The sequence below is a fragment of the Nocardia gamkensis NBRC 108242 genome, assembly GCF_001612985.1.
GTDB classification, from domain to species: domain Bacteria; phylum Actinomycetota; class Actinomycetes; order Mycobacteriales; family Mycobacteriaceae; genus Nocardia; species Nocardia gamkensis.
In genome coordinates, this window is sequence record NZ_BDBM01000002.1 from 57,672 (window position 1) to 115,342 (window position 57,671).

The following is a 57,671-nucleotide window of genomic DNA, read 5'->3' on the forward strand; positions in this document are numbered from 1 at the left end:
TACGGCGCGGGTTCCATCACGCGGCGCTTTTTCGATTCACCGTCCCCCGTTCGCGGTGGTTGTTCCGGTAAGTTGACCTGTCAGCGGCCGACCGACAGGAGTCGATACGACATGGGTTTTCCGGTGCACACCTCCGATGCGGTACGAGAACTGCTGGGCGCGTGGGAAACTCGGTCCGTCAACGGGCGCCCGATCGCGTGATGACCGCGGCCGGGCCGACCTGATGCGCACCTGCGGAATCAAAACCCCCTGTGCACCGGTCTTGTTCGGCGCACTGCTGGTCGGCGTCCTCATCGTGCCGCCGCCCACCGCGCGGAGCGCACCGTTCCCGTGGGCGCCGCCGCCGGTGAACAGCTGCGGTGAGGTGGGGTTCGACCCGCTCGCTCGCGAGCCCGATCCCGCGCAACCCCCTCCGCCGCCGCTGCCGCCGCAGATCGACATCCCGGTGCCGATCCCGGAACTCACGCCGGTTCCGGTGCCTGATCCGCCGCAGGACAACACGCGGATCGTCCCCGACCCGCTGCCGGAGAACCCGTGCGACAACCCGTGCCCGGACATCAGGGACTATCCCGAGCAACCCGAACCCGACCCCGATCCGAGCCCGACGCCCGAGACCGGCACCGACGAGGGAACCGGTTCCTCCGGTTCCGCCTCGGGGCCCGATTCGGGCAGTGATTCCGGCTCCGCCTCTGGATCCGGTTCGGGCAGCGGCTCCGGCTCGGGTTCCGGTGCGCCGGTGAAACTCCCGCGCATCGAGTTCAAACCGGAGGTCGAGCCGATTCCGGTCCCGGTGCCCGGTGGTCCCGGCGAGGAGCCGCAACCGGCGCCACCCGAAGTGGTTCATCCGGCCGAACCGGGTCCGCTCACGGCGCCGGTGCCCGCGCCTGCGGTCGAGTCGGTCGAGCTGGTCGAGCAGGTGACCGGGCACGGTTCGCCGAACCGCACCGACATGCGCTGGCAGGTCGACGGCACGGATCTCGGCCTGATGTGGGAGACCGCGCCCGGTGAGGTCGCCGTTGTCTTCGGCGACACCTTCGGCGCAGGCTGGGGCGTCGGCGGCGCGGGCAACGACGACCAGGACTGGCGCAGCAACGTCATCGGTTTCAGCACCGATCGCGATCTGTCCGACGGCCTGACCTTGGATACCTTCGCGCAGGACAGCCGCTGCCACGCCGCGGAGATCCTGGGCAGCCGCAAGATCAAGAACTGGGAGACGACCACCATCCCGACCTCCGGGTTCGCCGTCGGGAACCGGCAGTACCTCAGCTATATGTCGGTGAACAGGTGGAGCCGCATCCCGGGCCTGTGGTGGACCAACTACGGCGGCATCGCCTACTCCGACGACCGCGGGCGCACCTGGAAGAAAGATCAGCATGCCAAATGGGAGAACCTGTTCGGTCTCGGTAAGTTCCAGGTCGCGGCGATGGTGCCGCACGGTGACTACGTCTACATGTTCGGCACACCCAACGGACGCATCGGCACGATCGCACTGGCGCGGGTCCCGAAGCGCCAGATCCTGAACAAATCCGCCTATCAGTACTGGGTGGACGGTAGCTGGGCGCCCGCGGCCGAGAATCGGGCCACCCCGCTGATCCTCGGTATGGCCAGTGAGCTCTCGGTGCGCTACGACCGAGAGACCGAGCAGTGGCAGATGGTCTACCTGGATTCCGCCCGGGGCGCGATCGTGCTGCGTACCGCGGCGAGCCCGCAGGGGGCGTGGACGGACGCGGTCCCGCTGGTGTCCACCGCCGACTATCCGAAGTCCTACGGCGGGTTCATCCATCCGTGGTCGACCGGCGAGGACCTGTACTTCACGCTCTCGGCGTGGGACAGCTACAACGTGTATCTCATGCACGCCCGGCTGCGGCCGGGCGCGAACCGCGGTCAGCCCACCCGCACGAACCGGACGGGCTGACCGGGGCGGGTCTGCGCGATGGCGTCGACGTCGGCGTCGAGGACCACCGCGATCACCGGATAGCCGCCCGTGACCGGGTGATCGGCGAGGAAGGCGACCGGCTCTCCGCTCGGCGGCACCTGGATCGAGCCGAGTGCCATGCCCTCGGTCGGCAGTTCGCGGGTGACCTTGCGGGTCAGCGGTGGGCCGCGCCGGCGTGCCAATCGGGCGCCGATCCGGTCGGTGTCGGTGGAGACCTCCCACTCGCCTTCGAACAAGGCCGTGGCGTCGGTGAACCAATCGTCACGCGGACCGAGCACGGCCCGTACGGTGACGACGTCCGCGGGCAATTCGGCGACCGGGGCGACGTCCACGACCGGAATCGTGTGCGGAGACGGCCCGATCGGAAGGCGATCGCCCTTCTCCAACGGCTCCGGACCCAAGCCCGACATGGTGTCGCGGCTGCGGGAACCGAGTGTCGCCGGTACGTCGATGCCGCCGCGCACCGCGACATAGCTGCGCAGGCCGACGGACGCGTAGGCCAGCCGGAGGGTTTGTCCCGGTTCGAGTTCCAGCACACTCGCGTGACCCACCGGCCTGCCGTCGACGGTGGTGGGCGCGGGAGCGCCCGTGACCGCCAGCATGACGTGCTCTTCCGCGTGCAGCGCGAGGCCCCCGAGCAGCACTTCGACGGCCGCGTGCCCCTCCGGGTTGCCCACCAGCCGATTGGCCAGCCGCAGGGACGCGCGATCCGCCGCCCCCGCGGGACCGACGCCGGAGTCGAACCAGCCCGGCCGTCCGAGATCCTGGATGGTCGCCAGGGGACCGACCTGCTCGACGACGATCATCGGCCGTCCCTCGCGTCGACGAAGCGCACCGTGGCGCCCGCTCGGATCAGCGCAGGCGGGTCGCGCTCGGCATCCCACATCCTGAGGTCGGTGGTGCCGATCAGCTGCCAGCCACCGGGTGTGCTGCGCGGGTACACGGCGCTGTATCCACCGGCGAGTGCGACCGCGCCCGCCGGAATCGACGTACGCGCCTGCGCTCTGCGCGGAACGGACAACCGGCCGTCGGGCGATTCCAGGTAGCCGAAGCCCGGCGCGAATCCGACGAAGGCACAGCGCCACTCCGTGCCGGTATGCGCGGCGATCACCTCCGCGGTCGTGACTTCCAGCATCCGCGCCACCTCGTCGAGGTCGGCGCCGTCGTAGCGCACCGGGATCGACACCGGCTCCGCGCGCGAAGCGTGCGATGTTCCACGGGAAACAGCGGTCGGCCCCTCGGCGTGCAATGCGATCAGGAGCGTCGTCAGCGCCCGGCGGACCGAGTCCGCGGCGCGTGGTGAATCGAGTGTCAGCAATACGGTTTCCGCGGCCGGAAGCAGATCCTGCACACCCGGTACCGGACGCTCCCGCAGCGCCGTCACGAGTTCCGCGACCACCGCACGACGCTGGGGGGTGATCAACAGCGCCCGATCACCCGCCGCGCGGATCGCCTCCTCGGCCGCCTGCCGCTGCGCGTGCGTCACCGTGCCCTTCGTCTTCATCTCCCGGCCTCAGTCGAACGGCTCCACCGGCACGCCGACTTCGTCCAGCGCGGCTCGGATGCGCCGGGCCATCTCCACCGCCGCGGGCGAATCACCGTGCACACAGATGCTGGCGGCACGCACCGCGACCTCACCGGAGCCGTCGGCCGTCCGCGCGGCTCCCGACTCGGCGATCGAAATCGCTTGGGCGACCGCGTCCCGCGGCTCCAGCACCGCGCCGGGCGTACCGCGCGGCGCCAGCGAGCCCTCGGCCGTATAGGCGCGGTCGGCGAAACCTTCGCCGACGAAGCGCACTCCGGCGGCCTCCGCTGCCGTCTCCAAATGGGTGCCCGCCGGGCCGAGTAGGGCCAGCCGCGGGTCGTACTCCGTGATCGCGGCCAGGACGGCGTCGGCCAGTTCCCGATCGCGCGCTGCCGAGTGATAGAGCGCGCCATGCGGTTTCACGTAGCGCACCCGATCCCCGGCGGCTTTCGCGAAAGCATCGAGGCCGCCTATCTGATACAGCACCTCGTCGCGCAGCTCTCCGGGCGCGACGGCGATCTCTCGCCTACCGAAACCGGCCAGGTCGCGATAGCCGACGTGGGCGCCGATCCGCACGCCCTTCCGCACCGCGAGCGCGCAGGTCCTGCGCATGATCGCGGGATCACCGGCGTGGAATCCGCAGGCGATGTTCGCGCTTGTGACGATGTCGAGCATGGCGGCGTCGTCGCCCATCGTCCACGGTCCGAAGCCCTCGCCGAGATCACTGTTCAGATCCAGCGCCATGTGCGTCCTCCCAGCAGTGCGTGACAGACGGCCCTTCGATTCTCGTGCTCGAGCCTCGCCCCGGGCAAGGACACTCGTTCCGCGCGACCTGGGTCACAGCGCGCCGGTTCGAGCCCCCGCGCCAAGTACGCTCGTTCCAATCATGGCCACGTATTTCGATCCGAAGTCCTGGTCGCCGCTGCGGGCCGTCGATCTCGGAAAGCGCCTGTTCGATCAATCCTGGCTGGAGCAGTGGGTCGCGCTCAGCACGGCCTGGATGGATCCGGTCGCCGACCTCGGCGCGGGCACCGTCACGGCGCTGCTGCCCGACGTGCTGATGACCATGCTCAGCGAGGGCATCCTGAGCCGGTTCGGCGGCCAGGAGGTCAGCGCGACACTGCTCGGCCACGACCTGCACGCCACCTTGCAGGTGCTGAAGGTGCGCCGCCGCGGCGCGCATTTCCAGACCAAGACGGTGCTGTCGCGGCTGAGCTGGGACGATCATCCGATCGAGTCCGTCACGGTGATCGCCCACGGCGTCCGCCTGATTCCGGGCGTGCCGACCAAGGTGCGCACCGCCCGGCTCGATCTCGTGGGCACCGTCACCACGGCGGCGCTGGTCGGGTGGCTCAACACCCAGCCGCTGGACTGGGACCTCGACGTGCACCGCAGCGGGCTGATCCGAGCCAGGCACCGCCGACGGCTGGTCACCGCCCTGGTGGACGCGTCGGTCGCGGACAACCGACTGCGCATCGAGATACGCCGGGTCACCTGGTTCGGCGTGCCCATTCCGCGCCGCATGATCGACGTTCCCGTCCTACCGCTCGAACACCTGCCCAAGGACGCGCGGATCGCGCGTGCCGAGCGCGAGGACGACCTGATCCGATTCCGCGTCGAACTGCCGGAGATCTCCGGGTCGTTCGATCTCGCCCAGATGCGCTCCGCGATCCTGGCAGGCACCACCCTGATCGTCTTCTGACCTGTTCAGCTCTGCGTCTTCCACCACTCGAGCAGCGCCGCCTCGGCTTCGTCCCGATCGAGCGGGCCACGGTCGAGCCGCAGTTCCTTCAGATGGCGCCAGGCCCGGCCCACCTCGGGCCCCGGGGGCAGGCCGAGCAGTTCCATGATCGCGTTGCCGTCCAGATCCGGACGAACCTTCGCCAGATCCTCCTGCTCTCGCAACCGCTCGATCCGCACCTCGAGTTCGTCGTAGGTGGCGCGCAGCGCGGCGGCCCTGCGCTTGTTGCGGGTGGTGCAGTCGGCGCGGACGAGTTTGTGCAGGCGGGGGAGTAGCTCCGCGGCGTCGGTGACGTAGCGGCGGACGGCGGAGTCGGTCCACTGCCCCTTGCCGTAACCGTGGAAGCGCAGATGCAGGAACACCAGCCGGGCGACGTCCTCGGTGAACTGCTTCGGGTACTTCAGCGCCCGCATCCGTTTGCGCACCATCTTCGCGCCGACCACCTCGTGGTGGTGGAAGCTGACACCGCCGCCCGGCTCGTTGCGCTTGGTGTCGGGCTTGCCGATGTCGTGCAGCAGCGCGGCCCAGCGCAGCACCAGGTCGGGGTCGCCCTCCTCTTGGTCGATCGCCTGCTCCAGCACGGTGAGCGAATGCCAGTAGACGTCCTTGTGCTGGTGATGTTCATCGATCTCCAGCTTCATCGCGGGCACCTCGGGCAGCACCCGCTGCGCCAGCCCGGTCTCGCACATCACGTTGATGCCGTCGATCGGGTGCGCGCCCCCGATCAGCTTGTCCAGTTCGACCCGGACCCGCTCGGCGGTGATGCGGTCGATCTGGTCGGCCATCGCGGTGATGGCGGCCCGCACCCGGGGATGCGGCTCGAAGCCGAGCTGGGAGACGAATCGCGCGGCGCGCAACATGCGCAACGGATCGTCGTTGAACGAATCCTCCGGCGCGGCAGGCGTATCCAGCACGCCTTCGAGCAGGGCGGTCATGCCGTCGAGCGGATCGACGAACTCCAGCGCGCCGTCCGCTCCGATCTTCACCGCCATCGCGTTCACCGTGAAGTCCCGACGCACCAGGTCTTCGGCGAGCGAGTCGCCGAAGGTCACCTGCGGGTTGCGCGACACCCGGTCGTAGTTGTCGGCGCGGAAGGTGGTGATCTCCAGCTGCTGCCCGGCCTTCGACGCGCTGACCGTGCCGAATGCCAGGCCGCCGGTGTCCCACAGATGGTCGGCCCAGCCGCGCAAGATGTCCTGCACGACCTCCGGCCGCGCGTCGGTGGTGAAGTCCAGATCGGTCCCCAACCGGCCGAGCACCGCGTCCCGCACGCTCCCGCCGACCAGGTACAGCTCGTGCCCCCGCGCCGCGAACATCTCACCCAGCGGCGTCAGCACATCCGCCAGCCCCCCGAGTGTCACCGCCGCGGCGGCCAGCAATCGGGTACGTCTATCCAGCGCAGCGTCCTGCGACTTCGGCGAAACCACGAAGCAGCAGCTTACCGAGCCACGACAACGGTTATCGCGCCGCAGGCCCACGCAGCAGCCCAGATATATAAGGACACCGACATCAACCCAGCCAGCGGCATCCGAAGACCGCGCAACCACCCTCGCGATCCACCTCCACGCGCCGCGCAGAGCCGAAGAACAACGCTCGCCGCCAACCCGCCAAAGAGCGCGCAGTGGCCACCGCCCAGAGGCGAACCACGACTCGCGGATCGACTCATGGTCAGCCGCCGTGAGCGCCGCGCACCCCCGGCCTGCCGATCCTCCGCACCACCCCGCCGATCTCGAACAAGGCGAAGACCCACTGCGCCCGGCCGCGAGCCATCCAGTGGCCGTGCACACCACCGAGCATCCAGCGTGTCCGCGCTCTGATCCAGGTCGTCCGCCTCACGAACAGCCAGCTGTAAGCGGGGCCACCGCTACCCCCACAAACCACCAGTACCGATCAACCTCGACGATCCGCTCCCAAGCCACGCGCCCCGAACGCGGATACCGACGCCCCGAACGCGCCCCCCAACCACGTCTTTCGAGCGAGGCAAGACCTCACCCGCTGACGCCGACCGAAAGCAACACAATCCCCCATCCGAGCGGCCACCGCTACCCCCACGAACCACCAGTACCGGTCGCCCTCGACGATCCGCGCCGAGCGGGCGCGCCCCACGTCCCGAACGCGGATACCGACGCACCCAGCGCACCTCGACTCCCGGTTTCGAGCGAAGCGAGACCGAGCATGCGCCGTTCGCGGCCCGGCTCGCGTTTGCGCGGCCGCCGCGTACGCGACGAAGGAGCAAGCGGCGGTCGCGCAAACGCGAGCCAAGAAGGGGGCCGCGAACACGCCGCGACGCAGTCGCGGCAAATCCAACACAGTAGGATTGCCAGGTGTCTCCGGCCGATCGTGCGAACAGTCGACGCCGCCAGCCTCGGCGCCGCGGTTCGGCCACCAATGCCGCCAATGCCGCCAAGCCGCGGATGCGTACGGTGCGGGAGACCTCGGCGGGTGGACTCGTCGTCGACGGCTTGGACGGTCCTCGGGAGTCGCGCAGTGCGGCACTCATCGGGCGCACCGATCGCCGCGGGCGGTTACTGTGGTCGCTGCCGAAGGGACATATCGAAGAAGGTGAGACCGCCGAGCAGACCGCGATCCGCGAGGTCGCCGAGGAGACCGGCATCAACGGTGTCGTGGTCGCCGAACTCGGCAGCATCGATTACTGGTTCGTGACCGATGGTCGGCGGGTACACAAAACGGTGCATCATTATCTGCTGCGTTCGGTCGGTGGTGAACTGTCCGACGCCGACGTGGAAGTGACCCAGGTCGCCTGGGTCCCGTTGAGTGAATTGGATTCTCGGCTGGCCTATGCCGACGAGCGGCGGCTGGCGGAGATGGCGAACAAGCTGATCGACCGGATGGAGACCGGCAAGCGATGACGCGTGGACTGTTCCGGATCTTCGTGGCGGTCCTGACCATCATCGGCCCGGTGACGACGCTGCCACTGCTCGATTCCGCCTCGGCCGCAGCGCAACCTACCGGGTCCGGCACCTCGACGAATCCCAAATTCCTGAAGCTGTCTCTCGACTCGGTGACGCCGACCACGGTGACCACCGGCAGCGATTCGGTGCTGACGGTCTCGGGCACGGTCACGAATATCGGCGACCGTGTGGTGGACGACGTCAGCATCCGCGTCCAGCGGGCGGCGGCGATCACCGCGCCTGCCGGGTTGCGTGCCACGCTGCGCCTCGACGAGGTCAACTACGACGTGAACGGCGACTTCGAGGATGTCGCGCAGCGGTTGAATCCGGGGCAGCGCAAGCAGTTCACGCTGAGCATCCCGTTGCGCTCCGAGAGCGGCGCCACGTCGCTGGGCATCACGGAACCGGGTGTCTACCCGCTGTTGTTGAACGTGAACGGCGAACCCGCTTACGGCACGCAGGCCAGGCTCGACGACGCCAGGTTCCTGCTGCCGGTGCTCGGCGTGCCACCCGTCGCGGGTGAAGAGGCCCCGTCGGTGACCGCGCCTACCCACGCCCCGGTGGCGACGACGCTGCTGTGGCCGCTGGCCGACCGGCCCAGGCAGGTCGGGGGCCATCCGGGCAGCGTGGACGGCAAGGTGGAGCTGACCGACGACGAATTGGCCGCTTCGCTCGGCAAGGGCGGGCGTCTCGATCAACTGCTGGCCGCGCTGGAGGGGACGTTGAGCCCGGGCGCGGGCCGCAACGCCGATCTGGCTTCGGCCGTGTGCCTTGCCGTCGACCCCGACCTGCTGCTCACGGTGCGCGCGATGACCAGGGGTTACCGCGTGCTGGCCAGCCCGTCCGATCCGGACGGCGCGACCAGGGCGGGCGCGGGCGCCGAACAGGCCCAGACCTGGCTGGACCGGCTGCGCGCGCTGGCCGGGTCGATGTGCACCGTGGCGCTGCCGTTCGCGCAGGTCGATCTCACCGCGCTGGCCGCGGTCAACGATCCGGCGCTGTCCGCGCGCGCGATCAGCGAACCGGCCGAGATCATCGACTCGATCCTTTCCACCCGGTCGGTGCGCGGGGTCGGCCTGCCGGATTCCGGCAGCATCGATGAAGGCGCGGGCCGGCTGTTGCGCAGCCACGGTTTCAGCACCGCAGTGCTCGCCTCGACGGCGGCGGTTCCCCAGGACAGCGTGGACTGGGCGCAGTCGAGCAGTGAGAGCCACCAGACCACGGCCGGTGCGAGCGAGGCAGGAGCCACCGCGGACCCGGTCACTCCCGAAGTGGTGCGGCTGCCCGAGATCACCGCGATCCAGCCAACCGCACCGGTAGCACCGCAGGTCACGGGCAGTCCGGCGCCGCAGGCCGCGGGTTCACCCGCTCCCGCCGCCGACCAGGCACTGCACGCGGTGACTTTCGACATCTGGTCCGCGACGGCGCTCGCCGCGGTGGGCTCCAATCCGCCCACCCCGCCGTTCACTCCGTCCCGGGTCCGCTACGACGTCACCAACGACTCGCGTGCGGCCCGCCTGCAGGACGCTCTCGGGGCGATCTCGTGGAGCGCGCTGCACCCGGAGGCGAGCCGTTCGCTGTTGCTGGTCCCGCCACAACAGTGGGGGGCGAACCGGGACGAGGCGACCGCGCTGCTGCGTCAGGTCGACCAGTTGCTGCGCGGCAATCTCGCCACCGCGCGTCCGTTCCACGATCTGGTGGCGTTGCCGCCGGACCCGCAGGCCTACGCGCTGGACTATCTGTCGCAGGCCGCGCAGGACGCGGTGCCGGACCGGTTCCTGCCGCCGGCGCGCGAGCAGAGCCGTCGAATCACCGAGATGATGCGCGCGCTGGTGGACGTGCCGGAGGCCGAACCGACGCCGCACGACTTCCTGACGCCGCTGCGCGACGATCTGCTGCGGGTGCTCAGCCTCTCCGATCGGCGTGCCGGAGATGCCGCGCCGGCGGATACTTTCGCTCAGCGGCGGCTGGACCAGAACACACGGACGATGGACAAGCTCTATCGCTCGGTCACCGTGCTGCCGCCGGGCGGGGTGTACACGCTCGCGTCCGAGCAGAGCCCACTGCTGCTGGTCGCGCGCAACGACCTGCCGGTGGCCATCCGGGTGAGATTCCGGATCGAGGCGCCGGCCGAGACGAAGATCACCGATCCCGGCGAGCAGCAACTCCCGGCGAACGGGTCGCGCTCCTTCCAGGTCCCGACCGAGGTGAGCGACAGCCGCAACCTGGTGATTCCGATCTCGCTCACCACGCCGGAGGGCGTCGCGCTCGGCAATCCCACCCAGGTCTCGGTGCGTTCGAATGCCTACGGCAAGGCGTTGGCGATAATTACCGGATGCGCCGCACTCCTGCTGCTCCTGCTGGCCGGTCGCCGCTTGTGGCGCCGGTTCCGCGGACAGCCGGATCCGGCCGACGAGGGTTTCGATCCGGGCACCAGGCGCCGGGTCAACCGCTATCGGCGTGCGCGCCTGCGCGTGCTGCGGGCGCAGGAACAAGAGCAGGAGCAGTTGCAGGAGACGCGGTGAGCGATCCCGCTTCGATCCGGTCACGAAAATCGCTGCTACCTGCATTGATGTGGTGCAGTGCGGTGTCGTGTGGCACGGTGGAGGACAATCACGGTGTTCCCGAGCCGGTCCGGTCCGGACGGGGGCCACTGACAGAATGTTCGCCGACCACGGCGAAACTTTGCGGCGAGCCGCGGCTCACCGCACCGATGGGGGTGCGGATATCCCGGCTGGTACAGGAGGCATGATGAGCGACGATGACATATCGGCTCATCGCCCTCGACCAAGCGACCGGTTCGACGGTCCGCCGGTGCGCCGAGCGCCGGTCGCGCCGTGGGAACGCGGCCCGGCTCCGGCCGAAGCCGACCATCAGGACGTGAACAGCGGCCCGTACAACGACGAACAGGCACCGCTGGTGCCGCGGATCAGTCGTCCTCCGGCCGCACCGCAGCCGCGGCCGGGCCAGCGCATGCCTCCGCCGCCACCGCCCGGCTCGCAGCCGAGGCCGCCCGTGCCGCCACCGCCGCGCCCCGGCCCGGTGCCCAACCCGAACCCACGGCAGTATCCCGCTCCGCCGCCACCGGCCGGGCCCGGTCAACCGCGACCGGTTCCGCCCGGTCCGGCTCGCCCGGGACCTGTGCCTTCCGGCCCTCCCGGCGGCGCTCCTAGGCAGGCGCCACCACGCCCGCCGCGGTCCGGCGCGATTCCGGCCGTGCCGCGTCCGCCTCGGTCCGGCGCCATCCCCGCGGTGCCCCGGCCCCCGCAGTCGGGTCCGATCCCCGCCGCGCCGCGTCCGCCCCGCTCCGGGCCGATCCCGGTCGCCACGCCGGAGTCCGACCGCGTGCCGCCGCCGCGCTACGCCCCGCCGCAGCCACAGCAGTTCCCACCGCCGCCACCGCCACCGCCGCGGCAACGGCCGGCCGGCCCGGTCCGGCACGAGCCCGCCGAACCGGATCGTCCGCGGACCAGGGAGTGGCCCGCGGCCACCGACACCGCGGAGCCGCCGAAGGCGGACGAATCGAAGCAGAGCGCGAACTCCCGGCTGCTCAGCGACTCGGGATCGATCGCGTTCGCGACGCTGATCAGCAGGATCACCGGATTCGGTAAGCAGCTGATGCTGCTCACCGTGCTCGGCCCGGCTATCGCCAGCGCGTTCACCGTCGCCAGCCAGATTCCGAACATGATCGCGGAACTGGTGCTCGGCGCCGTGCTCACCGCGATCGTGGTGCCCACGCTGGTGCGCGCGGAGCAGGAGGATCCGGATCGTGGTGCAGCGTTCGTCCGGCGCCTGGTTACCGCGGCTTTCGTGGTCCTGGCCACCGCCGCGCTGTTGGCGACGGCCGCGGCGCCGGTGCTGACCACCCATGTGTTCCTGTCCGACGACGGCAAGGTCAACACCGCGCTCACCACCGCGCTGGCGTTCCTGCTGTTGCCCGCGATCCTGTTCTACGGCATGTCGGCGCTGCTCACCGCGATCCTGAACACCCGGCAGATGTTCAAGCCCGGCGCGTGGGCGCCGGTGCTGAACAACGTGGTCGTGCTCACGGTGCTCGGCTTGTACGTCCTGATGCCCGGCGAGATCACGCTGGATCCGGTCCGCATGAGCGATCCGAAGCTGCTGGTGCTCGGCGTCGGCGTCACGGTCGGCGTGGTGGTGCAGGCGGTCAGCCTCCTTCCTGCCATCCGCAGGGCGGGCATCGACCTGCGCCCGCTGTGGGGGGTCGACGCTCGCCTCAAGCAGTTCGGCGGCATGGGCGCGGCGATCATCCTGTACGTGCTGATCAGCCAGGCGGGCTTCGTGTTCGCCACGCGGATCTCGTCGCATGCCGATGCGGCGGGTCCGGCCATCTACAACAACGCGTGGCTGCTTCTGCAATTGCCGTACGGCGTGCTCGGTGTCACGGTGCTCACCGCGATCATGCCGCGGCTGAGCCGCAACGCCGCCGCCGACGACACGCCCGCGGTGGTCGACGATCTCTCCGCCGCCACCCGGTTGACCATGATCGCGCTGGTTCCCGTGGTCACCTTCCTCACGCTGGCCGGTCCTCAGGTCGGGCAAGCGCTCTACGGCTACGGCAATTTCGGCTCCGACGCCGAACGCCTCGGCCTCGCGGTCAGCTGGTCGGCGTTCGCGCTGGTCCCGTATTCGCTGGTGCTGATCCACCTGCGGGTGTTCTACGCCAGGGAGCAGGCGTGGATTCCGACCTGGATCATCCTCGGCATCACCGCCGCCAAGATCGTCTTCTCCGCGCTGGCCCCGGTGCTCACCGACGCGGAGCACGTGGTGATCGCGCTCGGCGTCGCGAACGGCCTCGGGTTCACGGTCGGCGCCGTGGTGGGTGGTTGGCTGCTGCACCGCAGCCTCGGTGATCTCCGGATGGCCAATGTCGGCCGCACAGTGACCCGTGTCGTGCTTGCGTCACTCGCGGGCGGCGCGGTGATGTGGATCGTGGATCGGGTACTCGGCCTGGATCGACTGACCGCGTCCTTCCACGGCCCGGGCTCGCTGATCCGGGTGGCGATCACGGCCGTCGTCATGTTCGCGGTGGCCTTCGGCCTGATGCGACTCGCCGGAATCCCGGAGATCGTGGCGATCACCGTGGCCATCTCCCGGCGGCTCGGCTGGACCCCGCCCGCGCCGGATCTCGACCTGGAGAGCCCGGTCGAAGATCCTTATGTCACGCAGGTGCTCCGCAGGCCCGACCCCTACTTGGCGTACCCGCGGTTCGATCCGTACATGGACGCCCAGACCATGGTGCTGCCGGTAATCAGAGCCGATGCCGTTGACCGCACCGGCATGGGTGAGTTCCCGTACCCTGTTCGGCAGAGAAGCACAAGTGGCGAAATCGCCGGAACCTCGACATATCAGGGCGAAGGAGGACCGAGGGTGAGCGACGACGCGGTGGGCGGCGTCCCGGCCGCCGATTCTTCTGCGACCACGCCCGGCGGACTGTCCACCGATGTACCGCCGACCGCGGGGGAGCCGTTGGATCCCGCGTACGCGAACAAGGAGCCGGGTACGGCTCCGCCGGAACAGGACGCGGCGAGACCGCAGGAGAATCAGCTGCCGCCAAGGGATCCGATGTACGACACCGGGATGATCCCGGTCGGCTCGCCGGAGATGCCGCCGATGGGCGGCGAGAACTTGGGTGCACGGCGGATTCCGCGCGGCCCCAAGCTCATTCCGGGCGCTTCGGTGGCAGGCGGGCGTTACCGTCTGCTGGCGGGCCACGGCGGCGCCCGCGGCTTGAAGTTCTGGCAGGCGCTGGATATCAAACTCGATCGCGAGGTCGCGCTGACCTTCGTCGACGCCGACCAGAAGGCGGCGGAGAACTCCGGGCACGACGGTCCTCAGGCGATCCTGTCCCGGACGCTGCGCCTCGGCCGGATCAACTCGCCGGGCCTCGCCCGCGTTCTGGACGTCGTGCGCGGCAGCTCCGGCGGCATCGTGGTGGCGGAGTGGACGCCGGGTCGCTCGCTGCGCGAGATGGCCGAGACGGTGCCGTCGCCGATCGGCGCCGCGCGGGCCATCCGCGCCCTCGCCTCGGCGGCCGAGCTGGCTCACCGCGGCGGTGGCTCGCTGTCCATCGATCATCCCGACCGGGTGCGCATCAGCGCCTCGGGTGATGCGGTGCTCGCCTTCCCCGGCACCCTCTCCGACTCCGACGCGCAGTCCGACGTGCGCGGTCTCGGCGCGATGCTGTACGCGCTGATCACCGCCCGCTGGCCGATCCGCTCGGGCGGTGTCAGCGGATCCGCGGCGACCGTCGGCGGCCTCCGGTTCGCCGACTTCGGCCCGGACGGGACTCCGGTGGAGCCACGCCAGATCCGTCCCGAGGTGCCGTTCGAGATCTCCGCGGTCGCCGTGCGCTCGCTGGAGTCGAACAAGGGCGTGCGGACGGCGGCGACGGTCCAGCATGTGCTGGAACAGGCGTCGGTGGTCGATCAGAAGACCGATTTCATTCCGGTGCTCCGGCTCGGCCAGCGCGCGCCCGCGAACATGGACGACTCGCTCGCCGATCCCGAACTGCTCGCGGCCGAACGCGAGCGCTCGCAGCGGATGATGTGGATCATGGTCGGCCTCGGCATCCTCGCCGCGCTGGTGGTCGGCGTCGTCATCTGGTGGATGGTCAGCTTCTTCGCGCCGACCGCTTCGGACGCGCCGCTGAACGAACAGCGCAATATCGGCCTGACCACGAACAACCAGCCGGTTCCGACGCCGGCGGCCGCGGGTCCGAACCTCACGTCGACCGGTGTGCCGGTTCCGGTGACCGGGGTGTCGGTGTTCTCCCCGGAGGGCACCGCAGACGGCGTGGCCAACGTCCAGGCGGTGCTGGACAACGATCCGGGCACCCAGTGGCGCACCGATCAGTACTTCCAGCAGTTCCCGGCGCTCAAGAAGGGGGTCGGGCTGCTGGCCACGCTGCCCGCCCCCGCCAAGCTCACGAGTGTCTCGATCAACTCGCCCAGCGCGGGCACGTCGGTGGAGATCCGCACCTCGCCCACCGGCTCGCCGACGCTGGATCAGACCCAGCTGATCGGTTCCGCCCGGCTGGACAACGGTGTCACCGACATCCCGGTGCGCGCCGACCAAGCCGCACGCTACGTTCTCGTCTGGATCACCGGACTGGGGAATTCCGGAGGACAGTTCCAGACGGCTGTCGCCGACATCCGTTTCGACGCCGCGCCCTAGCCCGGCTCCGCTTCTGCCGCACATTCCTTCGTGCGGGCCACTCGTCGCGCGACGTCGATCGTCGCGTGTTCCGCCGTACTCCGGCCGCCCATTTCGGTTGCTGCCAAAACGTTACGGACGATATGATCTTGGAGCGCTCTCAGCAGGGGAGTTCCGGGTACGCGCGTTTCGGTCCTGGATGCTGCGAGATCTCGGTGATGGTCAACCATGCCCGTTGCCGCCGTGAGGGCCGTCCAAGGGGTTGGCATTGTCGTCCGAAGTGAACGAGGAGCTGGGCAGGGGGGCGTCGCGGCCGGTGATGTGTCACGAGCGTTCCCTCGTGCTCGGTGAGTGCACCGATGTGGAGTTGTTGCAGGCGCATGTGAGTGGTCGGCGGTATGCGTTCGCCGAGTTGCTGCGCAGGCATAACGATCATCTGTGGCAGACGGCGTTGCGCACGTCGTATACGCGTGAGGACGCTGCTGATTCGTTGCAGGATGCGTTGTTGTCGGCGCATCGCACGGCGGGGGCGTTTCGGGCGGAGTCCCAGGTGCGTAGTTGGTTGCATGCGATCGTGGTGAACGCGTGCCTGGATCGGATTCGTCGTAACAAGACCAGGCGCGCGTTGTCGTTGTCGCCGGAGTCGATGCCCGAGCCGAGGGATGAGCGCGATGAGATGGCGGCGGTGGAGATGTCGATGGTCATCGATCGTGCGTTGTTCTCGTTGCCGCCGGAGCAGCGCACGGCGTTGGTGGCGGTGGATGTGGAGGGGTATAGCGTGGCCGAGGCGGCCGCGTTGCTGGGTGTGCCGGAGGGAACGATCAAGAGCAGGTGCGCTCGTGGGCGGCAGCGGTTGAAAGAGCAATTGGATTATCTGCGTGATCCGGGGAACCGGAGGTAGTTGGGATGCGTCATTAATAGTGACGAACCACTGAACGATTCAGAGGCAGGTCCCGTCGGCGAGGGGATCCCCGCGATGTCAGATGCGAACAACGGAGGTGCGATGGCTACCCGGTCCGTGCCGCAGCCCCCGTTCACGCCCGAATTGCTGGCCGACCTGCACGCCGACAATGTGACATCGGCGCAGCGAGAGCAGCTGTGGCCCGCGGTCTCGCGCGACCCGGAGGCAGTGCGGTACCTGGACGCGTTGGACGAGGTCACCACCGAATTGCGTGCTCTCGGCCGGGATGAGCACATCATCCATTCGATGCCGGAGGACGTGGCGGCCCGGCTCGCTCTGTTCATCGATGAACTGGAACCACCCGAGGAGACTCCCGCGGAGAACGCCACGGTTCACCAGCTTTCCCCCGCCCGGGCGCGCGAATCCGCTTCGGCAGCAGAGGTTTCCGGAACCGTGCCGGTGGTTCTCGATGAGCATCGACGCGGCAGATCCCGTTGGCTCGCGGCGGCGGCCGCGGCGATCGTCACGGTGGCGGGCGCCGGCGCCTGGTTCTCGACGTCCTTCGACGGCGATGCCCCCGCGCCCACGGCACAACCGACCCCCGGGAACGACTGGGGTGACGATCTCAGCGCCACCATGGCCCTCAGCGCGCTCGGCAGGAACAACGTCACCGGCTCGCTGGCGGGCCCGGAAGCGCTCGAACGTTGTGTCCGGGCGAACGGTCTCGACCGCACGGTGCTCGGGTCGACCGACATCAGATTCCAGGGCGGCAACGCGGTGCTCATCCTGCTCAACGGCCCGCAACCGCCCAAGATCACCGCACTGGTGGTCGGCACCGGCTGCGGCACCGGCGACCCACAGCGCAAGGCATTGCAGGACATCGGCTGACCTTGCGATCTGCGCCACGCACACGGGTGTGACCCGGACAAGCCGGGAACAACAGCCATTACCCTGTTGTTGACCGACACGTCCGATCGAATCTTCCCGGAAGGGCCCCATGAGCGAGCGTAGCGAGCAAAGAAACGACACCGGCACGCCAGTTCGCGACCTGATCATCATCGGCTCCGGACCCGCCGGTTACACGGCCGCCGTCTACGCGGGCCGTGCCGAGCTCCAACCGCTGCAGTTCGAGGGGACCCAGTTCGGCGGCGCGCTGATGACCACCACCGAAGTCGAGAACTTCCCCGGCTTCCGCGGCGGCATCATGGGCCCTGATCTCATGGAGGAGATGCGCGAGCAGGCCAAGCGGTTCGGCGCGGATATCCGCACCGAGGACGTGGACGCCGTCGACTTGACCGGCCCGATCAAGAAGGTCGTCGTCGGCGGGGAGACCTTCGAGTCCTACGCCGTCATCCTCGCCATGGGCTCGGCCGCACGCTACCTGAACGTTCCGGGGGAACAGCGGTTGCTCGGCCGCGGTGTCAGCGCCTGCGCCACCTGCGACGGTTTCTTCTTCAAGGGCCAGGACATCGTGGTGGTCGGCGGCGGCGATTCCGCGATGGAAGAGGCGACCTTCCTCACCAAGTTCGCCGCCAGCGTCACCATCGTGCACCGCCGCGAGGAGTTCCGCGCCTCCCGCATCATGCTGGAGCGGGCGAAGGCGAACGAGAAGATCAAGTTCGCGCTCAACGCCGAAGTGGTCGAGGTGCACGGTGAGACCAGCGTCACCCACCTGACCCTGCGCGACACCAGGACCGGCGAGACCTCCGAGCTGGCCGCAACCGGCCTGTTCGTCGCGATCGGCCACGACCCGCGCAGCGAACTCGTCAAGGGCCAGGTCGCCTTGGACGACGAGGGCTATGTACTGGTGCAGCACCCGACCACCGCCACCGAGATCCCCGGCGTCTTCGCCGCCGGCGATCTGGTCGACCACACCTACCGCCAGGCGATCACCGCCGCGGGCACGGGCTGTCGGGCGGCCATCGACGCCGAGCGCTGGTTGGCCGACCAGGGCGACATCACCTCGAACACCCTCGCCCACGCGGGTGAGTCGGTAACCGTCCCCGCCAACTGAGCTCGCGCGAACGAGCAACACCCTCTCATCTCGCTGTATCGCAAGGAGAACACCCATGCCCGAGTCCGCCAACACCGTCACCGTCACCGACGCGTCCTTCGCTGACGACGTGCTGTTGAGTGAGAAGCCCGTCCTCGTCGATTTCTGGGCGGACTGGTGTGGACCGTGCAAGATGGTCGCGCCCGTCTTGGAGGAGATCGCGGCCGCGTACACGGACAAGCTGACCGTCGCGAAGGTGGACGTGGACGCCAACCCGAGCACCGCCCGCGATTATCAGATCCTCTCGCTGCCCACTATGATGCTGTTCCGCGGCGGTAAGCCGGTCAAGCAGATCGTCGGGGCGAAGGGCAAAGCGGCTCTTCTGCGCGAACTCGAAGACGTCATCTGACGGCGCGATCCGACGACGCGCCGTACGATGCCTGGACCCGGGGATTGTCGAAACCCGGTCCGGGTCTGAGACAATCGACCGACGTTCCGGTCGTGCGAAGGTGTATCCCATCGCATGAGTGGGTACCCGCGGGTTTGACGGAAGGAAAGGGCTCTCACGCATGCACCGACTTCGTCACGGCGATTCCGGTCCAGCCGTAGCAGAGGTTCGGAGCACCCTGGCAAGCCTCGGGTTCCTACACGCGCATATCGCTACCGATCACGCGGACACACGCGAGTATTGGAAGGACACCGAGGTCTCCTTCGACCACCACCTCGACTCCGCGGTTCGCGCATTCCAGCAGCATCGCGGCTTGCTCGTGGACGGCGTGGTCGGCCCGGCCACCTACCGGGCACTGAAGGAAGCGTCCTACCGGCTCGGCGCGCGCACACTGATCTACCAGTTGTCCGCGCCGCTGTACGGCGACGACGTGGCCACGCTTCAGCGCAGGCTGCAGGACCTCGGTTTCTACGTGCACCGCGTCGACGGCTACTTCGGTCCGCACACCCATGACGCGTTGACCGCTTTCCAGCGGGAGATCGGTCTGTCCGCAGACGGCATCTGCGGTCCCGACACCCTGCGCTCGCTGGACCTGCTCGGCGCCAGGGTGACCGGAGGCAATCCGCACCGGATCGCCGAGGAAGAGGTGGTGCACCGGGCGGGGCCCCAGCTGACGGGCAAGCGGATCGTCATCGATCCGGGTCTCGGCGGTCCCGACAAGGGTTGCGCCGTGCCCTCCGAATACGGCGAGGTCTACGAGTCGGAAATCCTGTGGGACCTGGCCAGCCGTCTGGAAGGGCGGATGGCGGCCACGGGAATGGAGACCTTCCTGTCGCGTCCGTGGGGTGCCAACCCCACCGACGCCGAACGCGCGGACACGTCCAACGCCTTCGACGCCGACTTGATGATCTCGCTGCGCTGTGCAACCAACCCGAGCCCGCTGGCCAACGGTGTGGCAGGGTTCTACTTCGGCAACTCGCACGGCTCGGTGTCCATGATCGGGCAGGTGCTGGCCGGGTTCATCCAGCGGGAGGTCGTCGCCCGAACCTCTCTGCAGGACTGCCGAACCCATGCGCGAACCTGGGATCTTCTGCGTCTCACCAAGATGCCCACCGTGCAGGTCGACATCGGTTATCTGACCAACGAATACGATGCCTCGGTGCTCGCCAACCCGCGCATGCGCGACGTGATCGCCGAAGCCATCTTGATCTCGGTGAAGCGGCTGTACCTGCTCGGACAGGACGACCAGCCGACCGGTACCTACACTTTCGCGGAGCTGCTGGCCGAAGAACTGGCCGCTGCGGACCGTATGTAGCCTCGGCTTTCTCGCAACGAATCGCCCCCTGCCTTCCGACTCGGCAGGGGGCGATTCGGCGTTTGCGTCAGCGCGCCCCGATGCGGGTCGGCGCGGTCATCGATGCCGCCGCGAGCAGCTGATCCAGCGCCCGTTCGACGTCTTCCTTCCAGCCGTGGTCGGAGTCGAGTTCCAACCGCAAGCGGGGGAATCGGTGATGCTGGGCCACGACCTCGAAGCCGACATCCTCCAGGAAGTCGGCGTCGATCATGCAGCTCTCGGGCGAGCACTCGGTCGTCGCGCCCGCCGCACCCGCCCCCTTGATCGGTGCGACGATCCGCTCGAGCAATGTCATCGAGCCGGATCGCTCCGCGAGTGCCTGCGTCGCAGGGTCGGTACGGATGCCGAACGCTTCCAGAGCGCGCACGCCACGGCGCACCAGATCGGCTACCACGGCCTGGACCAGGCGATGGGCTACATCGACGCCCTGATACGGAAATTCGGCCCGCAGCGTGGTCAGCAGGACCGCGTCCGGGCTCACGGGGGAGGTGGGGAAGAGCGCGGCCCGAGGTACCACCCTCGGCGGTGCGTAGAAGGCACAGCCGGCGACGCTGCCGTCGACGTTCGCCACCTGTCCGCACGAACCCCACTCCAACATGACCGTGGAGAGCCAGGCTTCCTTCTCGAACACCGGATCGCTGAAATTGCGCGAGTCCTCCGCCACCGCGGGGTCCATCTCCCAGAAGACACAGCGCCGCGCATGCGCGGGAAGCTTTTCCAGTCCGCCGAGGGTTAGTGCTGTGACGCTGGTCGACACCGCTCTGCTCAGCCTCCAGCTGTCCGATTCATCCACGCTCACGTCGCATCAAAGTCTGCTCGCCAGCAAGAATAAGCGATCAAGGGGAACCCGCCTCATTCCATGTCGCTGTGCTGTTGGTCAAAAGAACTTGTGTTGCTTCGCCGGGAGCGACCCGCGCTCCACGACCGCGCGAAACCCCGCCGTCACAGTGACGTTTCGGCCGGGAACTCGCACCTATCGAAACCACAAGTTTAATTTCGTCACTTCTGTCACACCTGGGGCGCGCTCTGCTCCATCAGGGCGACGATCCTTTCGAGGTCTTCGACCGACCCGAATTCGACGACGATCTTGCCTTTGCGCTTGCCCATACTCACGAGGACCCGGGTGTCGAAGGAGCCGGACAGCCGATCAGCCACGGCTTGTAGGCCCGGCATCTCGATCGGCTTGCGACGGACGACGGGAGAGGGCGCGGCCGCGTCCTGCTCTCGGTTCGCCAGCATGACGGCTTCCTCGGTGGCCCGGACCGAGAGTCCCTCGGCGACGATTCGGGCGGCGAGCACCTCTTGAGCGTCCGCACCCGCTTCGAGACCGAGCAGTGCTCGCGCGTGCCCGGCGGACAGTACGCCCGCCGCGACCCGGCGCTGCACCGGGATCGGCAACTTCAGTAGACGGATCATATTCGTCACAACCGGTCGAGAGCGGCCGATTCGCGAGGCCAATTCCTCGTGGGTGACGTCGAATTCCTCCAGCAGCTGCTGGTAGGCCGCCGCCTCTTCGAGCGGGTTCAGCTGCACCCGGTGGATGTTCTCCAGCAGGGCGTCGCGCAACATCGACTCGTCCGCGGTCTCCCGGACGATCGCGGGAATGGCGGCCAGGCCCGCTTCCTGGCACGCTCGCCAGCGCCGCTCGCCCATGACCAGCTGATAGCGGTCCACGCCCGGCTCGGTCCGGCGCACCACGATCGGCTGCATCAGACCGAATTCGCGGATCGAATGCACCAGCTCGGCTAGGGCGTCTTCTTCGAAGACCGTGCGCGGCTGCTTCGGATTCGGCTCGATCTGGTCCGGCGGGATCTCCCGGTAGCTGGCTCCGCCGGCCTCGAGTTCGGCGTTGTCGTCCGGATCCGGTACCCGATGCAGATAGGTGGAAGGGGGCTGCGGCCCGACCGGATCCAGACCGATGACACTCGCAGCAGCGCTGCTGAGGCCTGGAGCGGCCGTCGGTGTCGTCGGAATCAGCGCGGCGAGACCGCGCCCGAGCCCACCCTTCTTCGCCTGACTCATCGGTCTACCGACCCCTTCCTCGTTCCGCCACCAAACCGGACTGTGCCGGGTGCCGACCCGGCCCGCCGAGTCACTCCGCCGACTTCGTCGCGGCGACGCGCGGGACCGCGCGGGCCGCCATCTCGCGTCCGGCATCCAGGTAGCTCATCGCGCCCCGGGAGCCTGGATCATAATCGAGCACGGTCATGCCGTAACCCGGCGCCTCCGACACCTTCACACTGCGTGGGATCACCGACCGCAGCACGACATCGCCGAAGTGCCCGCGGACCTCCTCGGCGACCTGGTCGGCCAACTTGGTGCGGCCGTCGTACATCGTGAGGATCACGGTCGAGACGTGGAGTTCCGGATTCAGGTGCGCCTGTACCAGTCCGATATTGCGGAGCAACTGACCGACGCCCTCCAGCGCGTAGTACTCGCACTGGATCGGGATCAGCACCTCCTTCGCCGCGACGAGCGCGTTCACCGTCAGCAGACCCAAGGAAGGCGGGCAGTCGATCATCACGTAATCGATGTCGTATCCGGCGATGTTCGCCTCTTGGATCGCGGCTTTCAGCCGACCCTCCCTGGCCACCATCGACACGAGTTCGATCTCGGCGCCCGCCAGATCGATGGTCGCGGGGATGCACAGGAGACGCTCGCTGTGCGGGCTCGTCTGGATCGCGTCCCGCACCGAGACCTCGCCGATGAGCAACTCGTAGCTAGAGGGGACGCCCGAATGGTGCTCGATACCCAGGGCGGTGCTGGCGTTGCCCTGTGGGTCGAGATCGATCACGAGAACCGTCATCCCCTGATGCGCCAGGGCAGCCGCCAGATTCACGGTGGTGGTCGTCTTCCCGACCCCGCCCTTCTGATTGGCGATCGTGATGATGCGTTGCTCGTGCGGTTTCGGCACAGTCACCTTTCCTGGATGGAGGACCTGACTTGCACGTTGCGCTTCGGCAGCGATCGGGGTCTCACTGGGGGAGATGTGCCCGAACGGCGTATTTCCGAATGCCTCCGCGTCGAAATTGCTGGAGTCCAGCATCCCCGGCACGCGCGACGTTGTTTCCCGTGAAACATTCGCCGGACCGCTCGACATAGACAGCTCCTAACCCGAGAAACTTCAGAACACGTACGCGCGATAGGACGGATCGGCGCCGTGCCAGCAACAGCCTTTGTCGGATCGAACACGATGCACAACCGGGTCCGCGGCGCCCGATCGACCGAGCGGAGCTCCTCGCCGCTGTGACAACCAGATCCCTCCGTGGCACCTACGCTCACGCCCGACGGACACTAGCTTGCCAGCACTGAGCGGTTTAAGAAAGCTGAATCGCGGCGAGGCGCAAAGCGACACGCAAATCCGCACGAATTCACTCCGCAACGCGCGCTGTTTCACATGAAACATTGGCCGCGAACCAGGGACGGGAGGTTCGACCTGATGTGGCGGACTGAGCATCGAAGACCGACAGCTGGGTCGCAGCGACAGTTTGGGGCCTGCTTTCGGCCACCTCGACGAGCGTTCTCCGTCCAGCGGATGCATGCTCGTTCCTTCGGATGGGCGCACCTGGTCACGCAGCTGGCGGACGACGAAGTGATGGACGTTGCAGCGGCCGATGGCGATCACGGACAGGGGATTCCACTATGTCTGGGAGTGGACCGGCGTCGGGTGCCTGAAGCGTGCTTGCGTCATGCCAGGGCTGCTGAGCAGGACGGTCGAGTGTTCCACTGAGCGCCGCACTGAGCCATCGGCATTCCGCTGTGGGATGCGGAAGCGATCGAGTGTGACAGAAGCGGAGAAGATCTCCGCCGGGAACGCTGGAGCATACGCAGCCGCATCGCCAATGGGAGATCGGCCGTTGGCGACCCGAGCTGAAGGGAAGTATCAGCCACTCGCTTCCGCCGTCTGTTCATCACCGCACCGATGTTTCACGTGAATCATCGTGTACCGCAATATCCAAGCACTTGCGGACGGCCCACTGCTCCCGAGGTGCACTGGTCGCGCCACCCGCACACAGCCACTTCTCCAGTGTGGGCGTTTGCTCAGGGGAGGGGGAACCACCTCGGGCCCAACCAGCTGCCCATTCCGAAGACCTACTTATCGCGGGCACAGCCGCATCATGCCCGTGTTGGATACCCACCCCACTGCCCGGCCATCGCTGCCCCTCCAAATTCACCGCCCCTCCGCCCTTTCGCGCCCTCCGCCTTTCGCGCCTTTCATTCGTGCGCGCCCTTCACTCGTGCGCGCTCTTCGCATCCTGCGAGCTCCGCTCGTGCGCGCTCTCGGTTCTCGTGCTCGCCCGCCCTTTCCGCGCGCTCCACCTTCCGCGCGCTCCACCTTCCGTGCCCTGCGCCCTTCCGTGCCCTGCGCCCTTCCGTGCGCTCCGCCCTTCCGTGCCCTGCGCTCTTCCCCGTCCGCCCGCCTCCACCGCTCATCCGCACGCTAACTTCTTGCGCGACCCGCGGCTCTTCGTGCCCACCGCTCATCCGCACGCTCACTTCTCGCGCGACCCGCGGCTCTTCGTGCCCACCGCTCATCCGTGCGCTCACTTCTCGCGTTCTCCCGCCCTTCCCTTCGCCGACGAATTCCTCGCCCCGAACACGCTGGAATGGGACGAGCAGAAGCATTTCCCGGTGCACGTGCTGCGCAAGGCGGGCCCGGTCGGTCTCGGCGGCATCTACGTGCGCGAGGACGTGGTCGGTTCGGGCCTGCGCGCCCTCCGCCCTACCCCGCGCGCTCAGTTCTTCCTCGCCCTCCGCTCGTCCGCGCGCTCAGTTCTCGCGCTCTCCCGCTCGTCCGTGCCCTCCGATCTTCCGTGCCGTCGCTCGTCCGGGCGCTCGGCTCCTCCGTGTCCAACGCTCGTCCGTGCGCTCAGCTCTCACGCCCGACTCTTCATGCCCACCTCCGCGCGCTCAGTTCTCGCGCACCCCCGACTCTTCTTCATGCCCACACCTCCGCGCGCTCAGTTCTCGCGCACTCCCGGCTCTTCATGCCCACCGCTCGTCCGCGTCCTCGGTTCTCATGCTCGTCCGCCCTTCTGCCCTTCCGCGCTCTCCGCCCTTTCGCGCACTCAGTTCGTGCGTACCCTCGGCTCTCGTGCCCACCACGTCCGCGGCTCCACCCTTCCGTGCCTTCTCCTTCGTGTGTGCCCTCCGTCGTTCTGTACACATCAACTGCGTGGCGCACCTTGCTCCCTCTTCGCCGGTGCGCCGCACCTTGCGCGCTTCAGACTTCTGCGCGGTTCACCAATCTGCGCCCCTCGAGAATGCGCCCCGCTGTCGCTATTCGCGCACTCCTCTATCCGCGCCGCCGCACACATCCACTTCGCGCGCACTCACCTTCGCCTGTGCGCACTCACCTCGCCGCTCCGCATGTCCGTCGTTGGCGCGAACCAAGTCGGGGGCGCGATGGGAATGGCCCGGGGGGCGTAGAACACTCGAACGTTTCTGCTCCGCAACCCGGCGTGACGCGAGCGCGCTATCCAAATACTCAAGGGACTGGCTTGGCCCCGCCGCGCCGCGAGGCACACGCAGTCACGCTCGGCTAACGCCCGTCTGGAAGTCGGCGCCGAAAGCTCGTTCGCACAGCGCTCTTACGAGCGGCAAGCGTTCGCCGCACCGCGATCCCAGAGATGTAGAGACTCCGTCAACCATCGCGCGGTGGATGATCGCACCGGCACGTCCCGTGCCCGACCCTCCCGCCGAAGATGGTCCTTCCGACCCCACCCGGCCGCGAGCGCTGGCTACAACGATGACACGTCGTGGCCCGACAAGAAGCCGACTCTGATTCACGTGAAACATCGGGAGGGTCAAGCGCCCTGGTCGCAAACCGCAGTGTTCTGGCTCGGATTCACGTGAAACATACGGAGGCGGTAGCCCATCGACTTGACGTCGCCAACCAGTGAAGCGACCTCGCCACTGCCTCGAATGGATACTCGGGAGTCGGGCGCCGCCAGACGCGATCCTGTTGTCACCTCCCTCGGGGGTGAACGGGCTGGTGTCCGTTTGCCAGCAACGCGCCCGACGGGCGCGAGGCACTGACGTTCGAGGTCGAAGAGCGACAGCCCCTGCGGATATCCGCCGCGTCGAACTCGACGCGGACAACGCGCGAATGCTGGGCGCGCCTGATACGGATCCACAACCGCGCGGCTCGGAACGCCTGGCTTAAGTTTTCGCGCGGCCGATAGCGATCGCGGTGAGATTCCGGGTAGCGAACATATCCGCTTGCCTGTGTTCGGCTTTCATCGTTTCGTCAGAGTGACGAAACGTGCCCATGTCCTAAGGTCGGGTATGGAGTCTTCGGCATCGAAGCTTCTACTTGGCCTTGCGCGCCGCACGCTTGCGCCCGCGCTCCTTCGCCACCGTCCGCCCTGCCTTACCTTCGCGTTCGACCGCTCGTTCGGCCCGTCGCAGGGAACTGCGCTCGGCGCGGGGGAGCCGCTCGGCGCTGATCACCATGGTCGGCGTGGCCACCAGGCCGACACCGCATTGCAGCACGACCGCATTGCCGGCTCCGGCTTTCGCCAGCGCGGCGCCATCGCGTTCCAGTTCTTCTGCTGCGCTGGAACCCTTGAGTGCGAGCATGTGCCCGTGGTCGCGTAGGAGGGGGAGTGACCACTGAGCGAGTTTGCCGAGCGGAGCTACCGCGCGAGAGGTGACAACGTCCGCGCCACCGGCTTCTTTCATCACACCGGACTGCTCGGCCCGTCCTCGCACCACGGTTACATCCAAGTCCACCGATTCGATGAACTCGCTCAGAAACACGGTTCGGCGCAGCAATGGTTCGACCAGTGTGATCCGCAGGTCCGGCCGCGCGATCGCAAGCGGGATCCCGGGCAAGCCGGCGCCGCTGCCGATGTCGACCACGGAGGCTCCCTCAGCGATCAACTCTCCGAGGACTGCACAGTTGAGGATGTGGCGATCCCAGAGGCGGGGCACCTCGCGTGGGCCGATCAAGCCGCGCTCCACACCCGCGGTTGCGAGCGCCGTGCAATATCGACGCGCGAGATCGAGTCGGTCGCCGAAGACGGTGGCCGCCGACGCGGGTGGCTCCAGCTCCGCGGGTACCGCGGCGGCTCCACCGAGATCTCGTTCCACGTGAAACATCCTTCCGAACTCGGGTCGATCTACGAGCGAGCAATCGGGCTCCGGACACGAACAAGGCCCCCGATCCGAAGACCAGAGGCCCTATCCAACCACTACCCGTCCGGGCCGCGAAACATGCCGCCCGCTCGGGGATGTCGTACGTCAGCCGGGAACGACCACCACGTGCCGGTTCGGTTCCACGCCTTCACTCTCGCTGCTGACACCCTCCACAGCGGCCACCGCGTCGTGCACGATCTTGCGCTCGAATGGCGTCATGGGCGCGAGCGACTCCGGCTCGCCGGAGTCCAGCACTCGCTGTGCCGCCGCCGCTCCGAGCTCGCTCAGTTCGGACCGTCGTTTGGCCCGCCACCCTGCTACGTCCAGCATCAGTCGGCTGCGCACGCCGGTCGCCTGCTGGACTGCCAGACGAGTCAGCTCCTGCAAGGCGTCGAGCACCTCGCCGTTGCGTCCGACGAGCTTCGTCAGATCACGTCCGCCGTCGATGCTCACCACCGCACGGTCGCCTTCCACGTCGAGATCGATGTCGCCGTCGAAGTCCAGTACGTCGAGCAGCTGCTCGAGGTAGTCGCCGGCGATCTCGCCTTCCTCGATGAGCGCTTCCTCGGCATCGGTCACGACATCGCCGGTTTCCGCCTCGGCGTTCGCCATCGTCGTCGCCACGGTGGCATCCCCTCCGTCGGTCTCAACAGTCATTTGATTTCCTTCATCTGCTCATCGCGCGCGCCGGGCAATCGCCGCCGGGCGGTATTCGCGATCAAGGGTTGCTCAGCGGTCGAGGTGAGCGGATCAGCCCACCGATCGGTCGTCAGCGCTTGCGCTTCTGATTCGCCCTACCCCGGTTGCCCGGCCGCTTCTGGCCGGCCGGTCGGCGTTGGCCCGCGGCCTGCTTCGACGGCTTCGCGGTGCCATTCGTCGATGCGACAGCAGTGTCCTCGTCCGACCCGGAGTCGGCCGCGGTGGCGGATGCCGGCTTCTTCTTCACGTTGACCGGTTTGGCGCCGGGCTTCGGAGCGTTCTGCGCGCGCTGCTCCAGCTTCGCCTGCTTCTTGGCTTCTTCTTCTTTCGCCATGCGACCGAACACGAGGTGCTGCTGCCCGTAGGTCCAGATGTTGTTGGAGACCCAGTACAGCAGGATGGCGATGGGCAGGAACGGCCCACCGACGAGCACGCCGAGGGGGAACACCCACAGCGCGAGCTTGTTCATCATCGCGGCCTGCGGGTTGGCCGCGGCTTCCGGCGTTTGCCGCGCCACCGACGCGCGGGCGTTGAAGTGGGTCGCCAGACCCGCGATGACCATCAGGGGAATTGCGACGAGCGCGATGCTCAGCTTGCTCGGTACGCCGCCGTAGCTGGCGAACGCCTGCAGTTCGTTGACGGGTGTGGTGATGAACGCCGAGATCGGCGCGCCGAAGATACGGGCGCTCAGGAAGGACTGGACATCGGCCGCACTGAAGACGTAGTTCGCGGTGTTCGCGTTCTGCTCCGGCGTCATCGCGAGCTGACCGAGGCCGTGGCCGGTCCGGTTGAACGAGCGAAGCACATGGAAGAGTCCGAGGAACACCGGGACCTGAGCGAGGATCGGCAGGCAACCCATCAGCGGGTTGAAGCCGTTGTCCTTCTGCAGCTTCTGCATCTCGACCGCCATCTTCTGGCGATCGTTCTTGTATTTCTTCTGCAGCTCCTTGATCTGCGGCTGCAGTTCCTGCATCTGCTTGGTGGTGCGCACCTGCTTGACGAACGGCTTGTAGAGCACCAGGCGCAAGGTGAACACCAGGAACACCACGGCCAGCGCCCAGGTGAGACCGTTGTCCGCGCCGAACGCGAACCCGAAGACCCGATGCCAGAACCAGAGGATCCAGGACACCGGGTAATAAATGAAGTCGAGCACGGCTCTATGCACTCCCGTCGTTCGTGTCGCCGATCACCGCGTGCGGCGATCCTTTACAAGCGTTCGGCTCCGACCGCGGTTCGGCGGGCAGGCTCGGTTCCTGCGTCGCCGCGTCGGTCGCTGACCCGTCCGCAGGCTCGGCGCGGGATGTGCTCCGCTTCGGCTCCGGGACGGGGTCCCACCCACCAGGGTGCCAGGGCGCGCATTTGGCCAAACGCACGACCGTCAGTCCGAGCCCGATGAACAGGCCCCGAGTGCGCAGTGCGGTAACCGCGTACTCGCTACAGGTCGGGGTGAAACGGCACACCGGCATGCGGGTGGGGGAGACGTAGGTCCGATACAGCTCGATCGAAAAGATCAGCACGTTCACGGGCAGTCTGGCGATCTTCGCCCAAAGGCTCATGCCCGGCCACCCGTCGACACGCCCGTCTCGGCGGTGAGGCCGAGCTTGCGCAGCGCGGTGCGTACCTGGCGCAGCAGGTCCTCCGACGAAGCCGTCGCGGCGCCCGGAAGCGCACGGATCACGACATCGGTCCCCGGCGGCAGTTCGTCCACCACCTGGGCGCACATATGACGCAGGCGGCGGGCAACGCGATGTCGAATCACCGCGTTGCCCACCGCCTTGCTGACGATCAACCCGAACCGCGGCCCGCCTACGCGGACCAGCAGGTCGTCCGGGACCTGATCATGTCGTCCATTCGCGCCCACACCTCCGTCATACCCGTGTGCGAGCGCATGCACGACCAGATCACGCCTCCCGATTCGCTGGCCACGGCGCACCGTCCGGGAGAAGTCGGCACGATGATGCAACCGATACGGCTCAGGCAACACCCGAGCGTCCGAGAGCGAGGATCAGGCAGTGAGGGAGGCGCGGCCCTTACGGCGACGCGCCGAGACGATGGCGCGACCCGCACGGGTGCGCATCCGGAGGCGGAAGCCGTGAACCCGCGCCCGACGACGGTTGTTCGGCTGGAACGTCCGCTTGCCCTTGGCCACGGTCAACACTCCTCGAGTAGGCGGGCACCAGGTGGTGCCCGAAGCTTGTCGGTGATACGTATATTGCGCGAATGAATCGCAGGTCTGGTCATCATCGGCGCGCGTCGGTCCTGGCGCACAGTCGGTCGATCACGACCTAAACGCGGTCAGCACAAGACCGCCACCGCACCAAGGGGTGACTGTACGAGGGTACTGATCGGTCCGGGACGGGTCAAACTCGACCCCCTGTTTCCCCGGCCCCGGCGACCAGGCGGAATCGGTCGTCCGGAGTCGGGCGTTGCGGCCGTCACCGTGAGTTCGTCCACACCCCTAGCCATCGCGTAGGCTTGGCCACCAAGGTACGTAGCCAGGCGATTGCTGTAGAACCGCAGGTCGCAGCGTTGCCCTTTCCGCGCATGCGCGCGTTTCACAGCTCCCCAGGGTTCTCCACATCTGTGGATAATTGTGTGGAAAGACCCCTGGAGTGGCATATTCGTAGGGCCGACGGTGCCCACGCCGCTGTCCTGATGGGGGACCCGGACAGCGTCCGAACCGGTTACGGACGTACGCAGGATCACGGGACCACCCCCGAGCATCACATTCCACGCGTGCCCCGGCCGTCTGCTCCTATCGACCTACTCCGGGGAGGAAACTGCATGGACGACGAGCAGAACGTGCTGGCCACGGTATGGCCCGAGGTTGTGAGCGAGCTGACCACCGGATCGCCGGACGGCGCCATCCCTCCGGTCACCCGGGCGCAGCAGGCCTGGCTGAAACTGGTCAAGCCGCTGACGGTCGCACAGGGGTTCGCCCTGCTCTCCGTGCCCTCGTCGCTGGCCCAGGAGGCCATCGAACGCGATCTGCGCGAGCCCATCCTCCGTTCCCTCGGCCGCAGGCTCGGCCCCCAGGTGGAAGGACTCGGCGTCCGCATCGCCGCCCCTACCACCCCGACCGTCGACCGCCAGAGCAACACCCCACGGCACGCGCGGATGACGAGCAGGCCCGAGCGCCCACGAGAAGGCCGGCCTCCGGCCTCGTACCCCGGTTCGGAATTCCCCGGCCGCGACGCGTACCCGGGGCCGCGTTATGCACAACCCGCCGCCGACTATCCCGCAGCTTCTCCTTACAACGACAGCTCCGACTACGCCGGCGCCGACTACGGGCAGGACTTCGCCCCGCAGGAGGAGTACCGCCAGCCGGAGTACGCCCATACCGACTATCCACAGCACGGTGAGTACTCCACGACGGCCGAGCTGCCCATGGTGTCCGGGCCGGACGCCGCACCGCGCCGCGAACCCGGACTTCCGCCGCGCCGGGAGCCTGGCATCCCGCCGGGGCAGGAGTCGCTGTTCAACCCCGAACCGTCGCCGGGCAGTGCACGCGGCCCGCTCCGTGCGCCGCTGCGCGAGACCACCGACGACGACTCGGGACCGGCGCATGATCCGGTACGTGAGCCGGTCGCTGAACGTCCGCGCGGCGATCATGACGACGAGCCCGTGGTGAACGTCCGCAACTCGTGGCCCACCTACTTCGCCAAGTCGCAGGAATCGCCCGCTCCGTCGACGTCCTCGGCCAGCCTGAACGCGAAGTACACCTTCGAAACCTTCGTCATCGGCGCGTCCAACCGCTTCGCGCATGCGGCGGCCGTGGCCATCGCCGAAGCCCCCGCCCGCGCCTACAACCCGTTGTTCGTCTGGGGCGCCTCAGGATTGGGCAAGACGCACCTGCTGCACGCGGCGGGCCATTACGCGCAGCGTCTCTTCCCGGGTATGCGGGTCAAGTACGTGTCGACCGAAGAGTTCACCAACGACTTCATCAACAGCCTGCGCGACGACCGCAAGGTCGCCTTCAAGCGCCGTTACCGCGAGACCGACATCCTGCTGGTCGACGACATCCAGTTCATCGAGGGCAAGGAAGGCATCCAAGAGGAGTTCTTCCACACCTTCAACACGCTGCACAACGCGAACAAACAGATCGTCGTCTCCTCGGATCGTCCCCCCAAGCAGCTGGCCACGCTGGAAGAGCGACTGCGGACGCGATTCGAATGGGGACTGATCACCGATGTGCAGCCGCCGGAGCTGGAGACGCGCATCGCCATCCTGCGCAAGAAGGCGCGCATGGACCGGCTCGATGTGCCGCACGACGTGCTGGAGCTGATCGCCAGCCGGGTGGAGCGCAACATTCGCGAGCTGGAGGGCGCGCTGATCCGGGTGACCGCGTTCGCCTCGTTGAACGGCCAGCCATTGGATCTTCCGCTGGCCGAAGTGGTGCTGCGCGACCTGATGCCGGACACCGCGGCGCTGGAGATCAACGCGGCCACGATCATGGCCGTCACGGCGGAGTACTTCAACACCACGTTGGAAGAGCTCACCGGTCCCGGTAAGGCTCGTCCGCTGGCCCAAGCCAGGCAGATCGCCATGTATCTGTGCCGCGAGCTGACCGACCTGTCTTTGCCCAAGATCGGCCAGGCGTTCGGCCGCGACCACACCACGGTGATGTACGCGGAGAAAAAGGTACGCAAGGAGATGACCGAGCGGCGCCGCGTCTACGACCAGGTGCAGGAACTCACAGCCCGGATCAAGCAGCGCTCTCGCTGAGCGGTATCCACACCCGAGCACCGCCCCTGACCTGGGGCGGTGCTTTTTTGTGGGTTGTGGATTCCTCGAGGAATCCTTGTGGAGTCCTCGAGGAATCCACTGGTTTGTCCACCGATTCGCTAACAGGGCGCGGTGATCGCCTCCTCGAGTTCCCTCACAGGCCGAATTCCACAGTTTCCCCAGGCAGGTTTGCGCACAGGCGCTGACCTGGGACCTGTCCGGATCGGGCCTTGTGGAATCCTCGAGGAGTCCGTGTGGAGTCCTCGAGGATTCCTCGAGCTGTCCACGATTTCGTGCACATGTGTGAACAACCGGGTGAATCCGGTGGAACAACTCGAGGACCACTCGAGGATGAATCTGGGACAACTGCGGAACCTCCACAGACCCCTCCCGTTCATCCTCGAGACACTCCATGGCCATCCCCACGGCACCATGCACCCTGAGCAGCGGATTCGGGCGCAGTCCACAGAATCCACAGCGCCTACTACTACTTCAGTTCTTCTCATTAGAGATCTCTCTTCAAAACAGGGTGTGTGGAAAGTCGGTCGGACGCCGCACCTTCGCCGGCGGTCCCGGTTTCCGGGCAAGGACGACAGGGGATCCACGAGAGCCGAAGCCGGATCGGCATCCGTCGTCCGTGCCCGCGGTATGCCCCGACTCGGTCCCCTTGCTCCGCCCGCTCGTCCGCGCTCGGGACTCGCCTATCCGTGGCGCCGGAGGGTCGGGCTAGGTGCACGTCGCTCACGCGGGTACGGTTTGATGTCTGTCGCCTGTGCCAGACTGCGAAGGCGGCCGATTCGGCAGGACCCTTTCGAGCACCGACACTGACGAGCCGACAACAGATCACGGAACCGGGAGAGGACAGATCGGGCGATGGAGCTTGCAAGCATGAAGTTTCGGGTCGCCCGCGAGGATTTCGCCGAGTCCGTCGCCTGGGTGGCGCGCAGCCTGCCGTCCCGGCCTCCGGTTCCGGTGCTCGGCGGCGTGCTGCTGGTCGCCGACGAGGACGGCCTGACCGTCTCGGGTTTCGACTACGAGGTCTCCGCGCAGGTGCGGGTCGCGGCCGAGGTCGCAGGCCCGGGCCAGGTACTCGTCTCCGGTCGTCTGCTGGCCGACATCACCAAGGCGCTGTCCAACAAGCCGGTCGACGTCTCAGTGGACGGCACCCGTGTGCTGATCACCTGTGGCAGCGCGAAGTTCTCGCTGCCGACCATGCCCGTCGAGGACTATCCCCAGTTGCCCGAGGTGCCCCAGCAGACCGGTGAACTGAGTGTGGATGTCTTCTCCGAGGCCGTCGGGCAGGTCGCCGTCGCCGCAGGCCGCGACGACACCCTGCCGATGCTGACCGGTATCCGCGTGGAGATCGAGGGATCCAAGGTCGTTCTCGCGGCGACCGACCGGTTCCGCCTCGCCGTCCGGCACATCGAATGGCAGCCCGCGCGCGCCGACATCGAGACTTCGGTGCTCATCCCGGCCAGGACGCTCTCGGAGGCCGCCAAGACGCTCGGGCCCTCCGACGCGCCCGTTCAGCTGTCCCTGGGCACCGGTGCGGGGGCGGACGGCCTGCTCGGCATCGTGAACGCGGGCCGCCGGACCACCACCCGCCTGCTCGACGCGGAATTCCCCAAGTTCCGCCAGTTGCTCCCCAAGGAGCACACCTCCATCGCCACCCTCGCCGTCGCCGCGCTGACCGAAGCGATCAAGCGCGTCGCGCTGGTCGCCGAACGCGGCGCCCAGGTGCGGCTGGAGTTCTCCGCCGACGGCCTGCTGCTGTCCGCGGGCGGTGACGACGCGGGCCGGGCCGAGGAGTGGCTGGAGGCCGATTTCCGCGGTGAATCGCTCACCATCGCGTTCAACCCCGGCTATCTCATCGACGGCTTGTCCGCCCTGCACTCCGACCGTGTCACCTTCGGCTTCACCACGCCGAGCAGGCCCGCGGTGCTGCTGCCCGCCTCCGACGTAGAACCCGAGGTGCTCGACTCCGGAACGTTCGCGGCGTTGTCGAGCCCGTACATCTATCTGCTGATGCCGGTCCGGCTGCCGGGCTGATCGCCTGTGCATGACCTGGTTCCCTATGGATCCGCGCCGCGTGGTCCAGCGCGGGTGAACGGTGATGCCGCTGGAAACTCCCCAGCGACGTCGGAGAAATCGGTTTACGCGCAGTTGGGGGCGCACTTTATCCACAGGTGTTCCACAGGGCTGCGGCGCACCGTAGGGCATCCGCGCAGCGCAGCCACGATGTACCGATCGGCGGGAATGTCCGCTTCGGCCCAGGCAGGGGCGCGATAGCGGATGTTCGTCCGAACTCTGTCGCTGCGTGACTTCCGCTCATGGGAGTATGCGGAACTCGAATTATCCCCAGGTCGAACCGTTTTCTTGGGATCGAACGGCAACGGCAAGACAAACCTGTTGGAAGCGATCGGCTACCTGGCCACGCTCGGTTCGCATCGCGTCGCCTCGGAAGCTCCGTTGATCCGCACCGGGGCCGAGCGGGCCAGGGTCGGCGCCACGGTGGTCAACACCGGCCGCGAGCTCCGCATCGATGTGGAGCTGAACCAGGGCAGCGCCAATCGCGCGCAGATCAACCGCTCACCGGTCCGCCGGACGCGGGAGGTCCTGGGGATTCTGCAAACCGTGTTGTTCGCGCCGGAGGATCTGGCGCTGGTGCGCGGCGACCCGGGCGAGCGCCGTCGATTCATGGACGAGTTGTGCACAACCCGCCTCCCCAGATTGGCCGCGGTTCGCGGCGACTACGACCGGGTGTTACGCCAGCGCTCGGCACTGCTGAAAACGGCTGGGCGGCACGCTCGGTCCAAGGCCGATCTGAGCACCCTCGACGTGTGGGACGGGCACCTCGCCGCGCACGCGTCCGTTCTGCTCGCCCAGCGGCTGCGCTTGGTGCACGAGCTCGCGCCGTATCTTGCTCGGTCCTATGCTTCGATCGCCCCGGAGTCGCGGCCCGCGACGATCGCCTATCGCAGCGCCGCGCTGCCCCCGGAGTTCCTGGACCCGGCCAGGGCGCCGCGCCCGGAGGATCAGGAGGAGCTGGAGGGGATCCTGCTGCGCGAGCTCGCCGCCGCGCGACCGAAGGAACTCGAGCGCGGCGTGTGCCTGGTCGGTCCGCACCGCGACGAACTCGACCTGATGCTGGGGGATTCGCCCGCCAAGGGATTCGCCAGCCACGGCGAGTCCTGGTCGTTCGCCTTGGCTTTGCGGTTGGGCGCGTTCGAACTGCTGCGCGCCACCGGTGCCGAACCGGTACTGCTGCTCGATGACGTGTTCGCCGAACTCGATCGACGGCGCCGCGCCGCGCTGGCGGCCGTCGCGGCCGGCGCGGAGCAAGTGCTGATCACGGCGGCCGTCCCGGAGGACGTGCCGGCCGAACTCGCCGCCGTGCCGCTGCGGGTGGAAACCGCGGGCGGTCCCGACGGCCGCGTCTCCCGGATCGTCGCGGAGAACCCGTCGGGCAGCGACGATCTCGGCGGTGAACGGGAGAACGACGAGGCCACGCATCCGACGATCGAGAGCGAACGTGATCAGGTCACCGGTTCGACGGAGTCGCGGGCGCCGTAATCATCCACAGGGGGAGTGGACAGGTGATCCCAGCATCCACATCGGCCGCTCCGGTCCACTACAGTGACCAGTCGTCGGTGCTACCGATCGAGTTCTCCCCAGTTGAGCCCGATTCCCCAACACCTGTGGAAAACTCGCCCGGTCAGGAGTGACCGCTCCTGTGCGACTCATTTCAGCAACAGCTGAGCAAGCGACCGAACTTGTCCGTAATCCGGCGATTTGGGCGGTGAACAGATCGTTCGCCCGGCTACCCGGGCGTGCGGCGCGCACCATTCCCGATACTGGCAACCTCGGGAAACGGCTGGGGACAACTTGATCGAAACTGGGGACAAACGACCGACTGCGGAGGGAGCGGGGCGATGAACGATCAGCCCGCGGAGCCCGGCCCCGCCGAATCCGCAGGAGCGCAGCCCGAACTGCGTGGCATCGACCTGGCGCGGCGCGCCCTTGAGGAAGCGCGCGCCGCGGCACGGGCGAGTGGCAAGGCTGTCGGTCAGGGCCGTTCCTCGCCTCAGCGCAGGCTGCGGCCCGGCGCCCGCAGGCGCACCGGGTGGTCCGGCGCCGGCCCCGACGAGCGCGATCCACAGCCGCTGTCCCGGCTGACCGGCTCCATCGCCAAGAACCGCGGGTGGTCGAACAAGGTGGCCGAGGGAATGGTCTTCGGCCGCTGGGCGGGAGTGGTGGGCGAGGACATCGCCGCGCACGCCACACCGATCACCCTGAAGGACGGCGTACTGAGCATCTCCGCCGAGTCGACCGCGTGGGCGACGCAGCTGCGGATGCTGCAGAGCCAGATCCTGGCGAAGATCAATGCCGCGGTCGGCCAGGGCGTGGTGACCTCGCTGAAGATCTCGGGGCCTACCGCGCCGAGCTGGCGCAAGGGTGAACGCCATATCAGAGGTCGCGGACCCCGCGACACCTACGGCTGACCATCGCGAGCAGTATCTGATACTTGGTGTTACGTTTATTCCGAAAGTGGCGTTTCACGTGGAACGCCCCGGTTCGACGTCGCACCGAGCAGCTGGCGACGCCGGACCGGAATCGTGCGGGCAGAAAGAATTTTCGATGACGATCACCACGGCGGTCGGTCCGTTTCCGGCGAGCGCAACTCGGACGGTTCGCCGGGGTGATGTCGAACTCGCGGTCTACGAATGCGGCAACCCCGACGGCGTGCCGGTTCTGCTGATCCATGGCTGGCCCGATACGCATCTGCTGTGGAGCCGGGTAGCGGCCCGGCTCGGCGGCCGCCATCGCGTGATCGCCTTCGACAATCGAGGCGTGGGCAGCAGCTCGGCGCCGGCAGCGGTCGAGGACTATCGGATCGAGGAACTCTCGGCCGATGTCCGGGCGGTCATCGACGCGGTCGCGCCCGGCGAACGGGTGCACGTCCTCGGGCACGACTGGGGATCGGTGATCGGATGGGAAGCGGTCGCCGCCGCGGACGCCGCATCGGTAATCGCGTCCTTCACCTCGGTGTCCGGCCCCAACCTGGACTTCCTCGGCGCCTATCTGCGTGGTCCGCTCACCCCGGCGCGGCTGCGCGGCGCGCTGACCCAAGCCGTGGCCTCGGCCTATACCGTCGCCTTCCAGATCCCCAAGTTGCCGGATCCGGTGCTGCGGGTGCTCTCCGCCCGCTGGCCGCGTTTCCTCGCGTTCTTCGATGGCCTGGACCCCGCACTGGTGGAAACGGCGCCGACGCTGCGCACCGATATGCTCAACGGTCTGAAGCTCTACCGCGCGAACATCCGGCCTCACCTGCGTCATCCGCGGCCTCGTCCGATCGAGGTGCCCGTCCAGCTGATCGTCGCCACTCGCGACCGCGCCGTGCGGCCCGTGGCCAACGCCGAGGCCGACCGGTGGGTGCCGCGTTTGACCCGGGTCGAGATCCCGGCGCGGCACTGGTCGCCGATCTCCCACCCCGCGGAGCTGGCGCGTCACACCGCCGCGTTCATCGCTCGGATCGACGCCCCGCGCTGATCCGGGGCGGTGACCCGCCGACGCATCTCTCAGGCCACTTCTGATGGATCAAAACCAGCGGGAGGCGGAACCGAGTCGCCGAATTCCGATTTCTCGCATCCACGGCGCTGTGAGGGGTGTCGGAAGTGGGTTGTAAGTTGGGTGTACCAGTAGGATGGTGACGTAACTAGCGGCGATACCTTCGGCGCGTTCCGCACAGTCCGCGCGTGGACCCTGATTCTCGAGAGAACGACCAGGGTCGACGCGTGCTGTCCGATCGCTCTATGCCGGGATCAGCAAGTAAGGAGAGCTACCGACCAGTGGCTGCCAAAGACTCCACCGCATCGGGTTCGACCAGAACGACCGGGAAGCAGGACTACGGTGCCTCCTCCATCAAGGTTCTCGAGGGGCTCGAGGCGGTTCGCAAGCGTCCGGGCATGTACATCGGCTCCACCGGTGAGCGTGGTCTGCACCACCTGATCTGGGAGGTCGTCGACAACTCCGTCGATGAGGCGATGGCCGGGTACGCGACGAAGGTCGAGGTCACACTGCTGGCCGACGGCGGCGTCGAAGTGGTCGACGACGGCCGCGGCATTCCCGTGGCGATGCACGCCCAAGGCATACCGACCATCGAAGTCGTCATGACCCAGCTGCACGCGGGTGGCAAGTTCGACTCGGATTCCTACGCGGTGTCCGGTGGTCTGCACGGCGTCGGTATCTCCGTGGTCAACGCGCTGTCGAGCCGCTTGGAAGCGGAGATCGACCACGACGGCTACCACTGGAGCCAGACCTACAAGGACGCCGTCCCCGGCAAGTTGATCCAAGGTGAGCCGACCAAGAAGACCGGCACCACCATCCGCTTCTGGGCGGATCCGGAAATCTTCGAGACCACCACCTACAACTTCGAGACGGTGGCCCGCAGGCTGCAGGAGATGGCGTTCCTGAACAAGGGACTGACCATCAAGCTCACCGACGAGCGCGTCAGCGACTCGGATGTGACCGACGAGGTGGTCAGCGAAACCGCCGAGGCGCCCAAGCACGCCGAGGAGGGCACCGCGCCCGCCGAGCACAAAGTGAAGACCCGGACCTACCACTACCCGGGCGGTCTGGAGGACTTCGTCCGCCACATCAACCGCACCAAGCAGCCGATCCACAACTCGGTCGTCGGGTTCACCGGCAAGGGCACCGGCCACGAACTCGAGGTCGCGATGCAGTGGAACTCGGGCTACTCGGAGTCGGTACACACCTTCGCGAACACCATCAACACGCACGAGGGCGGTACGCACGAAGAGGGCTTCCGCGCGGCGTTGACCACAGTGGTCAACAAGTACGCCAAGGACAAGAGGCTCATCAAGGAGAAGGACGGCAACCTCACCGGTGACGATATCCGGGAGGGCCTGGCCGCCATCGTGAGCGTCAAGGTCGGCGAGCCGCAGTTCGAGGGCCAGACCAAGACCAAGCTCGGCAACACCGAGGTGAAGTCGTTCGTGCAGCGCACCTGCAACGAGCACCTCACACACTGGTTCGAGGCGAACCCGGCCGACGCGAAGACCATCGTCAACAAGGCGGTCTCCTCGGCGCAGGCCCGCGTCGCCGCGCGCAAGGCGCGCGAGCTGGTGCGGCGCAAGTCAGCCACCGACCTGGGTGGTCTGCCCGGCAAGCTGGCCGACTGCCGGTCCAAGGATCCGAGCAAGTCCGAGATCTACATCGTGGAGGGTGACTCCGCGGGCGGCTCGGCGAAGTCCGGCCGCGACTCGATGTACCAGGCGATCCTGCCGCTGCGCGGCAAGATCATCAACGTCGAGAAGGCGCGTATCGACAAGGTTCTCAAGAACAACGAGGTCCAGTCGATCATCACCGCCTTCGGTACGGGCATCCACGACGAGTTCGACATCAGCAAGCTGCGCTACCACAAGATCGTGCTGATGGCCGACGCCGACGTGGACGGCCAGCACATCTCCACGCTGCTGCTCACGCTGCTGTTCCGTTTCATGCGCCCGCTGGTGGAGCACGGGCACGTGTATCTCGCGCAGCCGCCGCTCTACAAGCTCAAGTGGCAGCGCAGCGATCCGGAGTTCGCCTACTCCGATCGCGAGCGTGACGGTCTGCTCGAAGCAGGGCTCGCCGCCGGAAAGAAGATCAACAAGGACGACGGCGTGCAGCGCTACAAGGGCCTCGGTGAGATGAACGCCAAGGAGCTGTGGGAAACCACCATGGATCCCGCGGTGCGGGTGCTTCGTCAAGTGACGCTCGATGACGCGGCTGCTGCCGACGAACTGTTCTCGGTCCTGATGGGCGAGGACGTCGAGGCGCGTCGCAGCTTCATCACCCGCAATGCCAAGGACGTTCGCTTCCTCGACGTATAGCCGGCGTGAGTTCACACAGCCCTGTTCACGCCAGGCCCGGTAAGGAGACCGCATGACCGAGACCACGCTGCCCCCGAATGGCGGTGCGGGCGACCGTATCGAACCGGTCGATATCCAGAACGAGATGCAGAGCAGCTATATCGATTACGCGATGAGCGTGATCGTCGGCCGTGCGCTGCCCGATGTGCGTGACGGCCTCAAGCCGGTGCATCGGCGCGTGCTCTACGCGATGTACGACAACGGCTACCGCCCGGACCGCGGTTACGTGAAGTCCGCCCGCCCGGTAGCCGAGACCATGGGTAACTATCACCCGCACGGTGACGCGTCGATCTACGACACCCTGGTCCGCATGGCCCAGCCGTGGTCGCTGCGGTATCCGCTCGTCGACGGTCAGGGCAACTTCGGTTCCCGTGGTAACGACGGCGCCGCCGCGATGCGGTACACCGAGTGCCGCCTGACCCCGCTCGCGATGGAACTGCTGCGTGAGATCGACCATGAGACGGTCGATTTCACGCCCAACTACGACGGCCGTTCCCAGGAACCCGTCGTGCTCCCGAGCCGGGTGCCGAACCTGCTGATGAACGGCAGCAACGGCATCGCGGTCGGCATGGCGACCAACATCCCGCCGCATAACCTGAACGAGCTCGCCGAGGCGATCTACTGGGCGCTGGACAATTACGACGCGGACGAGGAAGCCACGCTGGCGGCGTGCATGGAGCGCGTCAAGGGCCCGGACTTCCCCACCCATGGCCTGATCGTCGGCGGCCAAGGCATCCACGACGCCTACACGACCGGTCGTGGCTCGATCCGGATGCGCGGCGTCGTCGAGATCGAAGAGGACAACCGGGGCCGGACGACGATCGTCATCACCGAGCTCCCGTACCAGGTCAACACCGACAACTTCATCAACTCGATCGCCGAGCAGGTGAAGGACGGCAAGATCGCGGGCATCTCCGATATCCACGACGAGTCCTCCGACCGCGTGGGCATGCGGATCGTGGTGACGGTGAAGCGCGATGCCGTCGCCAAGGTGGTGCTGAACAATCTCTACAAGCACACCCAGTTGCAGACGAGCTTCGGCGCGAACATGCTCTCGATCGTCGACGGTGTGCCGCGGACGCTGCGGCTCGACCAGATGATCCGGCTCTACGTCGAGCACCAGTTGAACGTGATCGTCCGGCGAACCCGCTACTTGCTGCGCAAGGCGGAGGAGCGGGCCCATATCCTGCGCGGCCTGGTCAAGGCACTCGACGCGCTGGACGAGGTCATCGCTCTGATCCGCCGTTCGGCCAACACCGATACCGCCCGGCTCGGCTTGATGGAGCTGCTGCAGATCGATGAGATCCAGGCGACGGCGATTCTCGACATGCAGCTGCGTCGCCTCTCCGCCTTGGAACGGCAGAAGATCATCGACGAGCTGGCCAAGATCGAGGCCGAGATCGCCGACCTCAAGGACATCCTGGACAAGCCGGAGCGCCAGCGCGCGATCGTCCGCGACGAACTGGCCGAGATCGTCGACAAGTACGGCGACGATCGGCGCACCAGGATCATCGCCGCCGACGGCGACGTGGCCGACGAGGATCTGATCGCTCGCGAGGACGTGGTCGTCACGATCACCGAGACCGGCTACGCCAAGCGCACCAAGACCGACCTCTACCGCAGCCAGAAGCGCGGCGGCAAGGGCGTGCAGGGCGCAGGGCTCAAGCAGGACGACATCGTCAAGCACTTCTTCGTCACCTCGACGCACGACTGGCTGCTGTTCTTCACGAACAAGGGCCGGGTGTACCGGGCCAAGGCCTACGAACTGCCCGAGGCCAACCGCACCGCGCGCGGTCAGCACGTGGCGAACCTGCTGGCCTTCCAGCCGGACGAGAAGATCGCCCAGATCATCCAGATCAAGTCCTACGACGACGCGCCATACCTGGTGCTCGCCACCAGGAACGGCCTGGTGAAGAAGTCGAAGCTGACCGACTTCGACTCCAACCGCAGCGGCGGCATCGTCGCGGTGAATCTGCGCGACGAGGACGAATTGGTCGGCGTGGTGCTCTGCTCGGCCGACGACGACCTGCTCCTGGTCTCCGCGCTCGGCCAATCGATCCGCTTCTCGGCCACCGACGAGGCGCTGCGGCCGATGGGGCGCGCCACCTCTGGTGTCCAGGGCATGCGGTTCAACGAGAGCGACGAACTGTTGTCGCTCAATGTGGTTCGGGACGGCACATATCTGCTGGTCGCCACCTCCGGCGGCTACGCCAAGCGGACCGCGATCGAGGAGTACACCGCGCAGGGACGCGGCGGTAAAGGCGTATTGACCATCCAGTTCGACGCGAAACGTGGCACCCTGGTCGGGGCGCTCATCGTCGACGACGACGATGAGTTGTACGCGATCACCTCCGGTGGCGGCGTGATCCGGACGGCGGCGAAGCAGGTTCGCAAGGCCGGACGACAGACCAAGGGCGTGCGATTGATGAACCTCGCGGAGGGCGATACCTTGCTTGCGATCGCGCGCAATGCCGACGAGCCCGATCCCGATCAGGTCTCCGGTGGCGGCGACACCGACTCCTCCGAGAAGTAACCCATCAGCGGCGGCAACGAACGGACCCAAGGATTCCCATTGACCACTCCGAATCAGCCGAATGACGAGCGGCACCAGACGAACGGTGTGACCGAGCGGATCGCACCGTCACCGATCCCGCCGCGGCCGATCCCACGGCCGGTCGCCTCGGCCGAGAACGGTCAGCCCGGCGGCGGCCAGCAGAGCGGCCAGCCGGTCGGTCACCCCGGTGGTGGCCAGGCCGGCGGTCACCCCGGTGGCGCGCAGCCGGGTGGTCACCCGGGCCAGCCGAACGGGCCGCAGTCCGGCGGGCACCCGGGTGGGCAGCCGGGCAACCAGCCCGGCGGCAACCAGCCGAACGCTCAGCAGCGCGAGATCCGCGAGCAGCAGGGTGATTTCGCGCCGCAGCAGGGCGCGCCGGACCAGGCGCCCGGCGGCGACGGCCAGGACCGGTTCGACCAGAAGACGACGCGGATCAACAACCAAGCCCCGCAGTCCGCGCCCGAGAGCGAGGACAAGCAACCGGTCGGCGCCGCGGGCAACGGCGGACAACAGTCGCCGTACCAGGACGGGTGGGCGCAGCTGCCGCAGCGGGAGCCGCAGTCCAACCTGTACCGTCCCGGCCAGGCGCCGGTCACCGGACGCCCGAACTCCGGCGGTGGGGGTCTCGGCGGCGGCACGTCCAACGCGCGCACCACCGCCGACCTGGCGGCCAAGGCGGCGCGCAAGGAAGCGGCCATGGTGAAGTCGGTCGGCATCGACGGGCCCACCCGCAGCATCGCGCGCCCGGAACTGATCAAGGACATGCCCGACCTGTCCGAGATCCGGCACCCGCTGCCGCCGAACGAAGCAGGAGTTCCGCAGGGCGGGCCGGTTTCGCCCGCGGTTCCGGTCGCGGTCGCCGCGGTCGCCTCCGGGGAGCCGCTGCGGGCCACGGTGCAGATCCGGCGCATCGATCCCTGGTCGACGCTGAAGATCTCGCTCGTCATCAGCGTGGCGATGTTCTTCGTGTGGATGCTCGCGGTCGGCCTGCTCTACATCGTGCTCGAGGGCATGGGCGTGTGGGAGCGGCTGAACAACACGTTCACCGACATGGTGTCGCAGGACAGCGGCTCGGTGGGACTGATCGACGCGGGCACCGTGTTCGGTTACGCGGGCGTGATCGGCCTGATCAACGTCGTGTTGTTCACCGCGCTCGGCACCGTCGGCACCTTCATCTACAACCAGTGCTGCGATCTCGTCGGCGGTATCCAGGTCACCCTGGCCGACCCTGACTAGCAAGGCCGGCATCACGGACGGCCGGTACCCGCCACCATTGGTCGGGTGCCGGCCGTTTTCGTTGAGCACAGGGCGTCTACCAGCCGTTTTGGTTCATCGGAGAACTGTTGTGTAGTCTCTACACGTTGTTGTTCACGCGAACAACACCACTACGGGCCTATAGCTCAGGCGGTTAGAGCGCTTCGCTGATAACGAAGAGGTCGGAGGTTCAAGTCCTCCTAGGCCCACCATGTGATTTGGCTATAACACCAGCTAAAATGCTGTTTCTTAAAGTCTCCCTGTCCTTTTTGTCCTGATTTTCTGGTGACATTGTCACCAGAAAATCGGCGACCACAGGTGGCTTTCCTACCTGCCCTTCACCCCGATGGGGTCGGAGGTGCGGGTCCTCCGGCCCCCGGTCTACGGCAGCGGAGGAGCTTCATGCCCCACTCCGGCACGTCGACCGGGACACCTTTGCGCGGTCGCACACATCGCGTCACGTGGGCACTGGCGGGATGCATTCGGCTGATCAGCAGCCTGCCAAAGCGCTGAATGTGGCGTAGCGGAGCCAAGAGCCGGCCTACTCCACTGTCGGCCGTATCGCGTCTGTTGTCGCGGCGAACCGGATCATCGAGGGTGGTCCGGCGGCGGAGGTCAGGGCCTGGGGTGTTCGGCGGTGTACTGCTCGCGCCAGCGCTCGATGAGCGGCGCGAGTTCGTTGGTCATGTAGGTGTAGAAGTCCTGCATCTCGTGCAGACGCTGCGCAGTGGCGCTGTCCGCCTCAGCGGCGTCGATGCCTTCTTGGGCGTCCTCGCGCATGGTGGCCAGCACATGGTGAACGTTATCGAGCTGCGAGGGCTCACCAAGACCTACGGTTCGCGGCGGGGGTTGGTAAATCTGTCTCTCGAGGTCCGCCAAGGCGAGGTCTTCGGGTTTCTCGGCCCGAACGGGGCCGGGAAGTCGACGACCATCCGACTGTTGCTCGACCTGATCCGGCCCACAGCAGGTAGTGCTCGCGTGCTGGGTCTGGACCCTCGACGGGACGCGGTGCGGCTACACGCCGAAATCGGATACCTCGCAGGTGATTTCGTTGTTCCAGGACGGCAACGGGTAGGTGCGATGTTGCGGTTCCTTGCGGCGCTGCGCGGCGGGGCGTCACCGCAGCGGATCGAGGCGCTGTGCGAGCGTCTGGAATTGGATCAGGAAGCACAGGTGAGCAGCCTGTCCAAAGGTAACCGGCAAAAGCTCGGGCTGGTCCAGGCGTTCATGCACACCCCTCGGCTGCTGATCCTGGACGAGCCGACATCCGGTCTGGATCCGCTGGGTCAGCAGATCTTTCTGGAGATGGTCGCCGAGGCCGCAGGCAACGGGCAGACGGTGTTCATGTCCAGCCACATCATGAGCGAGGTGGAGGCGGTCGCCGACCGAGTCGGCATCATTCGCGACGGTCGACTGGTCACCTTGAACACCGTGTCCGGGCTGCGGGCCAACGCAGTGCGCGATGTGGAGGTCACCTTCGCGGAGCCGGTGACCGCCGCCGAGTTCGCCGCCCTGCCCGCTGTCCGCGACGTCCAAGTGGACGGCGCCACCCTGCGTTGCCAGGTCACCGGAAGCCCGGAAGCACTGCTGCGGAGGATCGTTACCCACCGCGTGACTGGACTACTGGTCACCGAACCCGCTCTCGAGGACCTGTTCCACGGCTATCGGGTCCGGACTCATTCGCTTCAACCATCGCGACCTGACCAACTGACCCCACGCGAGGGCGCCACCGCATCGTTGGCGCCCTCGCCGCGTTCCGGTGGCCACTCGGGAACGGACCCAAGCTCTGTCGGCAGGCGGTTCGACGGGCTTCGCCGGGAAGTATCGAGATGTCGGTGTGGGATCGAAGCGGATTCGAGGAAAGCAAGCAGGCCGCTCCGTCCGGGCTGTCCATCATGTCAAGAACCGGGTGATCTGCGCGATCGCCTCGATGGGATGTTGTGCACGGATGGCCTCGCCGATCGGCTGGAAGCGCCATGTTGCCCCTGCCCGCGAGACCTTGCCCATCACCAAGCCGGTATGTGATGCGTCTGCGCTCAGGTCGTGGCGGGCGATCTCGGTGCCGGAGACGGTGTCGACCACGCGGCAGAACGCGTTTTCGATCTGGCCGAAGGTTTGGCCGGTGTAGGAGGTGACGAGGAGGACAAGGGTGGTGATTTGGGCGGGAATGCGGGTCAGATCGATGGTGATGACCTCGTTGTCTCCTTTGCCTTCACCCGTGGTGCTGTCCCCGAGGTGTCGCACCGAGCCGTCTCGCGAGCTGAGCTGCTGGTGGTAGACGACGTCTGTGATGTGGTCGTCGGTGAACAGCAATGCCGAGACGTTCAGATCGATGTCTCTGGCGTTGAAGCCGAACCGGCTCCGCCGCACGGGATCCCATCCCAGCGCCACGCGCAGGTGCTCGAGCCTCGTCCGGTGTGGGTCAGTCGCTGTCATCGATTGCTTCCTTCGGGGGTATAAATCGGACGAGCGCCGAGCGGAGTCATCGGAACTGCACGGGAAGCCGAAAGCCTTTGGCGTCGACGGGTTCGCAAAGGCGGCAAGCACGTGGCGCCCTGTCGGATCAGCAGCGCGGGCCGCGGTCAGCTCCTGCAATCCGAGTGTGCTCGGCGATCGCCATGCGGCTCGGGATCTTGCAGGGTGGTGCTCCGATGAGCGTCGGCGAACTGAAAATCTCCGGCGCAACGATCTGCGACGTCCGCCGTGAGGTCTGGACACGGTGCGCTCCTGATCGTCGGACGGGCCCGATCTCAGGTTGAGGATCGGGTTGCCGACCAGACTTCCCGGCGCACCACTTGTAAAGATGCCGTAAACGGGCGGCCGGGGCAAATGGTGTCGGTTCGGCGTTGTGCGACGTCGGCGCAGATGCTTCCGGTATCGGAGTCGTGCGCTCGGCTGCTGGAGGCGACGGGAGGATGTCGCCCACCGGGCCGATCCAACGGCGTGCCTACGTTCGCTGCCGACCCACAATCCGAGTTCGCCCGAGAAGCGTCGTCGCCGAGACGGGGCAGTGGTTCAGTCGTTCGAGCGGTTGGCGTGGCGAATCAGCAGGGCGACGATGAGGAACGCTGCGATCAGACCGAACGCGAGAGCCTCGGCCATGGCTACTCCTGACACCGTGGGGATTGGTGCACAGCACCGTGTGCTCAGCCTGCCACGCGACCCGCGCCGTGGACAATCACCGGGATCGGCGGAGATTCTCGACATACGGGCGTGCTTCGGTCGACAGCTGGAGCTTTCTTCAGGCGAGAACGAAGTACCGCAACCACAAGTACGGTGCGGCGACCGCGATGGTGATGGCTGTGACGATGATGCCCTTGCGGGTGAATTCCCAGAACGAGATCGGGGCGTCGGCGCGGCGGGCGATGCCGAGCATGACGACGTTGGCACTGGCGCCGACCGCGGTGAGGTTGCCGCCGAAGTCGGCACCCAGGGCAAGCGACCACCACAGCGCACCTGAATCGATCGCGGGGTGATCGATGCCCGCGGCCAGGTCGGCCACCAGCGGGCTCATCGTCGCCACGTACGGGATGTTGTCGATGACACCCGACAGCAACGCCGACACCACGAGGGTCAACATCACTGCGATCAGCGCATCGCCGCCGGTGGCCTCGGTGGCCAGCTTCGCCAGCTGTTCGATGACCCCGGTCTCGACCAGCGCACCGACCATGACGAACAGGCCCGCGAAGAACAGCAGCGTCTCCCATTCCACCGCGGACAAGTAGTCCTGTTGCGGCAGACCGGAAACGATCACCAAGACCCCAGCACCCAGCAACGCCACCACCGACGGCTCGATATGAAACGCTGAGTGCCCCACGAAGCCGGTGAACACCACCGCCAGCACCACCCCGCATTTGACCAGCAGGCCCCGATCGCGGATCGCCTCGCGTTCATCCAGGGACATGACATCGGCTGCCCGCGCCGGGTCGACATCGAAGGAACCGCGGAACAGCCGCGGCAGGATGAGGGTGAACACCAGCAACTCGATCGCCACGATCGGTGTCATGTGGACCAGGAAGTCGTTGAACGTCAGACCGGCGCGGCTGCCGATGATGATGTTCGGCGGGTCACCGATCAGCGTGGCGGCGCCGCCGATGTTGGAGGCCAGCACCTCGGCGATCAGAAACGGTGTCGGGTTGATGTCGAGGCGGTCGCACACCAGCAGCGTCACCGGCGCGATCAGCAGAATCGTGGTGACATTGTCGAGGAACGCCGAGGCGACCGCAGTGATCAGCACCAGCAGGATCATCACCCGCAACGGAGATCCTTTGGCGCGTTTGGCCGCCCAGATGGCGGTGTATTCGAACACTCCGGTCTGGCGTAGCACCCCGACGATGATCATCATGCCCAGCAGCAGGAAGATGACATCCCAGTCGATGCCGGTCTCACGGGAGTAGAACGCGACCTCCGAGCTCACCACGCCGAGTCCCAGAACGACGGCGGCGCCGCCGAGCGCGGCGGCGGTCTTGTGCACACGTTCGGTCGCGATGAGCAGGTAGGCCGCGACGAATACGACGACCGCGACTACCGTCACCTCGGAGTCCCCACCGCGGCCGGGACGCTCAGCGCGGCGTCGAGGCTCGAGAGCCTCGAACCGTTCAGTGGTGCAGCGCTGCCGCGAGCAGACGCGAGGCGGTGATGACGCCGATCAACTGTTGTCCGCTCATCACCGCGATCAGTGGGCACCGGAATCGAGCCATCACCGCGGCCACTTCGACGATGGTGTCGTCGGCCTTGGCGGCCGGCACTGCGCTCAACCGCTCCGGTACGACGTCGCGCACCTTCTTGCCGCTCAGTTTGTCCGCGATCTTGTCGGCCATCGATTCGTCCAGGACACCTGCCAGCGAGGGATCGTCCTGCACGTACTTGGGCACGATGAACCGCACTACCTGGGAAGCGGGCAGGACTGCCTGAGGGCGTCCGTCGGGGCCGGTGACCACGAGGCCGGGCAACCGATGCTCGGCAAGCAACTTCGCCGCGTCCAGCGCATCGGTGTCCATCCCGACCACCGGATATTCCTCCACCATCTGCTCCGCGCGCACATGTGCAGGATACGGCGCTGCGCGAGCCCGGTGAGGCAGAAAGCCACGGTGTGAACGGATACGCGAACAGCACACGAACTCCTCGTCGATCACGAACACGATCCGGGTCCCCGGACCGCGCTGCCGACCAGACTTCCCGGCGCACCGCCTGTAAACATGCCGCAAAAATCGACTCCATAGCAAGTCGGGCGACCCGATGGCATTGCCGAATACGTCCGCACCCGGCCGAGCGCTGTCGCCGGGCTTGAACCGAGTGGTGCGCGGGGCGAAACCCTCTTCCGATGACAAGGCAACGGTGGGCGACCCGTGCAGCACTCCGCAGCGCGGTCAACTCCTATCACTCCAGACCGCAGGACGGTCCATCGAATGCCCACCGCGACGGCCGCGGCGGCGTATCTTTCTTCTCAGGTGCGCCGGGAAGTCTGGTCGGCATGTCGTATCCGCCGACTCTGGAAGGGCTTGCTCTCGCCTACGTGCCCGCCGACGTGGCCTTGTGGCCGTCGCTGACCGGTGCCGAGACACTCGAGCTGCTCGCCCGGGTAGGCCAGGGCACCGACCTGCCGTATCGCGCCGAGCTGATCGACCGCTTCGCCCTCGACGTGAACAAACCCGCCAAGACCTACTCGACCGGCAACCGGCAGAAGGTCGCTCTGATCGCGGCGTTCGCATCTCGAGCGCCTTTACTGGTCCTCGACGAGCCGACCAGCGGGCTGGACCCATTGATGGAACGCCGGTTCCGGCACTGCGTCGCGGAGGCCAGGGAACACGGGCAAACAGTGTTTCTGAGTTCGCACATGCTCGGGGAGGTCGAGGCGTTGTGCGATCGGGTCGCCATCCTGCGCTCCGGACGGCTCGTAGAGGTCACGACGCTGGCCGAGCTGCGCCGGCTGCACCGCACCATCGTGGAAATCGCCTACCGGGGCGAGGCCCCCGAGTTGAGCGATGTAGACGGTGTCGAGGCTGTCGAAGCGCTCGACCGGGGACGAATGCGTTTCACGCTGTCCGGCACCGCGGCACCGGCGCTGCGCGCGCTCGCCGCGGCACAGGTGACGGCGCTGTCCTCACGCGAGCCCACCCTCGAGGAGATCTTCCTCGACTACTACGGGCAGGCACGGCGATGACCGCTACTACAGCAGCCGGACCGGAGCCGGTGAACCTCTCCGTGCCGGTGAAGGCGGCGGCCCGGCTCACCCGGCGCCAAGTGCGGCGCGGGGCGGCGATCGTCGCGCTCATCGCCAGCGGCCTGTCGGCGCTCGTCGCGGCCCAATACCGCACCACCTTCGCCGACAGCGTCGACGCCGATTCCCTGCGCGCGTTGGCCGAGAACCCCGCCGTGCGCATCCTGTTCGGCGCTCCACTCGCCCTCGACGATCCCGGCGGGTTCACCGTCTGGCGCACCGGCACCCCTGTCCTCGTACTGTGCGGGGTGTGGGCGTTGCTGGCCGCCACCCGGCTCACCCGCGGGGAGGAGGACGCCGGGCACTGGGAGCTGCTGCTGGGCGGCAGGCTGCGGACGGTGGACCTGCTCGCCCGCTGCGCCGGCACGTTGTGGCTGGCCGCTACCGTGATCGCTTTCGGGGTCGGGGCGGGACTGGTGGTGACCGGCACTGATCCCGCCGGAGCGGTCCTGCACGCGGTATCGGTGTTCGGCACGACCGCGGCGTTCGCCGGCGTGGGATTGCTTACCGCGCAATTGTTGCCGTCCCGGGCAGCGGCTACAGGGCTCGCCTCGGCCGTGCTCGGAGTGTGCCTGCTGCTGCGGATGCTCTCCGACGGTGTCGCCGCGCTCTCCTGGACCGCGTGGCTGACCCCGTTCGGCCTCGCCGCCCGTAGCGCTCCGTATGCGGACAATAGGGTCGGACCGTTGCTCGTCCTGCTGGTGTTCGCCACCGTGCCCGCCGTTCGCGCGCTCGTCACCGTCGCCGGACGCGACCTCGGCGGCGCCGTGATCACCCTGTCCGACACCAGGGCAGCCCGGACTCGCCTGCTCGGATCGGTGGCCGGATTCGCGGTGCGGCGTGCTCTAGCGCCCACCATCGGGTGGGCGGTAGGAATCGCCGCCTACTTCCTGCTGATCGGTGCGTTGATCTCCTCGATCCTCGAATTCTTCGAGACGAACCCGCGTTTCGCCGAACTCGCGGCGGCGGCCGGTTTCGGGGGTCTCGGCTCGGCTTCCGGGTTCGCCGCGACGCTGTTCGCTCTGCTCGCCATCCCCTCCGATCTCTATACCGCCATCCGGATCGCCGCCGTGGCCACCGATGAGAAGGCCCGCCGCTGGACAGCCCTGCACGCTCTGCCGTTGCCGCGGTCCCACTCGGCAGGAATCGAAATCGCCGTCACCACCTGGGGGCTCGGCATTCTGCTGTCCACCGCCGCAGTCGCGATGTGGGCTGGTGCGATGCTCACCGGTGCGCCGCTTGGACTGAGTGAAGCCCTGGCCGGTGCTGCCAACGTCGCCCCGGTGGCCCTGCTCGCACTCGGTGCCGCGGTCCTTGCATTGGGTTGGTACCCCGATGCCGTCGGTGAGATCGGGGCATTGCCCGTCGCCGGAGGATTCCTCCTCGACGTCGTAGCCCAGAGCACCGGCGCACCGGCCTGGGTCCGCGGCATCTCCCCGTTCGCCTACCTTGCCGCCGTACCCGACGCCGCACCCGACTGGGCCGCAAGCGCCGCGCTCACCACCATCGCCGCCGCCATGGCAGCGATCGGGCTGTACGGCTACGCCCGCCGCGACCTGAGAGGCTGACCACTACAATCGGCATTTCCCTCGGCCCAGATACTGCTCGGCCCTCACGACGCCTCCCTTCGTCGAAGTAGGTGCATCTACCACCGGCGAAACAGCACCACACCAGCCGGGGCGGTCATCACAGCCCTCGCCGGCATGTCCACGGCGAGCAACAGAGCGACGGCCCGCCTGAATGTTCGGTCGGACCGGTGAAGTCGCGATCCGGCAGATGCCGAGAAGCTGACCGGAACCGAACTGTTTCACTCTTTCGATCGCCGAATCGGGCTCGTGAGCTGCGGCGAGTTGCGGCGCACCTACTCGGGCCACGACCACTCAACGCGATCACGGCCGGGAAGCCCGCTGCGCGGGGATTGCATTCACAAACACGTGGAACGACAAAGGCTCATGCTCTTTGTGAGCATGAGCCTTCGAGGAGTGGAGCCTAGGGGAATCGAACCCCTAACCCCTGCCTTGCAAAGGCAGTGCTCTGCCAATTGAGCTAAGGCCCCGCAGCTGTCACAGCTTGCGCGTACAGACGCCTCGAAACGGTACCTTCTCCCCGCTGAGATGGTCAAAACGGTAGGTTGTGGCGCCGAGGCGAACGTCGATTGCGGCGATGTCGCTGTCCGGCCAGGTATGGACATTTAGGGTTGGTCGCAGCGTCATGATCCGGTTCTTCGATGTGTTGTCGGTTGCTCGATGAGAGGACCCGCATGTCTCGGTATCTGTTCGCCCTCGGCCGCACGGTCGCTCGGTTGCGCTGGTGGGTGCTGGCGGTGTGGCTGGTGCTGCTCGCCTGCGCGATCGGGTTCGCCGCGGTGAGCGGCGGCAAAACCACGGACAACTTCACCATTCCGAACACCGAGTCGCAGGACGCTGTTTCGCTGCTGAAGCAGCGGATGCCGGCCTACAGTGGCGCGCAGATGCAGGTGGTGTTCGCCACCCCGGGCTTGGCCGAGGTCACCGACTCGCAGGCGAGCGCGCAGATCCAGCAGGTCATGGCAGGGTTGCGCGGGCTGTCGCAGGTGGCCACCGTGGTCGACCCGTTCGAGGCGAAGACGATCTCACCCGATCAGCGTGTTGCCTTGGGCAGCGTCCAGTTCTCGGAGCCGGTGGGGGAGGTGACCGAGGAGACATTGGATGAGGTCGACCACCTCGCCGCGCCCGCCCGCGAGGCGGGGCTCGAGGTGGAGTTCTCCGGAGCGGTGTACCCGGGCTTCACCGCCGAGGTGCCCGAGACACCCGAGATCCTCGGCATCGCCGCGGCCTTCGTCGTCCTGCTGATCACGTTCGGGGCGGTGGTCGCCGCGGGGCTGCCGATCGTCACGGCATTGGTCGGCGTCGCGATCGGTCTGACCGGAATCCTCGGTGTGGCCGCGTTCGTCGACGTGCCCGCGGCGGCGACTTCCCTGGCATTGATGCTGGGATTGTCCTGCGGAATCGACTACGCGCTGTTCATCCTGTCTCGGCATCGGCACAACATCGTGCTGGGTCTGGCCGCGGAGGAGTCGATACCCCTGGCCGTCGGCACGGCGGGCAGTTCGGTCGTGTTCGCCGCGGTGACGGTGATCATCGCGTTGTGCGGGCTGGCGGTCGCCGGGATCCCGTTCCTCACGGTCATGGGGTTGACGGCGGCGGGCGCCGTGCTGGTGGCGATGCTGGTGGCCCTGACACTGCTGCCCGCGCTGCTCGGGTTCGCAGGCGATACGGTCGCGCGCTTCGTCTCGCCGCCGCTGCATCCCGGACGCGCCGAAGAGGTGGCGCGGATCGCGGCGTACGAACCGGAGCGCACGATGGGGCACAGCTGGGGCCGGTTCGTCACGCGCTATCGGCTGCCTTTGCTCGTGCTCGGTATCGCGGCGCTGATCGTCTTGGCGATCCCGGTCACCCGGATCCATCTCGGGTTGCCGAGCGGGGAGTCGCAGCCGGAATCGAGCACAGCGCACAAGGCTTATGACCTGGTCAGCCGTTCGTTCGGTCCGGGTTTCAATGGACCGCTGCTGATGGTGACCGATCTGTCCAGGGCCACCACCCCGGACGCCGCCCAGACGCTGACGGACAGGTTGCGCGCCGAACCCGATGTCGCCGCGGTTCAGCCCGCGGGCAGTGGCGACGGCTTGGTGCTCATCCAGGTCGTGCCGACCACCGGGCCGGACGACGAGGCGACCGCGCAGTTGGTCACCCGGCTGCGCGACAACCGCGACCGGATCGAGGCGAACACGGGCGCCACCTTCCTGATCGGCGGAACGACCGCCGCGAACATCGACACCTCCAACCGGCTGGCCGAGGCGCTGCCGATCTTCCTCCTGGTCGTCGTCGGCTTGGCGCTGGTGCTGCTGACGATCGCCTTCCGCACCGTGCTGGTGCCGTTGTCCTCGATCGTCGGTTTCATCCTGTCGGTCTTCGCGGCACTGGGCGTCCAGGTCGCGGTGTTCCAGTGGGGATGGGGAGCGGAACTCTTCGGTGTGACGAAGGCGCAGACGCTGAGTTTTCTGCCGATCATCATCCTGGCGATCATCTTCGGGCTCTCCAGCGACTACCAGATCTTCGTCGTCTCCCGGATCAAAGAGGAATACAGCCGCACGGAGGACGCGACCGGGTCGGTGCAGAACGGTGTGGCGCAGTCGGCCCGGGTGGTGAGCGCGGCGGCGCTGATCATGTTCTCCGTCTTCGTGGCGTTCACCTGGGTCGACAACCCGGTGGTCAAGCCGCTGGCCCTCACGCTGGCGATCGGCGTGCTCCTCGACGCCTTCGTCGTGCGGCTGACGTTGGTGCCCGCGGTCATGGCCCTGATCGGCGAGCGCATGTGGTACCACCCGCGCTGGTTCGGACGTTACGTCCCCGATCTCGACATCGAGGGCACCGAACTGGACAAGGAGTTCACCGCGAGCGCCGTCCGGGGCGACAGCGGGTGACGCCTGCCGGTGCTCCCGCGGCCTAGTCGAGGGACGGCAGCGGACGCGAGCAGATCTCGTGCGCCTCGTCGGCGGGGATACCGAACATGCGCAGCAGGTCCTCGGTGACCTGATCGGTGGCGGCCGCGTCGTCGCGCTCGGGGTGATCGTGCAGCAGTTGGCCGAGGCACAGCGCGGCCCCGGCCACGATAGTCATGGCCAACTCCGCGTCAGGCGCCTGAAACCGGCCGGTGCCGGCCGCGGCTTCGATATCGCGCCGAGCGCGGGGTGCGAGTCCTTTGTCCGAGGTGGTGAGCGCGAGGCCGCTGTTGAGCAGCACCTTGCTCAGGGTCGGCAGTCTGCGGTGCATACGGCCGGTCAGCCGGAAGCTCTGCGCGAAGACTTCGGCGGGGTCGTCCATGCCCTCGGTCAAGTGGTCGAGTACCGCGCCGTGCTGCTCGAGCGCTTCCTCCACCGCGGCCTGGAACAGGTCCTCCCGGCTCTGGAAGTGGTTGTAGAACGACCCCATGCCGACATCCGCGGCCTGGGTGATCTCCAGGATCGGCGCGTTCGGCTTCCCGGTCGCGATGAACGACTGGGCCGCCGTCACGAGGGCGGCTCGGGTACGGGCCTTGCGACGCTCCAGGCGGTTGGGTTCCACCTCGGTCCGATCGGTCATGCCCGCTCCTCTCCCTGTCGGCGCCCGACCATGGTAGCGCTGCGGTTCAATGATGACGAATTCCTCAGCAATGCCTTGACTGAAAATCGCGTCGTATGTGACGATATCGTCAGACAAGGAAAGGGAGTGGTCGCTGATGGACCGTCACGATCCACACACCGAATTGCACAGCGAGTACGGCGCGGTAGCGGGCGAACATCCGGGGCGGGCGCGCGAACCGATCGTGAAAGTGCACGATCTGGCGTGGCTCGAATTCGAGAAGCCGGACTTGGAGCGCGCCGAGGTCTTCGCGCACGCGTTCGGTTTCGCCACCTCGTTCCGCGCAGGGGACGAGCTGTACTTACGGGGCGCGGATCCGCAGGCGCCGTGCGTGCTGATCCGCCGAGGCGTGCGCTCGCGGTTCGTCGGCCCGGCCTTTCGTGCGGCGGACACCGCCGACCTGCTCCGGTTGGCCGAGGCCACAGGCGCCACGGTGGTGTCCCTGCCCGAGACTCTGGGCGGGTCGACTGTCGAGCTGACCGACCCGAGCGGATTGCGGGTGCGGGTGGTCGCCGACACCGATAAGCTTCCCGCTCTGCCCGCCCAGCAGCCGCTCACGCTGAACTTCGGGCAGGAAGTGGCGCGGGTCAATCGGACGCAGCGGCCGCCCCGGGTGCCCGCGCGGGTTCAGCGGCTGGGGCATGTGGTGGTGCAGACCACCAGGTATCTCGAAACGCTCGATTGGTACCTGGGGCACTTGGGGCTGATTGTCAGTGACTTCCACTACTACCCGGGACAACGCGAGCGCGGCCCGGTGATGAGCTTCATTCGCTGTGATCGCGGCCGGACGCCCACCGACCATCACACGCTGGCACTGGTGCTCGGCCCGTCGAACCGGTACGCGCACTCCGCTTACCAAGTCGCCGATCTGGATGCCATGGCCGCGGGCGGGGAGTACCTGCGTGAGCACGGTTACTACCGATCGTGGGGGATCGGCAGGCATATCCAGGGCAGCCAGATCTTCGACTACTGGCGCGACCCGGACGGATTCCTCGTCGAGCATTTCAGTGACGGCGACATGTTCGACTGCACGGTGGAACCCGGCTGGGCGCCGTTCACCGCGTCCGGGCTCGCGCAGTGGGGGCCGCCTGCCAGCAAAGACTTCCTCGGCCTCAAACCGAGCCGGGAAACCCTCCGCGAGCTGCGCACGATGGTCGACACGCTGCGCGAGGACAACGAATTCGATTTCCGTCGCCTGCGCGGCCTGTTGAAAGTAGCCGGTTCATGAGCATTTCCGTTCTCCGCACCGCCGACGCCTGGTGGGTGGTCACACCCGCGGGCGCGGCCGAGGTCGACACCACGGCGACCACCACCGGGCAACTGCTGGCGGATCGGCAGGCGATCCGCGCGGCGTCCACGAGCAGCGAGGTCGTGCCGGTCGAGAGCCTGGCACCGGTCTCGCCGGTGACCGCGCCGTGCCGGGTGGTGGCGCAGATGACGAACTTCGCCTCGCATGTCCGGGATTCCGGTGGTGATCCGGCGACGGTGCCGCTGACGTTCTTCCGCAAGGCCTCGGGGTCGATCAGCGGCCCGCACGACGACGTCATCCGGCCCGCGCATGTGCGCCTGCTGGATTACGAGGTGGAGATCGGGCTGGTGTTCGGTCGCGACATGCCGGTCGGATCGGAGATCACGAGCGACAACCTGGCCGGCTACATCGCCGGTCTCGTGGTCACCAACGACATCTCCGCCCGCGACGTCCAGTTGCCGAAAACCCAGTTCTACGAGGCGAAATCGTATCCGACGTTCACCCCCGTGGGACCTGTGCTCGTGCTGCTGGAAGACGACGAGCTGAAGCGGTTCACCGATCTGCGGCTGCGGTTGTGGGTCAACGGCGGGCTGCGCCAAGACATGACCGTCGCCGACATGATCTACCGGCCGTTGCAGACCCTGCGGGCATTGACCGGTTTCCAGCGCATGGACGCAGGCGACCTGCTGCTCACCGGAACCCCCATCGGCACGGCGATCAGCGCCCCGCCCAAACCGGTCGAGATCATCGG

General features: G+C 67.3%; 42 protein-coding genes, 2 tRNA genes and 2 pseudogenes (1 of these 46 only partly in view). 26 read left to right on the top strand and 20 right to left on the bottom strand.

The window, feature by feature from the left end; translation table 11 throughout:
* The first annotated feature begins 223 nt into the window (after positions 1–223).
* Positions 224–1,915, top strand: a complete 1,692-nt coding sequence (locus NG1_RS00530; protein ID WP_062967190.1) for a glycoside hydrolase family 183 protein — start codon at positions 224–226, stop codon at positions 1,913–1,915.
* On the opposite strand, the gene NG1_RS00535 is transcribed toward NG1_RS00530, so the two are convergent.
* Genes NG1_RS00535 through NG1_RS00545 form a run of 3 tightly spaced genes read right to left on the bottom strand, consistent with a single transcriptional unit; the run spans position 1,885 to position 4,205 of the window.
* The gene (locus tag NG1_RS00535; RefSeq protein ID WP_062966858.1) at positions 1,885–2,742 is read right to left on the bottom strand and encodes a 5-oxoprolinase subunit C family protein; all 858 of its coding nucleotides are present in this window, start codon (positions 2,740–2,742) and stop codon (positions 1,885–1,887) included. The two genes, NG1_RS00530 and NG1_RS00535, sit on opposite strands and share 31 nt — an antisense overlap.
* Entirely contained in the window at positions 2,739–3,440 is a 702-nt protein-coding gene (locus tag NG1_RS00540) for a 5-oxoprolinase subunit B family protein (protein ID WP_084498599.1), read from the bottom strand. Before NG1_RS00540 ends, NG1_RS00535 begins: the two co-directional genes overlap by 4 nt.
* 9 nt (positions 3,441–3,449) lie before the next feature.
* Positions 3,450–4,205: a LamB/YcsF family protein gene (locus NG1_RS00545; RefSeq protein ID WP_157113785.1), complete on the bottom strand. Its 756-nt coding sequence runs from the start codon at positions 4,203–4,205 to the stop codon at positions 3,450–3,452.
* 142 nt (positions 4,206–4,347) lie between these two features.
* On the opposite strand from NG1_RS00545, the gene NG1_RS00550 reads away from it, so the two are divergent.
* Positions 4,348–5,163: a hypothetical protein gene (locus tag NG1_RS00550; protein WP_062966861.1), complete on the top strand. Its 816-nt coding sequence runs from the start codon at positions 4,348–4,350 to the stop codon at positions 5,161–5,163.
* Between the two features lie 5 nt (positions 5,164–5,168).
* On the opposite strand, the gene NG1_RS00555 is transcribed toward NG1_RS00550, so the two are convergent.
* Together NG1_RS00555 and NG1_RS38725 are read right to left on the bottom strand one after the other, a co-directional pair.
* Positions 5,169–6,629 carry a CCA tRNA nucleotidyltransferase gene (locus NG1_RS00555; protein ID WP_062966863.1) on the bottom strand — a complete coding sequence of 487 codons (1,461 nt, stop codon included), beginning with the start codon at positions 6,627–6,629 and terminating at the stop codon, positions 5,169–5,171.
* 241 nt (positions 6,630–6,870) lie between these two features.
* The gene (locus tag NG1_RS38725; protein ID WP_281218002.1) at positions 6,871–6,999 is read right to left on the bottom strand and encodes a hypothetical protein; all 129 of its coding nucleotides are present in this window, start codon (positions 6,997–6,999) and stop codon (positions 6,871–6,873) included.
* Positions 7,000–7,526: 527 nt separating this feature from the next.
* Here NG1_RS38725 and NG1_RS00560 point away from each other — a divergent pair.
* The 8 genes from NG1_RS00560 to NG1_RS00595 all read left to right on the top strand — a co-directional run bounded on the left by NG1_RS00560 (position 7,527) and on the right by NG1_RS00595 (position 19,947).
* On the top strand, positions 7,527–8,072 hold the full coding sequence (locus NG1_RS00560; RefSeq protein WP_040871303.1) for an NUDIX hydrolase: 546 nt from the start codon (positions 7,527–7,529) through the stop codon (positions 8,070–8,072).
* Entirely contained in the window at positions 8,069–10,639 is a 2,571-nt protein-coding gene (locus tag NG1_RS00565; protein WP_062966865.1) for a DUF6049 family protein, read from the top strand. The genes NG1_RS00560 and NG1_RS00565 overlap by 4 nt, the downstream gene beginning before the upstream one ends.
* A gap of 226 nt (positions 10,640–10,865) precedes the next feature.
* Complete coding sequence (locus NG1_RS00570) at positions 10,866–15,311, top strand: murein biosynthesis integral membrane protein MurJ (RefSeq protein WP_245659736.1); 4,446 nt, start codon at positions 10,866–10,868, stop codon at positions 15,309–15,311.
* 298 nt (positions 15,312–15,609) lie between these two features.
* The gene (sigM, locus tag NG1_RS00575; RefSeq protein WP_062967196.1) at positions 15,610–16,191 is read left to right on the top strand and encodes an RNA polymerase sigma factor SigM; all 582 of its coding nucleotides are present in this window, start codon (positions 15,610–15,612) and stop codon (positions 16,189–16,191) included.
* A gap of 102 nt (positions 16,192–16,293) precedes the next feature.
* Entirely contained in the window at positions 16,294–17,079 is a 786-nt protein-coding gene (locus NG1_RS00580) for an RsmA family anti-sigma factor (protein WP_062966868.1), read from the top strand.
* Positions 17,080–17,188: 109 nt separating this feature from the next.
* Positions 17,189–18,205: a thioredoxin-disulfide reductase gene (gene trxB, locus NG1_RS00585; RefSeq protein ID WP_062966870.1), complete on the top strand. Its 1,017-nt coding sequence runs from the start codon at positions 17,189–17,191 to the stop codon at positions 18,203–18,205.
* A gap of 55 nt (positions 18,206–18,260) precedes the next feature.
* Complete coding sequence (trxA, locus tag NG1_RS00590; RefSeq protein WP_062966872.1) at positions 18,261–18,593, top strand: thioredoxin; 333 nt, start codon at positions 18,261–18,263, stop codon at positions 18,591–18,593.
* Between the two features lie 160 nt (positions 18,594–18,753).
* Positions 18,754–19,947, top strand: a complete 1,194-nt coding sequence (locus NG1_RS00595) for an N-acetylmuramoyl-L-alanine amidase (RefSeq protein WP_062966874.1) — start codon at positions 18,754–18,756, stop codon at positions 19,945–19,947.
* 67 nt (positions 19,948–20,014) lie between these two features.
* Here NG1_RS00595 and NG1_RS00600 read toward each other — a convergent pair whose 3' ends face one another.
* The 3 genes from NG1_RS00600 to NG1_RS00610 form a co-directional block, all read right to left on the bottom strand.
* The gene (locus tag NG1_RS00600; RefSeq protein WP_040871374.1) at positions 20,015–20,743 is read right to left on the bottom strand and encodes a hypothetical protein; all 729 of its coding nucleotides are present in this window, start codon (positions 20,741–20,743) and stop codon (positions 20,015–20,017) included.
* Positions 20,744–20,994: 251 nt separating this feature from the next.
* Positions 20,995–22,008 carry a ParB/RepB/Spo0J family partition protein gene (locus NG1_RS00605; RefSeq protein WP_062966876.1) on the bottom strand — a complete coding sequence of 338 codons (1,014 nt, stop codon included), beginning with the start codon at positions 22,006–22,008 and terminating at the stop codon, positions 20,995–20,997.
* A 70-nt stretch (positions 22,009–22,078) separates the two neighbouring features.
* Positions 22,079–23,032: a ParA family protein gene (locus tag NG1_RS00610; RefSeq protein WP_040871376.1), complete on the bottom strand. Its 954-nt coding sequence runs from the start codon at positions 23,030–23,032 to the stop codon at positions 22,079–22,081.
* Positions 23,033–24,507: 1,475 nt separating this feature from the next.
* Here NG1_RS00610 and NG1_RS35060 point away from each other — a divergent pair.
* Positions 24,508–24,705, top strand: a pseudogene (locus tag NG1_RS35060) (acyl-CoA dehydrogenase family protein); the annotation flags it as partial.
* A gap of 1,593 nt (positions 24,706–26,298) precedes the next feature.
* Here NG1_RS35060 and rsmG read toward each other — a convergent pair.
* The 6 genes from rsmG to rpmH form a co-directional block, all read right to left on the bottom strand.
* On the bottom strand, positions 26,299–27,090 hold the full coding sequence (rsmG, locus tag NG1_RS00615; RefSeq protein ID WP_084498600.1) for a 16S rRNA (guanine(527)-N(7))-methyltransferase RsmG: 792 nt from the start codon (positions 27,088–27,090) through the stop codon (positions 26,299–26,301).
* A gap of 141 nt (positions 27,091–27,231) precedes the next feature.
* Positions 27,232–27,738: a Jag family protein gene (locus NG1_RS00620; RefSeq protein WP_062966878.1), complete on the bottom strand. Its 507-nt coding sequence runs from the start codon at positions 27,736–27,738 to the stop codon at positions 27,232–27,234.
* Between the two features lie 157 nt (positions 27,739–27,895).
* Entirely contained in the window at positions 27,896–28,978 is a 1,083-nt protein-coding gene (gene yidC, locus NG1_RS00625; protein ID WP_062966880.1) for a membrane protein insertase YidC, read from the bottom strand.
* A 4-nt stretch (positions 28,979–28,982) separates the two neighbouring features.
* A complete protein-coding gene (gene yidD, locus NG1_RS00630; RefSeq protein WP_062966882.1) occupies positions 28,983–29,381 on the bottom strand; it encodes a membrane protein insertion efficiency factor YidD in 399 nt (132 codons plus the stop codon).
* Entirely contained in the window at positions 29,378–29,809 is a 432-nt protein-coding gene (gene rnpA / locus NG1_RS00635; RefSeq protein ID WP_062966884.1) for a ribonuclease P protein component, read from the bottom strand. The genes yidD and rnpA overlap by 4 nt, the downstream gene beginning before the upstream one ends.
* A gap of 21 nt (positions 29,810–29,830) precedes the next feature.
* The gene (rpmH, locus tag NG1_RS35065; protein ID WP_006550910.1) at positions 29,831–29,974 is read right to left on the bottom strand and encodes a 50S ribosomal protein L34; all 144 of its coding nucleotides are present in this window, start codon (positions 29,972–29,974) and stop codon (positions 29,831–29,833) included.
* Positions 29,975–30,609: 635 nt separating this feature from the next.
* Here rpmH and dnaA point away from each other — a divergent pair.
* From dnaA to NG1_RS00680, 9 genes are all read left to right on the top strand, one after another.
* Positions 30,610–32,550, top strand: coding sequence for a chromosomal replication initiator protein DnaA (gene dnaA / locus NG1_RS00640; RefSeq protein ID WP_062966886.1), 1,941 nt, complete (start codon positions 30,610–30,612; stop codon positions 32,548–32,550).
* An 873-nt stretch (positions 32,551–33,423) separates the two neighbouring features.
* A complete protein-coding gene (gene dnaN / locus NG1_RS00645) occupies positions 33,424–34,599 on the top strand; it encodes a DNA polymerase III subunit beta (protein ID WP_062966888.1) in 1,176 nt (391 codons plus the stop codon).
* A gap of 243 nt (positions 34,600–34,842) precedes the next feature.
* The gene (gene recF / locus NG1_RS00650) at positions 34,843–36,123 is read left to right on the top strand and encodes a DNA replication/repair protein RecF (RefSeq protein WP_084498601.1); all 1,281 of its coding nucleotides are present in this window, start codon (positions 34,843–34,845) and stop codon (positions 36,121–36,123) included.
* A 359-nt stretch (positions 36,124–36,482) separates the two neighbouring features.
* Entirely contained in the window at positions 36,483–37,052 is a 570-nt protein-coding gene (locus NG1_RS00655; RefSeq protein ID WP_062966890.1) for a DUF721 family protein, read from the top strand.
* A 136-nt stretch (positions 37,053–37,188) separates the two neighbouring features.
* Positions 37,189–38,100 carry an alpha/beta fold hydrolase gene (locus tag NG1_RS00660; protein WP_062966892.1) on the top strand — a complete coding sequence of 304 codons (912 nt, stop codon included), beginning with the start codon at positions 37,189–37,191 and terminating at the stop codon, positions 38,098–38,100.
* Between the two features lie 299 nt (positions 38,101–38,399).
* Positions 38,400–40,445 (top strand): DNA topoisomerase (ATP-hydrolyzing) subunit B, encoded by a 2,046-nt coding sequence (gene gyrB, locus NG1_RS00665; protein ID WP_062966894.1) that lies wholly within the window; start codon positions 38,400–38,402, stop codon positions 40,443–40,445.
* 52 nt (positions 40,446–40,497) lie between these two features.
* Positions 40,498–43,017 (top strand): DNA gyrase subunit A, encoded by a 2,520-nt coding sequence (gene gyrA / locus NG1_RS00670; RefSeq protein WP_062966896.1) that lies wholly within the window; start codon positions 40,498–40,500, stop codon positions 43,015–43,017.
* Between the two features lie 39 nt (positions 43,018–43,056).
* Positions 43,057–44,274: a DUF3566 domain-containing protein gene (locus tag NG1_RS00675; protein WP_062966898.1), complete on the top strand. Its 1,218-nt coding sequence runs from the start codon at positions 43,057–43,059 to the stop codon at positions 44,272–44,274.
* A gap of 153 nt (positions 44,275–44,427) precedes the next feature.
* Positions 44,428–44,504 (top strand) — tRNA-Ile (locus tag NG1_RS00680).
* A gap of 403 nt (positions 44,505–44,907) precedes the next feature.
* Here NG1_RS00680 and NG1_RS36260 read toward each other — a convergent pair.
* A complete protein-coding gene (locus NG1_RS36260) occupies positions 44,908–45,084 on the bottom strand; it encodes a hypothetical protein (protein ID WP_157113786.1) in 177 nt (58 codons plus the stop codon).
* Here NG1_RS36260 and NG1_RS38925 point away from each other — a divergent pair.
* Positions 45,085–45,600: pseudogene (locus NG1_RS38925) on the top strand (ABC transporter ATP-binding protein); the annotation flags it as partial.
* A gap of 585 nt (positions 45,601–46,185) precedes the next feature.
* Here the strand turns inward: NG1_RS38925 and NG1_RS00690 are convergent.
* The 3 genes from NG1_RS00690 to NG1_RS00700 all read right to left on the bottom strand — a co-directional run bounded on the left by NG1_RS00690 (position 46,186) and on the right by NG1_RS00700 (position 49,334).
* Positions 46,186–46,728 (bottom strand): TerD family protein, encoded by a 543-nt coding sequence (locus tag NG1_RS00690; RefSeq protein ID WP_062966902.1) that lies wholly within the window; start codon positions 46,726–46,728, stop codon positions 46,186–46,188.
* A gap of 805 nt (positions 46,729–47,533) precedes the next feature.
* Positions 47,534–48,826 (bottom strand): ArsB/NhaD family transporter, encoded by a 1,293-nt coding sequence (locus tag NG1_RS00695; RefSeq protein ID WP_062966904.1) that lies wholly within the window; start codon positions 48,824–48,826, stop codon positions 47,534–47,536.
* A 64-nt stretch (positions 48,827–48,890) separates the two neighbouring features.
* On the bottom strand, positions 48,891–49,334 hold the full coding sequence (locus NG1_RS00700; RefSeq protein WP_062966907.1) for a CBS domain-containing protein: 444 nt from the start codon (positions 49,332–49,334) through the stop codon (positions 48,891–48,893).
* Between the two features lie 431 nt (positions 49,335–49,765).
* On the opposite strand from NG1_RS00700, the gene NG1_RS00705 reads away from it, so the two are divergent.
* Together NG1_RS00705 and NG1_RS00710 are read left to right on the top strand one after the other, a co-directional pair.
* Entirely contained in the window at positions 49,766–50,455 is a 690-nt protein-coding gene (locus tag NG1_RS00705; protein WP_245659737.1) for an ABC transporter ATP-binding protein, read from the top strand.
* Positions 50,452–52,080: an efflux permease Rv1217c-related protein gene (locus NG1_RS00710; RefSeq protein WP_062966909.1), complete on the top strand. Its 1,629-nt coding sequence runs from the start codon at positions 50,452–50,454 to the stop codon at positions 52,078–52,080. The genes NG1_RS00705 and NG1_RS00710 overlap by 4 nt, the downstream gene beginning before the upstream one ends.
* 415 nt (positions 52,081–52,495) lie before the next feature.
* Here NG1_RS00710 and NG1_RS00715 read toward each other — a convergent pair.
* Positions 52,496–52,568: transfer RNA gene (locus NG1_RS00715), tRNA-Ala, on the bottom strand.
* 204 nt (positions 52,569–52,772) lie between these two features.
* Between NG1_RS00715 and NG1_RS00720 the strand changes: the two genes are divergently transcribed.
* Positions 52,773–54,974 carry an MMPL family transporter gene (locus tag NG1_RS00720; RefSeq protein ID WP_062966911.1) on the top strand — a complete coding sequence of 734 codons (2,202 nt, stop codon included), beginning with the start codon at positions 52,773–52,775 and terminating at the stop codon, positions 54,972–54,974.
* A gap of 22 nt (positions 54,975–54,996) precedes the next feature.
* On the opposite strand, the gene NG1_RS00725 is transcribed toward NG1_RS00720, so the two are convergent.
* Complete coding sequence (locus NG1_RS00725) at positions 54,997–55,632, bottom strand: TetR/AcrR family transcriptional regulator (protein ID WP_062966913.1); 636 nt, start codon at positions 55,630–55,632, stop codon at positions 54,997–54,999.
* Between the two features lie 133 nt (positions 55,633–55,765).
* On the opposite strand from NG1_RS00725, the gene NG1_RS00730 reads away from it, so the two are divergent.
* Complete coding sequence (locus NG1_RS00730) at positions 55,766–56,899, top strand: VOC family protein (RefSeq protein ID WP_157113806.1); 1,134 nt, start codon at positions 55,766–55,768, stop codon at positions 56,897–56,899.
* A protein-coding gene (locus tag NG1_RS00735; RefSeq protein ID WP_062966917.1) for a fumarylacetoacetate hydrolase family protein crosses the window boundary here: on the top strand, positions 56,896–57,671 show its 5' portion. It continues 160 nt past the right edge of the window; the window shows 776 of its 936 coding nt (coding positions 1–776); the start codon lies at positions 56,896–56,898; its stop codon lies off the right edge, out of view. The genes NG1_RS00730 and NG1_RS00735 overlap by 4 nt, the downstream gene beginning before the upstream one ends.

What these genes read in the sequence shown, in the direction of transcription:
- NG1_RS00530 (WP_062967190.1), top strand. Translation starts at nt 224, where the DNA reads ATGCGCACCTGCGGAATCAAAACCCCCTGTGCACCGGTCTTGTTCGGC.
- NG1_RS00535 (WP_062966858.1), bottom strand. Translation starts at nt 2,742, where the DNA reads ATGATCGTCGTCGAGCAGGTCGGTCCCCTGGCGACCATCCAGGATCTC.
- NG1_RS00540 (WP_084498599.1), bottom strand. Translation starts at nt 3,440, where the DNA reads ATGAAGACGAAGGGCACGGTGACGCACGCGCAGCGGCAGGCGGCCGAG.
- NG1_RS00545 (WP_157113785.1), bottom strand. Translation starts at nt 4,205, where the DNA reads ATGGCGCTGGATCTGAACAGTGATCTCGGCGAGGGCTTCGGACCGTGG.
- NG1_RS00550 (WP_062966861.1), top strand. Translation starts at nt 4,348, where the DNA reads ATGGCCACGTATTTCGATCCGAAGTCCTGGTCGCCGCTGCGGGCCGTC.
- NG1_RS38725 (WP_281218002.1), bottom strand. Translation starts at nt 6,999, where the DNA reads ATGCTCGGTGGTGTGCACGGCCACTGGATGGCTCGCGGCCGGGCGCAG.
- NG1_RS00565 (WP_062966865.1), top strand. Translation starts at nt 8,069, where the DNA reads ATGACGCGTGGACTGTTCCGGATCTTCGTGGCGGTCCTGACCATCATC.
- NG1_RS00570 (WP_245659736.1), top strand. Translation starts at nt 10,866, where the DNA reads ATGAGCGACGATGACATATCGGCTCATCGCCCTCGACCAAGCGACCGG.
- sigM (WP_062967196.1), top strand. Translation starts at nt 15,610, where the DNA reads ATGTGTCACGAGCGTTCCCTCGTGCTCGGTGAGTGCACCGATGTGGAG.
- NG1_RS00580 (WP_062966868.1), top strand. Translation starts at nt 16,294, where the DNA reads ATGGCTACCCGGTCCGTGCCGCAGCCCCCGTTCACGCCCGAATTGCTG.
- trxB (WP_062966870.1), top strand. Translation starts at nt 17,189, where the DNA reads ATGAGCGAGCGTAGCGAGCAAAGAAACGACACCGGCACGCCAGTTCGC.
- trxA (WP_062966872.1), top strand. Translation starts at nt 18,261, where the DNA reads ATGCCCGAGTCCGCCAACACCGTCACCGTCACCGACGCGTCCTTCGCT.
- NG1_RS00595 (WP_062966874.1), top strand. Translation starts at nt 18,754, where the DNA reads ATGCACCGACTTCGTCACGGCGATTCCGGTCCAGCCGTAGCAGAGGTT.
- NG1_RS00605 (WP_062966876.1), bottom strand. Translation starts at nt 22,008, where the DNA reads ATGAGTCAGGCGAAGAAGGGTGGGCTCGGGCGCGGTCTCGCCGCGCTG.
- NG1_RS00610 (WP_040871376.1), bottom strand. Translation starts at nt 23,032, where the DNA reads ATGCTGGACTCCAGCAATTTCGACGCGGAGGCATTCGGAAATACGCCG.
- rsmG (WP_084498600.1), bottom strand. Translation starts at nt 27,090, where the DNA reads ATGTTTCACGTGGAACGAGATCTCGGTGGAGCCGCCGCGGTACCCGCG.
- NG1_RS00620 (WP_062966878.1), bottom strand. Translation starts at nt 27,738, where the DNA reads ATGGCGAACGCCGAGGCGGAAACCGGCGATGTCGTGACCGATGCCGAG.
- yidD (WP_062966882.1), bottom strand. Translation starts at nt 29,381, where the DNA reads ATGAGCCTTTGGGCGAAGATCGCCAGACTGCCCGTGAACGTGCTGATC.
- dnaA (WP_062966886.1), top strand. Translation starts at nt 30,610, where the DNA reads ATGGACGACGAGCAGAACGTGCTGGCCACGGTATGGCCCGAGGTTGTG.
- dnaN (WP_062966888.1), top strand. Translation starts at nt 33,424, where the DNA reads ATGGAGCTTGCAAGCATGAAGTTTCGGGTCGCCCGCGAGGATTTCGCC.
- recF (WP_084498601.1), top strand. Translation starts at nt 34,843, where the DNA reads ATGTTCGTCCGAACTCTGTCGCTGCGTGACTTCCGCTCATGGGAGTAT.
- NG1_RS00655 (WP_062966890.1), top strand. Translation starts at nt 36,483, where the DNA reads ATGAACGATCAGCCCGCGGAGCCCGGCCCCGCCGAATCCGCAGGAGCG.
- NG1_RS00660 (WP_062966892.1), top strand. Translation starts at nt 37,189, where the DNA reads ATGACGATCACCACGGCGGTCGGTCCGTTTCCGGCGAGCGCAACTCGG.
- gyrA (WP_062966896.1), top strand. Translation starts at nt 40,498, where the DNA reads ATGACCGAGACCACGCTGCCCCCGAATGGCGGTGCGGGCGACCGTATC.
- NG1_RS00690 (WP_062966902.1), bottom strand. Translation starts at nt 46,728, where the DNA reads ATGACAGCGACTGACCCACACCGGACGAGGCTCGAGCACCTGCGCGTG.
- NG1_RS00705 (WP_245659737.1), top strand. Translation starts at nt 49,766, where the DNA reads ATGTCGTATCCGCCGACTCTGGAAGGGCTTGCTCTCGCCTACGTGCCC.
- NG1_RS00710 (WP_062966909.1), top strand. Translation starts at nt 50,452, where the DNA reads ATGACCGCTACTACAGCAGCCGGACCGGAGCCGGTGAACCTCTCCGTG.
- NG1_RS00720 (WP_062966911.1), top strand. Translation starts at nt 52,773, where the DNA reads ATGTCTCGGTATCTGTTCGCCCTCGGCCGCACGGTCGCTCGGTTGCGC.
- NG1_RS00725 (WP_062966913.1), bottom strand. Translation starts at nt 55,632, where the DNA reads ATGACCGATCGGACCGAGGTGGAACCCAACCGCCTGGAGCGTCGCAAG.